This is a genomic window from Stutzerimonas sp. FeSN7, assembly GCF_030263795.1.
GTDB lineage: Bacteria > Pseudomonadota > Gammaproteobacteria > Pseudomonadales > Pseudomonadaceae > Stutzerimonas > Stutzerimonas stutzeri.
On sequence record NZ_JARPMN010000002.1, the window covers coordinates 55,381 to 109,784 of the forward strand.

Annotated in this window: 54 protein-coding genes, 1 other RNA gene and 1 pseudogene (2 of these 56 only partly in view); 37 read left to right on the forward strand and 19 right to left on the reverse strand. The window is 65.7% G+C overall.

What is annotated here, in order from left to right:
• A protein-coding gene (locus P5703_RS23115; protein WP_026006472.1) for a nitrate regulatory protein crosses the window boundary here: on the reverse strand, positions 1 to 547 show its 5' portion. The gene continues 755 nt to the left of window position 1, outside the view; the window shows 547 of its 1,302 coding nt (coding positions 1-547); it begins with the start codon at positions 545 to 547; its stop codon lies off the left edge, out of view.
• 129 nt (positions 548 to 676) lie between these two features.
• Between P5703_RS23115 and hisB the strand changes: the two genes are divergently transcribed.
• The 7 genes from hisB to P5703_RS23150 all read left to right on the forward strand — a co-directional run bounded on the left by hisB (position 677) and on the right by P5703_RS23150 (position 5,620).
• A complete protein-coding gene (gene hisB / locus P5703_RS23120) occupies positions 677 to 1,270 on the forward strand; it encodes an imidazoleglycerol-phosphate dehydratase HisB (protein ID WP_013984428.1) in 594 nt (197 codons plus the stop codon).
• Positions 1,270 to 1,908, forward strand: coding sequence for an imidazole glycerol phosphate synthase subunit HisH (gene hisH, locus P5703_RS23125; protein ID WP_049339379.1), 639 nt, complete (start codon positions 1,270 to 1,272; stop codon positions 1,906 to 1,908). Before hisB ends, hisH begins: the two co-directional genes overlap by 1 nt.
• Entirely contained in the window at positions 1,909 to 2,169 is a 261-nt protein-coding gene (locus tag P5703_RS23130; protein WP_003303327.1) for a DUF2164 domain-containing protein, read from the forward strand.
• Between the two features lie 36 nt (positions 2,170 to 2,205).
• Entirely contained in the window at positions 2,206 to 2,949 is a 744-nt protein-coding gene (hisA, locus tag P5703_RS23135) for a 1-(5-phosphoribosyl)-5-[(5-phosphoribosylamino)methylideneamino]imidazole-4-carboxamide isomerase (RefSeq protein ID WP_045157896.1), read from the forward strand.
• Positions 2,950 to 3,045: 96 nt separating this feature from the next.
• A complete protein-coding gene (gene hisF / locus P5703_RS23140; protein WP_011915090.1) occupies positions 3,046 to 3,816 on the forward strand; it encodes an imidazole glycerol phosphate synthase subunit HisF in 771 nt (256 codons plus the stop codon).
• An 80-nt stretch (positions 3,817 to 3,896) separates the two neighbouring features.
• Positions 3,897 to 4,643: a substrate-binding periplasmic protein gene (locus P5703_RS23145; RefSeq protein ID WP_017244170.1), complete on the forward strand. Its 747-nt coding sequence runs from the start codon at positions 3,897 to 3,899 to the stop codon at positions 4,641 to 4,643.
• 230 nt (positions 4,644 to 4,873) lie between these two features.
• Positions 4,874 to 5,620, forward strand: a complete 747-nt coding sequence (locus P5703_RS23150) for a substrate-binding periplasmic protein (protein WP_084903773.1) — start codon at positions 4,874 to 4,876, stop codon at positions 5,618 to 5,620.
• A 3-nt stretch (positions 5,621 to 5,623) separates the two neighbouring features.
• Here the strand turns inward: P5703_RS23150 and P5703_RS23155 are convergent, their stop codons facing one another.
• The 4 genes from P5703_RS23155 to gpmI form a co-directional block, all read right to left on the reverse strand.
• Positions 5,624 to 6,421: a divergent polysaccharide deacetylase family protein gene (locus tag P5703_RS23155; protein ID WP_285590448.1), complete on the reverse strand. Its 798-nt coding sequence runs from the start codon at positions 6,419 to 6,421 to the stop codon at positions 5,624 to 5,626.
• A complete protein-coding gene (locus P5703_RS23160; RefSeq protein WP_011915085.1) occupies positions 6,418 to 7,740 on the reverse strand; it encodes a S41 family peptidase in 1,323 nt (440 codons plus the stop codon). The genes P5703_RS23155 and P5703_RS23160 overlap by 4 nt, the downstream gene beginning before the upstream one ends.
• 71 nt (positions 7,741 to 7,811) lie before the next feature.
• Positions 7,812 to 9,074: a murein hydrolase activator EnvC family protein gene (locus P5703_RS23165; protein WP_013984423.1), complete on the reverse strand. Its 1,263-nt coding sequence runs from the start codon at positions 9,072 to 9,074 to the stop codon at positions 7,812 to 7,814.
• Positions 9,075 to 9,190: 116 nt separating this feature from the next.
• Entirely contained in the window at positions 9,191 to 10,738 is a 1,548-nt protein-coding gene (gpmI, locus tag P5703_RS23170) for a 2,3-bisphosphoglycerate-independent phosphoglycerate mutase (RefSeq protein WP_017244167.1), read from the reverse strand.
• Positions 10,739 to 10,878: 140 nt separating this feature from the next.
• Here gpmI and P5703_RS23175 point away from each other — a divergent pair, with 140 nt between their 5' ends.
• From P5703_RS23175 to secB, 3 genes are all read left to right on the forward strand, one after another.
• Positions 10,879 to 11,292: a rhodanese-like domain-containing protein gene (locus P5703_RS23175; protein WP_011915082.1), complete on the forward strand. Its 414-nt coding sequence runs from the start codon at positions 10,879 to 10,881 to the stop codon at positions 11,290 to 11,292.
• A 2-nt stretch (positions 11,293 to 11,294) separates the two neighbouring features.
• Complete coding sequence (gene grxC, locus P5703_RS23180; protein ID WP_045632414.1) at positions 11,295 to 11,549, forward strand: glutaredoxin 3; 255 nt, start codon at positions 11,295 to 11,297, stop codon at positions 11,547 to 11,549.
• Between the two features lie 64 nt (positions 11,550 to 11,613).
• Complete coding sequence (secB, locus tag P5703_RS23185) at positions 11,614 to 12,108, forward strand: protein-export chaperone SecB (protein WP_011915080.1); 495 nt, start codon at positions 11,614 to 11,616, stop codon at positions 12,106 to 12,108.
• 57 nt (positions 12,109 to 12,165) lie between these two features.
• Here secB and P5703_RS23190 read toward each other — a convergent pair whose 3' ends face one another.
• Positions 12,166 to 13,146: an NADPH:quinone oxidoreductase family protein gene (locus P5703_RS23190; protein WP_045632413.1), complete on the reverse strand. Its 981-nt coding sequence runs from the start codon at positions 13,144 to 13,146 to the stop codon at positions 12,166 to 12,168.
• Between the two features lie 230 nt (positions 13,147 to 13,376).
• On the opposite strand from P5703_RS23190, the gene P5703_RS23195 reads away from it, so the two are divergent.
• On the forward strand, positions 13,377 to 13,763 hold the full coding sequence (locus P5703_RS23195; RefSeq protein WP_014598073.1) for a flagellar basal body-associated protein FliL: 387 nt from the start codon (positions 13,377 to 13,379) through the stop codon (positions 13,761 to 13,763).
• A 1-nt stretch (position 13,764) separates the two neighbouring features.
• On the opposite strand, the gene P5703_RS23200 is transcribed toward P5703_RS23195, so the two are convergent.
• On the reverse strand, positions 13,765 to 14,214 hold the full coding sequence (locus tag P5703_RS23200; protein WP_014598072.1) for an EVE domain-containing protein: 450 nt from the start codon (positions 14,212 to 14,214) through the stop codon (positions 13,765 to 13,767).
• A gap of 197 nt (positions 14,215 to 14,411) precedes the next feature.
• On the opposite strand from P5703_RS23200, the gene P5703_RS23205 reads away from it, so the two are divergent.
• On the forward strand, positions 14,412 to 14,564 hold the full coding sequence (locus P5703_RS23205) for a hypothetical protein (RefSeq protein ID WP_011915077.1): 153 nt from the start codon (positions 14,412 to 14,414) through the stop codon (positions 14,562 to 14,564).
• 25 nt (positions 14,565 to 14,589) lie between these two features.
• Here P5703_RS23205 and P5703_RS23210 read toward each other — a convergent pair whose 3' ends face one another.
• The 4 genes from P5703_RS23210 to P5703_RS23225 all read right to left on the reverse strand — a co-directional run bounded on the left by P5703_RS23210 (position 14,590) and on the right by P5703_RS23225 (position 16,039).
• Positions 14,590 to 15,195, reverse strand: coding sequence for a 5-formyltetrahydrofolate cyclo-ligase (locus P5703_RS23210; RefSeq protein ID WP_011915076.1), 606 nt, complete (start codon positions 15,193 to 15,195; stop codon positions 14,590 to 14,592).
• A 6-nt stretch (positions 15,196 to 15,201) separates the two neighbouring features.
• A non-coding RNA gene (ssrS, locus tag P5703_RS23215) (6S RNA) lies at positions 15,202 to 15,380 on the reverse strand.
• A gap of 138 nt (positions 15,381 to 15,518) precedes the next feature.
• A complete protein-coding gene (locus P5703_RS23220; protein ID WP_013984417.1) occupies positions 15,519 to 15,833 on the reverse strand; it encodes a cell division protein ZapA in 315 nt (104 codons plus the stop codon).
• A complete protein-coding gene (locus P5703_RS23225; RefSeq protein ID WP_049325514.1) occupies positions 15,830 to 16,039 on the reverse strand; it encodes a TIGR02449 family protein in 210 nt (69 codons plus the stop codon). Before P5703_RS23225 ends, P5703_RS23220 begins: the two co-directional genes overlap by 4 nt.
• 130 nt (positions 16,040 to 16,169) lie before the next feature.
• Between P5703_RS23225 and P5703_RS23230 the strand changes: the two genes are divergently transcribed.
• From P5703_RS23230 to gcvP, 10 genes are all read left to right on the forward strand, one after another.
• A complete protein-coding gene (locus tag P5703_RS23230; protein WP_017244161.1) occupies positions 16,170 to 16,724 on the forward strand; it encodes a YecA/YgfB family protein in 555 nt (184 codons plus the stop codon).
• 16 nt (positions 16,725 to 16,740) lie between these two features.
• A complete protein-coding gene (gene pepP, locus P5703_RS23235) occupies positions 16,741 to 18,075 on the forward strand; it encodes a Xaa-Pro aminopeptidase (protein ID WP_013984415.1) in 1,335 nt (444 codons plus the stop codon).
• Positions 18,075 to 19,253, forward strand: coding sequence for a 2-octaprenyl-6-methoxyphenyl hydroxylase (gene ubiH / locus P5703_RS23240; protein ID WP_125882362.1), 1,179 nt, complete (start codon positions 18,075 to 18,077; stop codon positions 19,251 to 19,253). Before pepP ends, ubiH begins: the two co-directional genes overlap by 1 nt.
• 25 nt (positions 19,254 to 19,278) lie before the next feature.
• Positions 19,279 to 19,767 (forward strand): DUF4442 domain-containing protein, encoded by a 489-nt coding sequence (locus tag P5703_RS23245; RefSeq protein ID WP_017244159.1) that lies wholly within the window; start codon positions 19,279 to 19,281, stop codon positions 19,765 to 19,767.
• The gene (locus tag P5703_RS23250; protein ID WP_285590459.1) at positions 19,767 to 20,987 is read left to right on the forward strand and encodes a 2-octaprenyl-3-methyl-6-methoxy-1,4-benzoquinol hydroxylase; all 1,221 of its coding nucleotides are present in this window, start codon (positions 19,767 to 19,769) and stop codon (positions 20,985 to 20,987) included. Before P5703_RS23245 ends, P5703_RS23250 begins: the two co-directional genes overlap by 1 nt.
• 110 nt (positions 20,988 to 21,097) lie before the next feature.
• The gene (locus P5703_RS23255) at positions 21,098 to 22,099 is read left to right on the forward strand and encodes an extracellular solute-binding protein (RefSeq protein ID WP_011915069.1); all 1,002 of its coding nucleotides are present in this window, start codon (positions 21,098 to 21,100) and stop codon (positions 22,097 to 22,099) included.
• A 115-nt stretch (positions 22,100 to 22,214) separates the two neighbouring features.
• Complete coding sequence (locus tag P5703_RS23260) at positions 22,215 to 23,831, forward strand: ABC transporter permease (protein WP_011915068.1); 1,617 nt, start codon at positions 22,215 to 22,217, stop codon at positions 23,829 to 23,831.
• A 211-nt stretch (positions 23,832 to 24,042) separates the two neighbouring features.
• The gene (gene gcvT / locus P5703_RS23265; protein WP_017244155.1) at positions 24,043 to 25,125 is read left to right on the forward strand and encodes a glycine cleavage system aminomethyltransferase GcvT; all 1,083 of its coding nucleotides are present in this window, start codon (positions 24,043 to 24,045) and stop codon (positions 25,123 to 25,125) included.
• Between the two features lie 52 nt (positions 25,126 to 25,177).
• Entirely contained in the window at positions 25,178 to 25,567 is a 390-nt protein-coding gene (gcvH, locus tag P5703_RS23270) for a glycine cleavage system protein GcvH (RefSeq protein ID WP_013984409.1), read from the forward strand.
• 59 nt (positions 25,568 to 25,626) lie between these two features.
• Positions 25,627 to 28,503, forward strand: a complete 2,877-nt coding sequence (gene gcvP / locus P5703_RS23275; protein ID WP_020305592.1) for an aminomethyl-transferring glycine dehydrogenase — start codon at positions 25,627 to 25,629, stop codon at positions 28,501 to 28,503.
• A 196-nt stretch (positions 28,504 to 28,699) separates the two neighbouring features.
• Here gcvP and yihA read toward each other — a convergent pair whose 3' ends face one another.
• Entirely contained in the window at positions 28,700 to 29,350 is a 651-nt protein-coding gene (gene yihA / locus P5703_RS23280; RefSeq protein ID WP_014598062.1) for a ribosome biogenesis GTP-binding protein YihA/YsxC, read from the reverse strand.
• Positions 29,351 to 29,618: 268 nt separating this feature from the next.
• Here yihA and P5703_RS23285 point away from each other — a divergent pair, with 268 nt between their 5' ends.
• The 5 genes from P5703_RS23285 (at position 29,619) to P5703_RS23305 (ending at position 34,728) form a co-directional block, all read left to right on the forward strand.
• A complete protein-coding gene (locus tag P5703_RS23285; protein ID WP_017244153.1) occupies positions 29,619 to 30,251 on the forward strand; it encodes a c-type cytochrome in 633 nt (210 codons plus the stop codon).
• Between the two features lie 183 nt (positions 30,252 to 30,434).
• A complete protein-coding gene (locus tag P5703_RS23290) occupies positions 30,435 to 31,064 on the forward strand; it encodes a thiol:disulfide interchange protein DsbA/DsbL (RefSeq protein ID WP_011915062.1) in 630 nt (209 codons plus the stop codon).
• A 6-nt stretch (positions 31,065 to 31,070) separates the two neighbouring features.
• Positions 31,071 to 31,940: an endonuclease/exonuclease/phosphatase family protein gene (locus tag P5703_RS23295; protein ID WP_011915061.1), complete on the forward strand. Its 870-nt coding sequence runs from the start codon at positions 31,071 to 31,073 to the stop codon at positions 31,938 to 31,940.
• The gene (locus P5703_RS23300; RefSeq protein ID WP_285590466.1) at positions 31,937 to 33,808 is read left to right on the forward strand and encodes a GGDEF domain-containing protein; all 1,872 of its coding nucleotides are present in this window, start codon (positions 31,937 to 31,939) and stop codon (positions 33,806 to 33,808) included. The genes P5703_RS23295 and P5703_RS23300 overlap by 4 nt, the downstream gene beginning before the upstream one ends.
• Before the next feature lie 131 nt (positions 33,809 to 33,939).
• Positions 33,940 to 34,728 carry an N-acetylmuramoyl-L-alanine amidase gene (locus tag P5703_RS23305; protein WP_011915059.1) on the forward strand — a complete coding sequence of 263 codons (789 nt, stop codon included), beginning with the start codon at positions 33,940 to 33,942 and terminating at the stop codon, positions 34,726 to 34,728.
• Between the two features lie 2 nt (positions 34,729 to 34,730).
• Here P5703_RS23305 and P5703_RS23310 read toward each other — a convergent pair whose 3' ends face one another.
• From P5703_RS23310 to algB, 3 genes are read right to left on the reverse strand one after another with little or no spacing between them, the layout of a single operon-like run.
• Entirely contained in the window at positions 34,731 to 35,135 is a 405-nt protein-coding gene (locus tag P5703_RS23310) for a DUF1330 domain-containing protein (protein WP_014598060.1), read from the reverse strand.
• Between the two features lie 24 nt (positions 35,136 to 35,159).
• On the reverse strand, positions 35,160 to 36,947 hold the full coding sequence (locus P5703_RS23315) for a KinB sensor domain-containing domain (RefSeq protein WP_017244149.1): 1,788 nt from the start codon (positions 36,945 to 36,947) through the stop codon (positions 35,160 to 35,162).
• On the reverse strand, positions 36,944 to 38,290 hold the full coding sequence (gene algB / locus P5703_RS23320) for a sigma-54-dependent response regulator transcription factor AlgB (protein WP_014598058.1): 1,347 nt from the start codon (positions 38,288 to 38,290) through the stop codon (positions 36,944 to 36,946). The genes P5703_RS23315 and algB overlap by 4 nt, the downstream gene beginning before the upstream one ends.
• Positions 38,291 to 38,594: 304 nt before the next feature.
• On the opposite strand from algB, the gene P5703_RS23325 reads away from it, so the two are divergent.
• The 4 genes from P5703_RS23325 (at position 38,595) to P5703_RS23340 (ending at position 41,349) form a co-directional block, all read left to right on the forward strand.
• Positions 38,595 to 39,026, forward strand: a complete 432-nt coding sequence (locus tag P5703_RS23325; RefSeq protein ID WP_014598057.1) for a PA2169 family four-helix-bundle protein — start codon at positions 38,595 to 38,597, stop codon at positions 39,024 to 39,026.
• Between the two features lie 179 nt (positions 39,027 to 39,205).
• Positions 39,206 to 39,442 carry a hypothetical protein gene (locus P5703_RS23330; RefSeq protein ID WP_014598056.1) on the forward strand — a complete coding sequence of 79 codons (237 nt, stop codon included), beginning with the start codon at positions 39,206 to 39,208 and terminating at the stop codon, positions 39,440 to 39,442.
• Positions 39,443 to 39,553: 111 nt separating this feature from the next.
• Positions 39,554 to 39,724: a DUF1328 domain-containing protein gene (locus P5703_RS23335; protein WP_003282841.1), complete on the forward strand. Its 171-nt coding sequence runs from the start codon at positions 39,554 to 39,556 to the stop codon at positions 39,722 to 39,724.
• 395 nt (positions 39,725 to 40,119) lie between these two features.
• A complete protein-coding gene (locus tag P5703_RS23340; RefSeq protein WP_013984399.1) occupies positions 40,120 to 41,349 on the forward strand; it encodes a spore maturation protein in 1,230 nt (409 codons plus the stop codon).
• Positions 41,350 to 41,445: 96 nt separating this feature from the next.
• Here P5703_RS23340 and P5703_RS23345 read toward each other — a convergent pair whose 3' ends face one another.
• Entirely contained in the window at positions 41,446 to 43,998 is a 2,553-nt protein-coding gene (locus P5703_RS23345; protein WP_061372843.1) for a TRAP transporter permease, read from the reverse strand.
• 117 nt (positions 43,999 to 44,115) lie between these two features.
• On the reverse strand, positions 44,116 to 45,081 hold the full coding sequence (locus P5703_RS23350) for a TAXI family TRAP transporter solute-binding subunit (RefSeq protein WP_011915051.1): 966 nt from the start codon (positions 45,079 to 45,081) through the stop codon (positions 44,116 to 44,118).
• A 604-nt stretch (positions 45,082 to 45,685) separates the two neighbouring features.
• Between P5703_RS23350 and P5703_RS23355 the strand changes: the two genes are divergently transcribed.
• The 4 genes and pseudogenes from P5703_RS23355 (at position 45,686) to P5703_RS23370 (ending at position 50,718) form a co-directional block, all read left to right on the forward strand.
• The gene (locus P5703_RS23355) at positions 45,686 to 47,272 is read left to right on the forward strand and encodes a methyl-accepting chemotaxis protein (RefSeq protein ID WP_285590470.1); all 1,587 of its coding nucleotides are present in this window, start codon (positions 45,686 to 45,688) and stop codon (positions 47,270 to 47,272) included.
• 294 nt (positions 47,273 to 47,566) lie between these two features.
• Positions 47,567 to 47,731 (forward strand): hypothetical protein, encoded by a 165-nt coding sequence (locus tag P5703_RS23360; protein ID WP_013984394.1) that lies wholly within the window; start codon positions 47,567 to 47,569, stop codon positions 47,729 to 47,731.
• A 151-nt stretch (positions 47,732 to 47,882) separates the two neighbouring features.
• A pseudogene (locus tag P5703_RS23365) lies at positions 47,883 to 48,638 on the forward strand (PAS domain-containing protein); the annotation flags it as partial.
• Positions 48,639 to 48,792: 154 nt separating this feature from the next.
• Complete coding sequence (locus P5703_RS23370; protein WP_285590472.1) at positions 48,793 to 50,718, forward strand: sensor domain-containing diguanylate cyclase; 1,926 nt, start codon at positions 48,793 to 48,795, stop codon at positions 50,716 to 50,718.
• On the opposite strand, the gene tctE is transcribed toward P5703_RS23370, so the two are convergent.
• The gene (gene tctE, locus P5703_RS23375) at positions 50,699 to 52,099 is read right to left on the reverse strand and encodes a two-component system sensor histidine kinase TctE (RefSeq protein ID WP_285590475.1); all 1,401 of its coding nucleotides are present in this window, start codon (positions 52,097 to 52,099) and stop codon (positions 50,699 to 50,701) included. The two genes, P5703_RS23370 and tctE, sit on opposite strands and share 20 nt — an antisense overlap.
• Positions 52,092 to 52,763: a two-component system response regulator TctD gene (tctD, locus tag P5703_RS23380; RefSeq protein WP_111481834.1), complete on the reverse strand. Its 672-nt coding sequence runs from the start codon at positions 52,761 to 52,763 to the stop codon at positions 52,092 to 52,094. Before tctD ends, tctE begins: the two co-directional genes overlap by 8 nt.
• A gap of 171 nt (positions 52,764 to 52,934) precedes the next feature.
• Here tctD and P5703_RS23385 point away from each other — a divergent pair, with 171 nt between their 5' ends.
• Together P5703_RS23385 and P5703_RS23390 are read left to right on the forward strand one after the other, a co-directional pair.
• The gene (locus tag P5703_RS23385) at positions 52,935 to 54,197 is read left to right on the forward strand and encodes an OprD family porin (protein WP_111481835.1); all 1,263 of its coding nucleotides are present in this window, start codon (positions 52,935 to 52,937) and stop codon (positions 54,195 to 54,197) included.
• Positions 54,198 to 54,224: 27 nt separating this feature from the next.
• Positions 54,225 to 54,404, forward strand: partial view of a tripartite tricarboxylate transporter substrate binding protein gene (locus P5703_RS23390; protein ID WP_111481836.1) — the start only. Its footprint extends 795 nt past the window's final position; the window shows 180 of its 975 coding nt (coding positions 1-180); the start codon lies at positions 54,225 to 54,227; its stop codon lies off the right edge, out of view.

Sequence of the window (54,404 nt, forward strand, 5' to 3'; positions counted from 1 at the left end):
CCCCCAGGGCGCGCTCCTGGCCGGCCAGCTCCTTGCCCTGCATGAAGTTGAACAGTGCCACCAGGCAGCGCGTGATGTGCGGATCGGAAGCGGTGTCGGCGGCTTCGAAGACGACGGCCAGCAGCCCGCCGATCAGGCGTACCAGCGTCGCCGTGGCGTCCTGCATGCTGATGGCGTGCTCGCGGATGCGTCGGCGCAGCGCCGGCAGCTCGTCCAGGCTGTGCAGGGCATAGGCGATGCGGGTGAACAGCCGGGTCTTGTCCGCCGCGCTGACCGCCTCCAGGTCGATGCGGTCCAGATCCTGGCGCACCGCACGCTCCAGCGCCTCGGCCTCCAGGCTCAGCGCATCTAGCTGCTGGCGCTGGTGAGCGGCATTGCCGCCGAGGTAGATGTTCGAATAGCCGCGTTCCTTCTGCAGCGCGTGAACCAGCTGGCTGATGCGCGTGACCAGCTCGCAGGTGCGGGTCAGATCCTCCAGGCCGAGCAGTTCGCTGCGCCGGGAGGCGAGCATGAAGCGCAGGGTCGCAGGCATTTTCCGTCCGTGCATGGGCGGCACCTCGGCGGTTGGACGACCAGCTTCCTGCAAGATGCAGTCCAGCCGCCCGGCGCATATCCGCGCCCGGGCGTTTGCCCCTATAATGAGCCCCTTTTCGCCCCACGATCAGCGGAGCTGTTGATGTCCGAACGTACGGCTTGCGTAGAGCGCAACACCCTGGAAACCCAGGTCAAGGTCACCATCAATCTCGATGGCACCGGCAAGGCGCGCTTCGCCATCGGTGTGCCTTTCCTCGAGCACATGCTCGACCAGATCGCCCGTCACGGGTTGATCGACCTGGATATCGAATGCAACGGCGACCTGCACATCGACGACCACCACACCGTCGAGGATGTCGGCATCACCCTCGGCCAGGCCTTCGCCAAGGCCATCGGCGACAAGAAAGGCATGACCCGCTACGGGCACGCCTACGTGCCGCTGGACGAGGCGCTGTCGCGCGTGGTGATCGACTTCTCCGGGCGTCCCGGGCTGACCATGCACGTGCCTTACACCCGTGCGGTGGTCGGAAAGTTCGACGTCGACCTGTTCCAGGAATTCTTCCAGGGCTTCGTCAACCACGCCCTGGTGACCCTGCACATCGACAACCTGCGCGGAACCAACACCCACCACCAGATCGAGACGGTGTTCAAGGCCTTCGGCCGCGCGCTGCGCATGGCCATCGAGCTCGATCCGCGCATGGCCGGGCAGATGCCGTCGACCAAGGGGTGCCTGTAATGCAGACCGTTGCCGTCATCGACTACGGCATGGGCAACCTGCATTCGGTGGCCAAGGCGCTGGAGCACGTCGGCGCTGGCCGCGTGCTGATCACCAGCGATGCGCAGGTCATCCGTGAAGCCGACCGCGTGGTGTTTCCCGGCGTCGGCGCGATTCGCGACTGCATGGCCGAGATTCGCCGGCTGGGCTTCGACGAACTGGTCCGCGAAGTCAGCCAGGACCGCCCGTTTCTCGGTATCTGCGTCGGTATGCAGGCCCTCATGGAGCGCAGCGAGGAGAACGACGGCGTCGACTGCATCGGCCTGTTTCCCGGCCAGGTGCGCTTCTTCGGCAAGGACCTGGTTGAGGACGGCGAGCACCTGAAGGTGCCGCACATGGGCTGGAACGAGGTCAAGCAGGTGGTGGATCACCCGCTCTGGCACGCGATCCCGGACAATGGCCGCTTCTACTTCGTGCACAGCTATTACATCGAGGCCGGCAACCCGCGCCAGGTGGTCGGCCGCGGCCACTACGGCAAGGACTTCGCCGCCGCGCTGGCAGAAGGCTCGCGCTTTGCCGTGCAGTTCCACCCGGAAAAGAGCCATACCCACGGCCTGCAGCTGCTGCAGAACTTCGCCGCCTGGGATGGCCGCTGGTAAATGAGCCGGGCCAAGCTCAAGCCGCCGGTCCTGACGCTGGATGCCGCTCAGGAGCAGGCGGCGCAACAGGTCATCAAGCGCTTTCTGCAAGAGCGGTTCGAACTCGAGCTGGGCTCGTTCGAGGCGCAGGAAGTGCTCGATCTGTTCGCCCGGGAAATCGCGCCGCTGTATTACAACAAGGCGATCTTCGACGTGCAGAGCCACCTGAAGGAGCGGTTCGAGAGCATCGAAAGCGACTTGTGGGCACTCGAGAAGAGCTGACCCTTAACCGACACTTGATTTGAACAGGTTCAAGCCATGCTGATTATCCCCGCTATCGATCTCAAGGACGGCGCCTGCGTACGTCTGCGCCAGGGCCTGATGGACGACGCCACGGTGTTCTCCGATGACCCGGTGGCCATGGCTGCCAAGTGGGTCCAGGCCGGCTGCCGTCGCCTGCATCTGGTCGACCTCAACGGGGCCTTCGAAGGCCAGCCGGTCAACGGCGAAGTGGTCACCGCCATTGCCAAGCGTTACCCGGACCTGCCGATCCAGATCGGCGGCGGCATCCGTACCCTGGAAACCATCGAGCACTACGTGCGCGCCGGTGTCAGCTACGTGATCATCGGCACCAAGGCGGTGAAAGAGCCGCAGTTCGTTACCGAGGCCTGCCGCGCCTTCCCGGGCAAGGTGATCGTCGGTCTGGACGCCAAGGACGGCTTCGTCGCCACCGATGGCTGGGCGGAAGTCTCCAGCGTGCAGGCCGTCGATCTGGCCCGCCGTTTCGAGGCCGATGGCGTCTCGGCGATCGTCTACACCGACATCGCCAAGGACGGCATGATGCAGGGCTGCAATGTCGAGGCCACCGTGGCCCTGGCCAACGCCAGCCGTATCCCGGTGATCGCGTCCGGTGGCATCCACAACATCGGCGACATCCAGAAGCTGCTCGACACCAACACCCCGGGCATCATCGGAGCCATTACCGGCCGCGCCATCTATGAAGGCACGCTGGATGTGGCCGAGGCGCAGGCGCTCTGCGACCTCAAGCTGAAAGACGAGTAAGCCGTAAGGCGGACCACGCTCCGCGTGCCGCCATGCATTCGGTGACCCGGCGGATAGCGCCATGCGGCCCTGTCCGCCCTACGAGAGAGATCGACCATGGCCCTGGCCAAACGCATCATTCCCTGCCTCGACGTGGACAACGGCCGCGTGGTCAAGGGCGTCCAGTTCGAGAACATCCGCGACGCCGGTGACCCGGTGGAGATCGCCCGGCGCTACGACGAGCAGGGCGCCGACGAGATCACCTTCCTCGACATCACCGCCAGCGTCGACAACCGCGATACCACGCTGCATACCGTCGAGCGCATGGCCAGCCAGGTGTTCATCCCGCTGACCGTGGGTGGGGGCGTGAGGACCGTGCAGGACATCCGCAACCTGCTCAATGCGGGAGCCGACAAGGTCTCGATCAACACCGCCGCGGTGTTCAACCCGGACTTCGTCGGCGAGGCCGCGGACCGTTTTGGCTCGCAGTGCATCGTGGTCGCCATCGACGCCAAGAAGGTCTCTGCGCCAGGCGAGCCGGGCCGCTGGGAAATCTTCACCCACGGCGGCCGCAAGCCCACCGGGCTGGACGCGGTTGAATGGGCGAAGAAGATGGAAGCCCTCGGCGCCGGCGAGATCCTGCTCACCAGCATGGACCAGGACGGTGTGAAGAGCGGCTACGACCTGGGCGTCACCCGCGCCATCAGCGAAGCGTTGTGCATCCCTGTGATTGCGTCGGGGGGCGTGGGCAACCTGCAGCACCTGGCCGATGGCATCCTCGAGGGCAAGGCCGACGCGGTACTGGCGGCCAGCATCTTTCACTTCGGCGAGTACACGGTGCCGGAGGCCAAGGCCTACCTGGCCGCTCGCGGCATCGTGATGCGTTGATCGCGGCGCGCCGCCGACACGGCTGACGCGCTACAAGGACACGCCCGCTGCTGTTGCGGGCGAGCAATCAGGAGATTCTCATGCTCAAGACCATCGCTTCCATTGCCAGTGCGTTGCTGTTCGGCGCCTCGCTGGCTCATGCCCAGGCCCCGGCGAAGATCGACCTGCTGACGGAGAACTTTCCGCCCTACAACATGGCGGCCGACGGCAAGAACTTCGCCCGCGATGAAAACATCAGCGGTATCGCGGTGGACATCGTGCGCGAGATGTTCAAGCGCGCCGGGGTCGATTACACGCTGACACTGCGTTTCCCCTGGGAGCGCATCTACGGCATGGCGCTGGAGCAGGCCAATTACGGGGTGTTCGTCACCGCGCGGCTGCCCGAGCGTGAAGAGCTGTTCAAGTGGGTCGGCCCCATCGGCCCGGACGACTGGGTGCTGCTGGCCCGTGGCGACAGTCCGATCAACCTGACCAGCCTGGACCAGGCCCGCCAGTACACGGTCGGCGCCTACAAGGGTGACGCCATCGCCGAGCACCTGGAGGGCCAGGGTCTGCAGCCGGTGCTCGCCCTGCGTGATCAGGAGAACGTGAAAAAGCTGCTCGACGGCAAGATCGACCTCTGGGCCACGGGCGACCCGGCCGGCCGCTACCTGGCTCGACAGGAAGGCGTGACCGGGCTCAAGCGCGTGCTGCGCTTCGACAGCGCCGAACTCTACCTGGCGCTGAACAAGCAGGTGGCCGACGAGACAGTGCAGAAGCTGCAGCAGGCACTGGACCAGATGCGCCGCGAAGGCGTGATCGACGAGATCAACGCGCGCTATCTCTGAGTTGCTTCCTCTCGCCTGACGCGTTTGCCGCGTCAGGCTGGTGATGGCGGCGCGCCAGCAGGGTGCGCCGCACACGCCTCTCGCGCCGTTCTGGCGCACCCATCGTGTCCTTGTCAGCCACCGCCCGAGTACCGCGGCGGTGCTGCTGCGCTGGTTCGCATCTTGCTTTCGACCGCTTCGGCCATGATCCGCGGAGGGGCGGATCGGGAATCAGAACCAGGGAGCGAGCCATGCTTAAACGAATCCTAGCCGCCATCGTGCTGCTGCTCTGCAGTCATGCCCATGCCGAGCTGCCCGACGACTATCGCGTCGTGCTGCTGACCGAGAACTTTCCACCTTTCAACATGGCCGAGGACAACAAGAACTACGCGGCCGATGCAAAGATCCATGGCATCAACGCCGACATCGTTCGCGAGATGTTCCGCCGGGCGAACATCCGCTACGAGCTCAGCCTGCGCTTTCCCTGGGATCGCATCTACAAGCAGGTGCTCGAACAGCCCGATCAGGGGCTGTTTTCCACCACCTTCACTGCCGAGCGCGAGCCGCAGTTCAAGTGGGTCGGGCCCCTGGCGAGCATCAGCTGGGTGCTGCTGGCGCCAGCGGACAGCTCTCTGCAGCTGACCGGGTTGGAACAGGCACGCAGCCTGCGCATCGGTGCATACAAGAACGACGCGGTGAGCCAGCATCTGGAGCGTCTGGGGCTGGCGCCGATCAATTCGCTGCGCGATCAGGAGAACATCGGCAAGCTGCTCAAGGGCCAGATCGATGTCTGGGCCACTGCCGATCCGGTCGGCCCCTATCTGGCCAAGCAGGAAGGTGTGACCGGGCTGAAGCCGGTGCTGCGTTTCAATGAGGCGCGATTGTTTCTTGCGCTCAATCGGGCGACGCCGGACGAGGTGGTCGAGCGCTTGCAGCGGGCGCTCGAGGCGATGCGTGCCGATGGCACTGTGGACGGCATGCTTCGTCGCTACCTCTGATTTTCAGCGGTAGATACCGCCGTGACCGTGGGCGGCCATGGCGCGGTTGCCGCGCGTGGCGATCATCTGGCCAACGTCCACCCACTCGATGCCCTGCGCAGGCAGGCGCGGCAGTTCCCGCTCCAGGAGCGCCAGCGTGCTCTCGTGGGGGTGGCCGATGATCACCACCGAACCCTGCTTGCGCGCGAGCGCGATCGCGGCCTGGAACCGCTCGGCCACCGCAGCGGGGGATGGATCGTCATCGAGAAAGATATCCCGCGACAGGCTCGCCAGCGCGGTGCGCTGCGCGCTGGCAGCGGCCACGGTGCGAGGGCTGGTGCGGCTGTCGAGGAAGAACAGATGACGACGCTGCAGCTCGCCCATCAACCAGGTCATGGCTTGCGGCTGCTCGGTCATGGCGCTGCCCATGTGATTATTCAGCCCGCGCACGTGGGGCACGGCGGCCAGCGCAGCGTCAAGGCGGCGTGCCAGCTCGTCGTGGGGCAGTTGCGGATGCCAGGCGAAGCGGCCACCGGCGGGCGCCATCGGCATGTGCAGCATTACCGTCTTGCCGGCGCGATGGGCCTGTTCGGCCAATTCCGCGGCGTGGCGCGTATCGGGCAGGATGGCCAATGCGACCGGCCCGGGCAGTTGCAGCACGCGGCGGTCGCGTGCGGGGTTCTGGCCGAGGTCGTCGATGATCAGGGTCAGACTGGGCCGCGCGGCGACGCGCCGGTCTGCATCGGCTTCGTCTGCAAAGCCTGGCTGCCCGGCCAGCGCCAGGAGCAGCGCCAGGCCGGCCGTCCAGCGCGGCATGCTCATTGGCCGCGGGTGAGGTTCAATCCCTTGAGCAGGTTCAGCGCCTGACCGAGCTGGTAGTCATCGTCCTGCGGCCGATCCGAGTCGCTGGCGATCTGCGTGCTGGTTGGCCGATCCGGGCCGCCGTTGCCATTGCCCAGATGCCCGGCCAGATCCGCTTCGCGGAAGCCTTCGGCAGCCTGTTCGCGGGTCAGCTTGGCACGTTCGACGACGATATCCGGCTCGATGCCCTGGGCCTGGATCGAGCGGCCCTTGGGCGTGTAGTAGAGCGCGGTGGTGAGCTTGAGCGCGCGATCGTTGTTCAGCGGCAGCACGGTCTGCACCGAGCCCTTGCCGAAGCTGTCGGTGCCCATGACCACCGCCCGCTTGTGATCCTGCAGGGCGCCGGCCACGATCTCCGAGGCCGAGGCGCTACCGCCATTGATCAGCACGACCAGCGGCACCCCTTCGCTGGCATCGGCCGTATCGGCGTTGAAGCGCAGCTCGGAATTGGCGATGCGGCCCTTGGTGTAGACGATCAGGCCCTTGGTGAGGAAGTGATCGGAAATCTCCACCGCGGCCTGCAGCACGCCGCCGGGGTTGTTGCGCAGGTCCAGCACCAGGCCGTTGAGCTTCTTGCCGCCATTGTCCTTCTTCAGCTTGGCCAGCGCCTTGCCGACCTCCTCGCCGGAGTTGACCTGGAACTGGGTGACACGCAGGTACCCGTAACCGGGCTCCAGCAGCTGGCTCTTGACGCTGCGCACCTTGATCACCGCACGGGTCAGCTTGACGTCGAACGGCTGGCCGCCTTCGCGTACCAGCGTCAGGCTGATGGTGCTGCCGGGTTTGCCGCGCATCTTGGCGATGGCGTCCATCATCGACAGACCCTTGGTCGGCTGCCCGTCGATCTTGACGATCAGGTCGCCGGCTTCGATGCCGGCCTTGGATGCCGGCGTATCGTCGATCGGCGACACCACCTTGATGAAGCCGTCCTCCATGCCGACCTCGATGCCCAGCCCCCCGAATTCGCCGCTGGTGCTTTCCTGCAGCTCGGCAAAGGCTTCTGGCTCGAGATAGGCCGAGTGCGGATCGAGGTTGCTGAGCATGCCCTTGATGGCGTTTTCCAGCAGGGTCTTGTCATCCACCGGCTCGACATAGGCCGCCTTGATGCGGTCCAGGACCTCGGCGAAGGTGCGCAGCTCGTCCAGCGGCAGCGGTGCCTTGGAACTTGGTACTGCAGCCGCTTCCGCCGGAGGCTGCTGGGCCCAGGCACCGCCTTGCATGCCTAGCAGGATGGCCAGGGCGAGCGTGGAAGGGCGGGCGAAACGGCGCAGGTGCAACATGTCGAACTCCAGTAATGAGAGGGCACGCCAGGTGGACCGGGTGGCTCGGCGGGGCCGGATGCCGCCATCGGTCAGCCTTGCGCGCGGCACCATTGGGCAGGGTCGCTGGGGCGACCGTGCTGACGAATGGCGAAATACAGTGCGGCGGTTTCCTGGCCGCCGCTGGTGCCTACCGTGGCAATCGGGTCGCCGGCCTTGACGATGTCGCCGGCGTCCCGCAGCAGGCTCTGGTTGTGTCCGTAAAGGCTCAGGTAACCGTTGCCGTGATCGAGGATCACCAGCAGGCCGGCACCGCGCAACCAGTCGGCGAACACCACCCGGCCGCCATGCACGGCACGGACCTGGGTGCCGGCATTGGCGCCGATCAGTACGCCGTCCCACTTGGTTCGAGCATCGCCGCCGCGTGGAGTGCCGTAGCGGGCGACGAGACGTCCGTCCACCGGCCAGGGCAGTTTACCTTTGGCCTGGGCGAACGGCCCGCCAAAGCTGCCACCGGCGCTGGATACCAGCGGGCCACTCGGCGCGGAGCTGCCGCTGGGCCTGGCTTGTTGTTGCTGCTGCTGACGCTGGCGTTCGGCAAGCAGTTCGCGCTGACGAGCCTCCTCGGCCTCGCGTGCCTGACGGGCCAGCGTCTCTTCGATGGTCTTGAGCACCCGCTCGAACTGCGCCTGTTCCTGGCGGCGAGCCTGCAGCCGCTGCTCTCGGCTGGACAGGTCGCTGTTCAGCTTGGCCAGTGCCTGCTGGCGCTCCTTGCGCACTTCGGCCAGCTGATCGCGGCGCTCCAGCAGGCCGTCCTTCTTCTCGGCGAGCAGGTTCTGCTGCGCTTCGATGTCGGCCTCGACGTTGGCCAGCTGGCGCAGTGTCTCGTTGAAGCTGTCGAGCTGCTCGAGGCGGGCCTTGTTGAGATAGTCGTAATAGGTGAGGGTGCGACTGAATTTTTCCGGGTTCTGCTGATTGAGCAGCAGCTTGAGGTATTCCTGGCGACCGTTCTGATAGGCGGCGCGGGCCTGCAGGCCGATCAGGCGCTGCTGTTCCAGGCGAGCACCTTCGAGGGTGGTCTTCTCCTCGTTCAGGCGCTCCAGCTCGGCCTCGCTGCGGTCGATTTCCTGCTGCAGGGTGTCGACCTGCTTTTCCAGCTGGCCCATCTCGCTTTCGGTGGTCTGCAGCTGTTTCTGGACGCCGGATTTCTCCTGCTCGATCTGCTTGAGCAGCTTCTGCAGTTCGGCGATGTCCTGGCGGGCGGCTTCGATCTGCTGGCGCGCGGCGGCGCGCTCGTCCGCCACGGCCGGGCCGAGCAGGCAGAGAAAGGCGAGAGCGAGGAATGTACGAGGCATGGAGGGCTGTCAACCGAGGGTTATGACCGGCGTAGTATGCCTAAAAAGCGGGCGGGAAGCTTGAGACCCGTCGCGGGAAGCGAAGGCGTGCGCCCCCGGCTTCCCGCCGGCACCCGTCAGTTGAGTTCGACGATGGAGCGGCCGGTCATCTCCTGCGGAACCGGCATGCCCAGCAGGGTCAGCATGGTCGGCGCGACGTCGGCCAGTACGCCGCCTTCGCGGATCGAGACGTTGCGCTTGCCGATATAGATGAAGGGCACCGGCTCGCAGGTATGCGCGGTGTGCGCCTGCCCGGTCATGGCGTCTTCCATCTGCTCGACGTTGCCGTGGTCGGCGGTCAGCAGGGCTTCGCCGCCGACCTTGTCCAGCGCCTCGACGATGCGACCGACGCAGCTGTCCAGGCACTCCACCGCCTTGACCGCCGCTTCGAACACGCCGGTATGGCCGACCATGTCGCCGTTGGCGTAGTTGACGACGATGACGTCGTAGCGCTGGTTCTCGATGGCCTCGACGATGCGGTCGGTGACCTCCGGCGCGCTCATTTCCGGCTTGAGGTCATAGGTGGCAACCTGCGGCGAAGGAATCAGGATGCGCTCCTCGCCGGGGAAGGGTTCCTCGCGGCCGCCGGAGAAGAAGAAGGTGACGTGGGCGTACTTCTCGGTTTCGGCGATGCGCAGCTGGGTCTTGCCGTTGTTGGCCAGATACTCGCCGAGCACGTTGGTCAGCGCTTCCGGGGCGAAGGCGGCGGGCGCGGGAATGCTCGCGGCGTACTGGGTGAGCATGACGAACTCGGCCAGTTGCGGCACTCGGGCACGCTCGAATTCCTTGAAACCGGGTTCGACAAAGCAGCGGGTCAGCTCGCGGGCGCGGTCGGCGCGGAAGTTCATGAACACCACGGCGTCACCGTCTTCGACACGTACCGGCTCGCCGATGCCGGTGGCCTTGACGAACTCGTCGCTCTCGCCGCGCTCGTACGCGGCGATCAGGCCGTCCACCGCGTAGTCGGAGCGGTACTCGGCCTTGCCGTCGACGATCAGCTCGTAGGCCTGCTGCACGCGGTCCCAGCGGTTGTCGCGGTCCATGGCGAAGTAGCGGCCGATCAGGCTGGCGATACGGCCCTTGCCCAGGCGGGTGAAGGTGGCCTGGAGCAGTTCGATGGAGCTTTGCGCGCTCTTCGGCGGGGTGTCGCGGCCGTCGAGGAAGGCGTGCAGGTAGATCTTCTCGGCGCCGCGCTGGGCCGCCAGCTCGGCCATGGCGACCAGATGATCCTGGTGGCTGTGCACGCCACCGTCGGAAAGCAGGCCGAGGATGTGCACCGCCTTGCCGGCACCTACGGCCTTGTCGACCGCAGCGCAGATGGTCGGGTTGGCGAAGAATTCGCCGTCGCGGATCGCCTTGGTCACCCGGGTGAAGTCCTGATACACCACGCGCCCGGCACCCAGGTTCATGTGGCCGACCTCGGAGTTGCCCATCTGCCCGTCCGGCAGACCGACATCCATGCCGCTGCCGGAGATCAGTCCGTGTGGCTGAGTCGCCAGCAGACGATCGTAGACCGGCTTGCGCGCGGCATAGATGGCATTGAAATCCGGGCTGTCGCTGTGCCCGAAGCCATCGAGAATGATCAGTACCAGAGGTTTGGGCGCGGCGGTAGGGGCGACGGGCATGCTTTCGGGCTCCTTGCACGGGGGCGGAAAAGGGCGGCCAGTCTACTGGCTGGCCGTGGCGAGGTCACGAATCATCAGGGTTCAGCCACTCGGAGGGGCTGTGTATACTGGCCCGCATTTTATCGTCCGGGTACCCGTTGATGCTCGCTAACCTGATTGAATTTGTCTCTAACCACTATGTACTCAGCAGCCTGTTCGTGGCGCTGTTGATCCTTCTGTTCATCACCGAGACACGCAAGGGTGGCAAGAGCCTGAGCAATCGCGAACTGACGGCACTGGTCAACAGTGGCGAGGGCGTGGTGTTGGACGTGCGCGCCAAGAAGGAGTTCGACGCCGGCCATATCGTCGATGCATTGAACATTCCCTACGAGAAACTGGTCAGCCGCACAGGCGAGCTGGAAAAGCACAAGGCCAAGACCATCATCGTGGTCGACGCCATGGGGCAGCACGCCGGAACGGCCTGCCGTGAGCTGCAGAAGGCAGGCTTCACCGCCGCCAAGTTGTCGGGAGGGATTTCCAGCTGGCGCGGCGACAATCTGCCAGTGGTCAAGTAATCATGCCCAACATCGTCATCTATACCACCGCCTGGTGCCCGTTCTGCATCCGCGCCAAGGCGCTGCTCGATCGCAAGGGTGTCGCCTACGAGGAAATTCCCGTGGATGGCAACCCGACCCTGCGCGCCGAGATGGCCAGCAAGGCCGGACGCACCTCGGTGCCGCAGATATGGATCGGCGACAAGCACGTCGGCGGCTGCGATGAGCTGCACGCTCTGGAGCGCGCCGGACGCCTCGACCCGTTGCTGCAGGCCTGAGGCCGGCACCGCGGGTCCGCGAACAATTCAAACGACACGCACAACTGGATAGAAGGTTGCAGAAATGACCGAACAAGCTAACAACGGCGGCGCAGCGTCGCAGAACGAACAGGGCGCGCAGTTCTCCCTGCAGCGCATCTACGTCCGCGACCTGTCCTTCGAAGCGCCGAAGAGCCCGGAAATTTTCCGTCAGGAATGGAATCCGAGTGTCGCGCTGGACCTGAACACCAAGCAGAAGCAGTTGGAAAGCGACTTCTACGAAGTGGTGCTGACCCTCTCGGTCACCGTCAAGACCGGTGAGGAAGTGGCCTTCATCGCCGAGGTGCAGCAGGCCGGCATTTTCCTGATCAAGGGCCTGGAAGCTGCTGCGATGAGCCACACGCTTGGTGCGTTCTGCCCGAACATCCTCTTCCCTTATGCCCGCGAAGCGCTGGACAGCCTGGTGACCCGCGGCTCCTTCCCGGCGCTGATGCTGGCTCCGGTGAACTTCGATGCGCTGTACGCCCAGGAAATGGCGCGCATGCAGAGCGCCGGCGAGGCACCCGCCACCGCCCATTGATCCGATCGGATCGTGCAGGAAGCGTCTGACGCTTCCTGCAGTCCCCTAGGTGCGTTCTTAGCGCACCTGCACCACCAGCTTGCCCACAGCCTTGCGCTGACCCAGCGTGGCAATGGCCTGGCCGGCTTCCTCCAGCGTGAAGCGTTGCGACACCAGCGGCTTGAGCTTGCCTTCGGCGTGCCAGGCGAACAGCTGGCGGAAATTCGCAGCGTTGTCCTGCGGCTGGCGTTGGGCGAAGGCGCCCCAGAACACGCCGATCAGTGCCGCACCCTTGAGCAGCGGCAGGTTGGCCGGTAGTGCCGGGATATCGCCGCCGGCGGCAAAGCCGACCACCAGCATGCGACCGTTCCAGGCGATGCTGCGGAAGGCCTCCTCGAACAGCTTGCCGCCCACCGGGTCGTAGATCACATCCACGCCCTGGCCGCCGGTAAGTTCCTTCAGGCGCTCCTTCAGGCTCACTTCGCTGTAGTTGATCAGCTCGTCGGCGCCGGCATTCTTCGCCACCTCCAGCTTCTCGGCGCTGGAGGCCGCGGCAATCACCCGGGCGCCCATGGCCTTGCCGATCTCCACAGTAGCCAGGCCGACACCACCGGAGGCGCCCAGTACCAGCAGGGTTTCACCGGGCTGCAGGTTGGCGCGCTGCTTGAGCGCGTGCATCGAGGTGCCGTAGGTCATGCTGAAGGCGGCGGCGGTGGTGAAGTCCATGCTCGGCGGAATCGGCAGCGCGTTGCTGCCGGCCACCGCCACCTGCTCGGCGAAGCTGCCCCAGCCGGTCAGCGCCATGACCCGGTCGCCCACCTTCAGGTGACTGACCTTTTCGCCGACCGCAGCGACCACTCCGGCCGCCTCGCCGCCGGGCGAAAACGGAAACGGCGGCTTGAACTGGTATTTGCCCTCGATCATCAACGTGTCCGGGAAATTGACCCCGGCAGCATGCACGTCGAGCAGGATCTCGCTCGGTTTGATCTGAGGGGAGGGGGCATCTTCGACAACCAGGCTTTCGGGCGGGCCGAAGCTTTTGCACAGGACGGCTTTCATCGCTTTTCCTTGTTCGACTGGTCGGACGCTTGCCGCCCGACATGGGATGGCTCGACTGCTCAGGGCTTTCAGTCTAGGAGCGCTGCGTGGCGAGGCAATCAGCATCGTTCGCTGTAATGGCGGCGTATAAGTGGCAGGCGGTAGTGCAACGGCTTGGGCGTTGTGCTGTGACTGGTTATGCTGGCAGGGTTTCCTCTCTGGAGCCGCAGCGCGTGAGATACCTACTTTCGATGTTTTTCTGCCTGGCAGTTGCCGGAGCCGTTCAAGCCAATGAGTCGGCCGATGAGTCCGCTGCTCCACAGACCCTCTATTACGCGCTGACGCCGGCGATGGTAGGCAACTATGCCTCCGGCGAGCGACTCAAGTACTTCAAGGCCGACGTGGCGCTGCGTATTTCCAGCAAGGAGGTGGAGGATCGGGTCAAGCACCACGAGCCGCTGATCCGCCATCAGCTGGTGATGCTGTTCTCCGAGCAGACCGACGAGACGCTGGGCAGTGTCGAGGCCAAGGAGCTCTTGCGTCAGGAGGCATTGAAACAGGTGCGCGAAGTGCTCGAGCAGGAAGAGGGCAAGCCTCTGGTCGACGATCTGCTGTTCAACAACCTGATCATCCAGTAGCTCAGCGCATCGCCAGGATCGCTTGCCACTCGGTGTCGCTTACCGGCATGACCGATAGGCGGCTGCCTTTTTTCACCAGTGCCAGTTCCCGCAGCGCCGGGTTAGCTTTGAGCCGAGCCAGCGCGAGGGGAGCCGAGAAGGCTTCGACAAACTCGACGTCCACGGCACTCCAGGGGTTGGCTTCGCTGCTGGCCTTGCCATCGTGATAGGGGCTTTCGGGGTCCAGGGCGGTAGGGTCGGGGTAGGCGCTGCGGATGACCCGGCCGACTCCGGCGATGCCCGGCTCGGCGCAGCTGGAGTGATAGAAGAAGAAATGATCCCCCTCCTGCATCTGGCGCAGGAAGTTACGCGCCTGATAGTTGCGTACGCCATCCCAGCGTCCGTGGCCCAGTTTTTTCAGGTCCTGGATGGAAAATTCATCGGGTTCGGACTTCATTAACCAGTAAGGCATGAACCTTGCTCTCCGTTCGTTCGGTTCGATCAGACCATGATGGCAAAATCTCCGACAATCGGCTGCAATACGGATTTGCGCAGTGCCGAGGCTTCACGGAAAATGCCGCGGCTGTAAGGTGGCCTATCGAGTCCTAGAACGATAAATCACATCGACTCGACGCAAGCATTTCGCCTGGTAGGGGGAGGCGAACACACATGAAACGCAAGCCCGATATTCTCTGGATTCTGGTCTTCATCTTCGGCCTGGGCGTAGTCACCACCGGCTATACGCAGAGCCTGTGGGAGCGCAACGACGGCGCCGCGGGCATGGCCCCGGTGATCCAGGTGCAGCAGACCCAGCAACGCTGACCGAGCGCCGCATGGACGCGGCGTTTCAGCGCTCGACGTACCAGCCCCGGTCCGTCACCGTACCCAGCAGGGGTACATCCCAGCTCTCCAGCGGCAGTCGATCGACTCGCTGGCATTCATGGGCCAGGCCCAGAAGCGTCGGTTTGTGACTTTTTTTGCGCCTGGCGCGGTACGCGAGGCTGCGATCATAGAACCCGCCGCCCATGCCCAGCCGCCCGCCATTCCCATCGAAACCCACCAATGGCATCAACAGCAGGTCCAGCGCCCAGACGCGACGCTGTCGAGCGGTTCGAATCACGGGTTCGAAGATGCCGAAGCGGTTGCGCCGCAGCCGCTCGCCGGGCTCGATGCGCTGGAACACCATGCGCGTGCGCGGCCATGGGTTGAGTACCGGCAGATAGGTCGCCTTGCCCCGGCGTTGCGCGGCGCGCAGCAGCAGGCGTGGATCGATCTCGCCGTCGTTGGGCAGATACAGGGCGATATGCCGGGCGCGACGAAAGAGCGGGTGATGGCTGAGTTGCCGGTAGAGGCGGCGGGCGGCGTGGCGTTGCTGGGCGGGAGAGAGTTGGCGCCGGGTCTGGCGCAGCTTGCGACGCAGCGCCGGGCGCGAGAGGCCTTCGGCTACGATCATCGGAAGTGGCTCCCCAGCATGCCGCTGCCAGCGTAGGCCCTTGAACCCGAGAGTTCAAGGTGGCGACTACAGAGTACCTTAAGGCTTTCCGTCAGGCGGACATGCACACCGGCACCACGTGTAGCCTCCATGGTGTTGCTTATCGGGAGAGGGTCATCGCCGACTGGCGAACATGCCAGGGAGTTGGCCGCAGTATACCTCAACAATCCGGCCTCTGGTCCCGGTTCATCGGGAACCCTGGCGCCGGGCCGGCGACAGGCGGAACGAGCATCGCGCGAGCCTTGCCACTGCACAGGGCGCCACTCGGTCAGCAACACCGCCAATCAGTTGCCGGATGGGTTGGGGTCGGTGGCCAGGGCGCTGTCCACGCGCTCCAGCAGCATGCGTACGTGCTCGCGTGCGCTGCTGGCCTCAGCATCCAGGCGGTCGTGCTTGTGCAGCAGCTCATGGGTAATGTTCAGCGCGGCCATGACGGCCACGCGATCGGCGCCGATGACTTTGCCGCTGCTGCGGATCTCGCGCATCTTGCGATCCAGGTAGCGGGCCGCGCCTTCCAGGTTGCTGCGTTCTTCCGGCGGACAGGCAATGCAGTATTCCTTGTCCATGATGTGCACGGTAACGGTGTTCGGCTGGGTCATGAGTCCTGCTCCAGGGCTTTCAGGCGCGAAATCATTGATTCGACCTTCATCCGGGCCATTTCGTTCTTTTCGATCAGATGAGCGCGCTCTTCGCGCCAGGCCCGCTCGTTGGCCAGCAGCAGGTGGTTCTGCGCCTTGAGTTGTTCGATGCGCTGAATCAGCTGCTCCAGCTTGGCGGTCAGCGCTTTCAGATCGGCGTCTTCCATGGGATTCCTGTTGGGGGCTCGGCTGAAGACGGAGGCGATGCCCGGGGGCTTCGATGGTCTTGCCGCGGCCGCCGGTGCTAGGATACGAAGCCTTCATTCTAGTCATTGCGCCACCGTGCGCCTAGCCGCCATGTCCATTCAGAACTCCCCTTATGCTGCTTTCGCCACGCTTCTGGCAGGCAGTCCACAAAGCGTATCGCCGGCCGAGCTGCACGGCCTGTTGCTCGGGCGCAGTTGCGCCGGTGCCGGTTTCGACGTCGAGCCCTGGTTGCTCGATGCCTCTGACCTGCTCGGCGAAGCGCCGCAGGACAACGTGCGTCAGGCGCTTATCGGCCTGCAGGAAATGGTCAAGGGCGAGCTCGCCGGTGACGACATCGCCATCGTGTTGCTGCTGCCCAGCGACGATGCGCCACTGGCCGAACGCGCCGTGGCCCTCGGTCAGTGGTGCCAGGGCTTCCTCGCCGGCTTCGGCCTGACCGCCGGTGACCGTGCGCTGAGCAGCGAAGCCATGGAAGTGCTGCAGGATCTCTCGGCCATCGCGCAGATCCAGGACTCGCTGGAAGAGTCCGAGGACGGCGAGACCGACTATATGGAAGTGATGGAATATCTGCGCGTAGCGCCGCTGCTGCTGTTCACCGAATGCGCCAAGCCGCTGCCCGCTGCCGCGAAACCTTCCCTGCATTGAGGACACCGTTGCGCCCATGACTCGCATCCCCAGATCGGAATACGCCCGTCGACGCAAGGCGCTGATGGAGCAGATGGAACCCAACAGCATCGCCATCCTGCCGGCGGCGCCGATGTACATCCGCAACCGCGATGTCGAGCATGTCTACCGCCAGGACAGCGACTTCCAGTACCTCTCCGGCTTCCCCGAGCCGGAAGCGGTGATCGCCCTGATTCCGGGCCGCGAGCATGGCGAGTACGTGCTGTTCTGCCGCGAGCGCGATCCCGAGCGCGAGCTCTGGGACGGCCTGCGTGCCGGGCAGGACGGTGCCATCGCTGAATACGGTGCCGACGATGCCTTTCCCATCGGCGATATCGACGACATCCTGCCCGGCCTGATCGAGGGCCGCGATCGGGTCTACTACGCCATCGGCACCAACGAAGCCTTCGATCACCGGCTGATGGAGTGGATCAAGACCATCCGCGCCAAGGCGCGCCAGGGTGCGCAGCCGCCCAGCGAGTTCGTCGCCCTCGATCACTTGCTGCACGACATGCGTCTGTACAAGTCGAGCAGCGAGGTGAAAGTGATGAAGCACGCCGCGGAGATTTCCGCCCGTGCGCACATCCGGGCCATGCAGGCCAGCCGCGCCGGCCTGTTCGAGTACCACCTGGAAGCCGAACTGGACTACGAGTTCCGCAAGGGTGGCGCGAAGATGCCGGCCTACGGCAGCATCGTCGCCGCCGGCAGGAACGCCTGCATCCTGCATTACCGGGAGAACGATGCGCCGCTCAAGGATGGCGATCTGGTGCTGATCGACGCCGGTTGCGAGATCGACTGCTACGCCAGCGATATCACCCGCACCTTCCCGGTCAGCGGCAGGTTCTCGCCCGAGCAGAAGGCCATCTACGAGCTGGTGCTCAAGGCCAACGAAGAAGCCTTCAAGCACATCGCACCCGGCAAGCACTGGAACGAGGCGCACGAGGCCACGGTGCGGGTGATCACCGCCGGCCTGGTGGAGCTGGGTCTGCTGCAGGGTGAGGTCGACCAGCTGATCGCCAGCGAGGCCTACAAACCTTTCTATATGCATCGCGCCGGCCACTGGCTGGGCATGGACGTGCACGACGTCGGCGATTACAAGATCGGTGGCGAGTGGCGCGTGCTCGAGCCGGGCATGGCGATGACCGTGGAGCCTGGCATCTATATCGCCGCGGACAACCAGAACGTCGCCAAGAAATGGCGCGGCATCGGCGTACGCATCGAGGATGACGTGGTGGTGACCAAGAACGGCTGCGAGATCCTCACCGGTGGCGTGCCGAAGAGCGTGGCCGAGATCGAGGCACTGATGGCCGCCGCACGAGAACAGGCCGCCTGATGCAGAGCCTGGCGATCATCGGGGGCGGGCTGGTCGGCGCGAGCCTCGCGCTGGCCTTGCAGGAGGGCGCCCGTGAGCGTGGCTGGCGTATCCACCTGATCGAGCCGTTCGAGCCGGGGCACGAGTACCAGCCGAGCTACGATGCGCGCTCCACGGCGCTGTCCTACGGCACCCGGCTGATCTATCAGCGTCTGGGCCTGTGGGACCGGATCGCCGAGCGTGCCGAGCCGATTCTGCGCATCCACGTTTCCGAACGCGGCCGCTTCGGTGCCGCCCGGCTGGATGCGCGGAACGAGGCGGTCGAGGCGCTGGGCTATGTGGTAGAGAACGCCTGGATCGGACATTGCCTGTGGCAGGCGCTGGATGACGAGGTGGTGGTGCGCCATTGCCCGGCCGAAGTCGAGCGGCTTGAGCCCGGCACCGCCGGTTATCGCCTGAGCTTCACCGATGGCCAGCGGCTGGAGTGCGCGCTGACGGTGCTGGCCGACGGCGGCCGCTCCAGCCTGCGCGAGCAACTCGGCATCCAGGTTGCGCGCAGGCCCTACGGACAGACCGCGCTGATCGCCAACATCACCCCGGGCAAGCCCCATGGCGGGCTGGCTTTCGAGCGCTTCACCGAAGACGGCCCGATGGCGCTGCTGCCGCTGCAGGACCATCGCTGCGCCCTGGTATGGACCCGCTCGCCGGCCGATGCCACGCGCCTGGCCCAGGCCCACGAATCGGTGTTTCTAGCCGAACTGCAGGACGCCTTCGGCTATCGGCTGGGCGCGCTGCAGCAGGTCGGCGCCCGTCATCTGTACCCGCTGACGCTGATCGAGGCCGAGGAGCAGGTACGCTCGGGGCTGGTGGTGCTGGGCAATGCCGCCCACAGCCTGCATCCGATCGCCGGGCAGGGTTACAACCTCTCGCTACGGGACGTGGATGCGCTGAGTGCCGCGTTGCTGCGCAGCGAAGCGCCGCTGGGCGATCTGGCGCTGCTGCAGGAATACGTCCGCCGGCAACGTTTCGATCAGCGCCTGACCGTGGGTTTCTCCGACCAGGTTACCCGCCTGTTCGGCGATTCCGGACGGCTGGTCGCCACCGGACGTAACCTCGGCTTGCTCGGCCTGGACCTGGCTCCCGTGGCCAAACGCTGGTTCGCGCGCCAGGCCATGGGCCTCGGCACACGTGCCGGCTGACCGCGCCGTACCCGCGGGCTTCCGCATGGATGGGTCCAGGCTGGCGCGCAAGGCGCGATTTCTGCGCTGGGCCTTGAACTTCTACCCGCCGTACCTCGGCGCCGGGGTGCGGGTGCGACATATCAGCGCCGACCTGCGCCTGGTCCGGGTCAAGATGGTGCTGCGCTGGTACAACCGCAACTACGTGGGCACGCAGTTCGGCGGATCGCTGTATTCCATGGTCGATCCGTTCTTCGTGCTGATGCTCATGGAGAACCTCGGGCCGGACTACATCGTCTGGGACAAGGCGGCCAACATCGAATTCGTCAGCCCTGGGCGGGGCGCGGTCTACGCCGATTTCAGCATCAGCCAGCAACTGCTCGACGAGATTCGCATGCGCACCGCCGATGGCAGCAAGTACCTGCCGCGGATGCACGTCGAAGTGCGTGATGGCGACGGTACGCTGGTGGCGCGGGTGCAGAAGACCCTCTACATAAGACTCAAGCCGCGCGCGCGGCAGGCAGGAGACAACTGATGCAAGCCGATCTGATCATCGTCGGTGCCGGAATGGTCGGCAGTACGCTGGCCCTGGCACTCGAAGGCAGCGGGCTGGACATCCTGGTGCTCGATGCGAGCCCGCTGGAGGCCGCCGATTTCGACCCGCAAGGCGGCTTCGAGCCACGAGTCAGCGCCCTGTCGGCAGCCAGCCAGCGCATCTTCGAGCGCCTCGGCGCCTGGCCGGGGATGTCGGCGCGGCGCGTCAGCCCGTACACCGACATGCATGTCTGGGATGGCTCGGGTACCGGACAGATCCATTTTTCCGCCGAGACCGTGCATGCCGAGGTGCTCGGCCATATCGTCGAGAACCGGGTGGTGCAGGACGCGCTGCTGGAGACGATGCAGCGCCGTGGCGGCCAGCGGTTGCTCGGCGCCGCCCGGCTCGAGCGGCTGAAACGTACGCCGCAGGGCTGGCAACTGACGCTGGACGACGGTCGTCAGCTGAACGCGCCCTTGCTGGTCGCCGCCGATGGCGCCAACTCCGCGGTGCGCCGGCTGGCTGGCTGCGAAACGCGCGAATGGGACTATCTGCATCAGGCCATCGTCGCCAGTGTGCGCTGCAGCGAGCCGCATCAGCGGACTGCCTGGCAACGCTTCACCGACGACGGCCCGCTGGCGTTTCTGCCGCTGGAGCGTGATCGCGACCAGCACTGGTGCTCCATCGTCTGGTCGGTTACCGAGCTAGAAGCCAGGCGCCTGATGGCGCTGGAAGACGCGGCGTTCCGCGCGGCGCTGGGCCGTGCCTTCGAGCGGCGTCTGGGCGAGGTAGAGGAGGTCGATCCGCGGCTGTGCATTCCATTGCGCCAGCGTCATGCCAAGCGCTACGTGCAGCCTGGGCTGGCGCTGATCGGCGATGCCGCGCACACCATCCATCCACTGGCAGGGCAGGGGGTCAACCTCGGGCTTCTGGACGCAGCGGTTCTGGCGGAGGTCATCGAGGCGGCCATGGCGCGTGGTGAGCGGCCCGAAGATATTCGGGTGCTGAGTCGCTTCGAACGCCGCCGCATGCCGCACAACCTGGCGATGATGGCGGCGATGGAGGGCTTCGAGCGACTGTTCCAGGCCGATCCATTGCCGCTGCGCTGGTTGCGTAACACCGGCCTCAAGGCTGTACAGGCACTGCCGGAGGCGAAAGCGCTGTTCGTCCGCCAGGCGCTGGGCTTGAGCGGCGACCTGCCTGCGCTGGCGCGGCCCTGATAGCAGACTGATATTTACAAAAGGTTACCGGCACGATTTGTCGCATTGAGAAGGTAAATAACATTCACTACTATTCAGGCCTCTGTTCCATCTCACCAAGAGGCTGTTCCATGCAGGCTAGCAAAGGTTTTCTCGCCGCCCTGGCGCTGACGGCGCTATCGGGCGCTGTCCAGGCTGCCGATGAAGTAGTGGTTTACTCCTCGCGCATCGATGAGCTGATCAAACCGGTATTCGACGCCTACACCAAGAAGACCGGTGTAGCGATCAAGTTCATCACCGACAAGGAAGCTCCGCTGATGGCCCGCATCAAGGCCGAAGGCGCGAACACTCCTGCGGACCTGCTGCTGACCGTCGATGGCGGCAACCTCTGGCAAGCCGAAGAAATGGGCATCCTGCAGCCGCTGAACTCCCAGGTGGTGAAGGACAACATCCCCGCGCAGTACCGCTCCTCCAGCGATGCCTGGACCGGCCTGTCGCTGCGCGCACGGACCATCGTCTACTCGCCGGAGCGGGTCAAGGACGGTGAGCTGACCACCTACGAAGCGCTGGCCGACAAGAACTGGGAAGGCCGCCTGTGCCTGCGCACCAGCAAGAAGGTCTACAACCAGTCGCTGACCGCCACCATGATCGAAACCCATGGCGCCGAGAAGACCGAGCAGATCCTCAAGGGCTGGGTGAACAACCTCGCCACCGACGTATTCGCCGACGACAACGCCGTGGTCATGGCGGTCGACGCCGGCCAGTGCGACGTCGGCATCGTCAACACCTACTATTTCGGTCGTCTGCATGCGCAGAACCCACAGCTCAAGGCCAAGCTGTTCTGGCCGAACCAGCAGGACCGTGGCGTGCACGTCAACCTGTCGGGCATCGGTCTGACCAAGCACGCGCCGAATCCGGATGCTGCGCGCAAGCTGGTGGAGTGGATGACCAGCGCCGAGGCTCAGAGCATTTTCGCGGACATCAATATGGAATACCCGGCCAACCCGGACGTGAAACCGTCCGCCGAAGTTGCGGCATGGGGCGAGTTCAAGGCCGACACCATTCCGGTTGAAGTCGCCGGCAAGCGCCAGGCCGAGGCGATCAAGATGATGGACCGCGCCGGCTGGAACTGATCCGCCTGCCGCCATCGCTGCGGTGACCGCGGCTCAGCCGCCAGGTCTGCCGCTGCGGTTATACTTCGCGCCCCGGCTTGTCCGGGGCGTCGTTTTTCCTGCTGTCGAGGCTTGAGTGTCCCATCCCGTCGAGCGCCGCTGGTATCCCATCTCATTCGCCGTCGCGGCGCTGGTGTTGCTGCCGCTGAGCATTCTGCTGTTCAGCTGGGGCAGCATCGATGGCGAGATCTGGGCGCACCTGTGGGACACGCAGATGCCGCGTTTGCTGGGCAACACGCTGACACTGGTGCTCGGCGTGGGCATCGGCGTGGTGGTGCTCGGGGTCAGCCTCGCCTGGCTGACGGCGTTGTGCGAGTTTCCCGGTCGACGCTGGCTCGACTGGGCGCTGATGTTGCCGTTCGCGATACCCGCCTACGTGCTGGCGTTCGTCTTCATCGGCCTGCTGGATTTCTCCGGGCCGGTGCAGAGCCTGGCCCGCGAGTGGTTCGGCAGCGGTATCCGCTTTCCGCGGGTGCGTTCCACCGGGGGCGTCATCGCGGTGCTGGTGCTGGTGTTCTACCCCTACGTCTATCTGCTGGCTCGCTCGGCCTTTCTGGCTCAGGGCAAGGGGCTGATGGAGGCGGCGCGGGTACTCGGCCAGACGCCCTGGCAGGCCTTCTGGCGCGTGGCGCTGCCGATGGCACGGCCGGCCATCGGTGCCGGGCTGGCGCTGGCGATGATGGAAACGCTGGCCGATTTCGGTGCCGTGGCGGTATTCAACTTCGACACCTTTACCACCGCCATCTACAAGACCTGGTACGGCTTCTTCAGTCTGACCAGCGCCACGCAGCTGGCCAGTCTGCTGCTGCTGGCGGTGATGCTGGTGCTCTACGGCGAGCGCCGGGCGCGCGGCGCGGCGCGGCCGGCCAACGAGCGCGCGCGCTCGGCTGCACTTTATCGGCTGACCGGCGTGAAGGCCTTGGCCGCCAGCGCCTGGTGCGGCCTGGTGTTTCTCTGTGCCTTCGTCATTCCGGTGCTGCAACTGCTGGCCTGGCTCTGGCAGCGCGGGCGCTTCGACCTCGACGAGCGCTACGCCGGGCTGATCCTGCACACGCTCTACCTCGGCGGCATGGCTGCGCTGATCACCGTCAGCGTGGCGCTGCTGCTGGCGTTCGCCCGGCGTCAGGCGCCGGTGCGCTCGATCCGCAGCGCGGTCAGCCTGGCCAACCTGGGTTATGCGCTGCCCGGCTCGGTGCTGGCAGTGTCGATCATGCTGGCGTTCAGTTACCTGGACCGGCACATGGTGATACCGCTGTCGAGCTGGTTGGGCGGGGCCGGCAAGCCGATCCTGCTCGGCAGCCTCGGTGCCTTGCTGCTGGCCTATCTGATCCGCTTCATGGCGGTCGCCTTCGGCCCGCTGGAAAACGCCCTGGCGCGAATTCGTCCATCGCTGCCGCAGGCGTCGCGCAGTCTCGGTGTCGGCGGGCCGGCCCTGTTCTTGCGCGTCTATCTGCCGCTTTTGCTGCCGGGCACGCTGAGTGCGGCGCTGCTGGTGTTCGTCGACGTGCTCAAGGAAATGCCGGCGACTCTGCTGATGCGTCCGTTCGGCTGGGACACTCTGGCGGTGCGCATTTTCGAGATGACCAGCGAAGGCGAATGGGCGCGCGCCTCGCTGCCGGCGCTGACGCTGGTGCTGGTCGGCCTGCTGCCGGTGATCCTGCTGATTCGTCGCTCGGCCAGGCGCGTCGGCTAGCCTGCCGAGGCTTTCCGGTGGCGCTGCACGCGGTCCGGTAGCGCCCGTGTAAGGCCGTTCGACCTCCAGTCTCCTGCCGCCTGATGCGCCGTGACCTCCTGCCACCTTGGGGCTACAATGCGCGCCATTCGAAAGTCGCCGCTCCCCGCAAGGGCCGGCTTTACTGACTTTTCCAACGCCGATTCGGCGACCTGCCCGGAAGGAGAAACCCATGGGTCAGCGTACTCCCCTCTACGATCAGCACCTTGCGCTCGGCGCCAAGATGGTCGACTTCGGTGGCTGGGACATGCCACTGCACTACGGCTCCCAGGTCGAAGAACATCATCAGGTGCGACGTGATTGCGGAGTGTTCGACGTCTCGCACATGACCGTGGTCGATGTGGCCGGCGACCAGGCCAGCGCTTATCTGCAACACCTGCTGGCCAACGACGTGGCACGCCTGAAGAGCCCCGGCCGCGCTCTTTACTCGGCCATGCTCAATGAGCGCGGCGGGGTGATCGATGACCTGATCGTCTACCTCACCGACTGGGGCTACCGCCTGGTGGTCAATGCCAGTACCCGCGACAAGGACCTGGCGTGGATGCAGGCCCAGGCGGCGGATTTCGCCGTCGAGATCAACGAGCGTCCGCAGCTGGCCATGCTGGCCATCCAGGGGCCGCATGCCCGTGCGCGCACCGCCGAGCTGGTCAGCCAGGCCCGCGCCACGCTGATCCAGGAACTCAAGCCATTCCAGGGCCTGGCCGAAGGCGACTGGTTCATCGGTCGTACCGGCTACACCGGCGAAGATGGTCTGGAGATCATCTTGCCGGCCGAGCAGGCGCCGGATTTTCTCAGCGAGCTGGTTGGTGCCGGCATCCCGCCCATCGGCCTTGGCGCTCGTGACACCCTGCGTCTGGAAGCCGGACTGAACCTGTACGGCCAGGACATGACCGAGGAGGTCTCGCCGCTGGCCGCCAACATGGGCTGGACCGTGGCCTGGGAGCCCGCCGAGCGCGATTTCGTCGGCCGTGCCGCGCTGGAGCAGCAGCGCGCCGAAGGCGATCTGCCCAAGCTGGTCGGCCTGGTGCTGGAAGAGCGCGGCGTGCTGCGAGCCCATCAGGTGGTGCGGGTCAACGGTGTCGGTGACGGCGAGATCACCAGTGGCAGTTTTTCTCCTACGCTTGGCAAATCCATCGCCCTGGCGCGCGTGCCGGCTGGCACCGCCGAGCGCGCGGAAGTGGAGATTCGTGGCAAGTGGTATCCGGTGCGGGTCGTGCAGCCGACATTCGTGCGGCACGGCAAGGTACTGGTGTAAATTCGACCGACTGTTTTGCGCGACTGCTGTCAACAGCCTTGAGGATCCAACAATGAGCAATATCCCCAGCGATCTGCGTTACGCCGCCAGCCACGAGTGGGCCCGTCTCGAAGCGGACGGCAGCGTCACCGTCGGCATCTCCGATCACGCCCAGGAGGCGCTGGGGGATGTGGTCTACGTCGAGCTGCCCGAGGTCGGGCGCCAGCTCAATGCCGGTCAGGAAGCCGGCGTGGTCGAGTCGGTAAAGGCCGCCTCCGACATCTATGCCCCCGTTTCCGGTGAGGTGATCGCCATTAACGAGGCGCTGGCCGATTCACCCGAGCAGGTCAACAGCGACCCCTACGGCAGCTGGTTCTTCCGCCTGCAGCCGAGCGACAAGGCGGAGCTGGACAAGCTGCTCGACGCAGCCGGCTACCAGGCCGCCTGCGACGCCGACGCCTAAGCATCATCCGCAAAAGCCCCGCTCTGTCGGGGCTTTTGTTTTTTTCGAGAGTAGCGACCATGCCGTATATGCCGAGCCTTTCCCAACTCCAGCAAACCGATGCCTTTCTGCGCCGTCACCTCGGCCCGGATCAGGGCGAACAGCAGGCCATGCTCGACGCGCTGGGGCTGGCCAGCCGCGAGCAGCTGATCGAGCAGACCGTGCCGCCGGCGATCCGCCTGCAGGGCGAGCTGAATCTGCCGCCCGCGCTGGATGAACAGGCGGCGCTGGCCAAGCTCAAGGGCTATGCCGAGCAGAACCAGCTCTGGACCAGCCTGATCGGCATGGGCTACCACGGCACCATCACCCCGCCGGTGATCCTGCGCAACGTGCTGGAGAATCCGGGCTGGTACACCGCCTACACGCCCTATCAGCCGGAGATCGCCCAGGGTCGGCTGGAAGCGCTGCTGAACTATCAGCAGATGATCATCGACCTCACCGGTCTCGATCTGGCCAACGCCTCGCTGCTCGATGAGGCGACCGCAGCAGCCGAGGCCATGACCCTGGCCCGGCGCATGGCCAAGAGCAAGAGCAACCGCTTCTTCGTCGACGAGAACTGCCATCCGCAGACGCTTTCGGTGGTGCAGACCCGCGCCGAAGCGTTCGGCTTCGAACTGCTGGTCGGCACGCTGGACGAGCTGGCCGGGCAGGAGGTGTTCGGCGCGCTGCTGCAGTACCCGGATACCCACGGCGAGATTCGCGACCTGCGTCCGGCCATCGAGCAGCTGCACGCCCAGCAGGCGCTGGCCTGCGTGGCGGCCGACCTGCTCAGCCTGCTGTTGCTGACCCCGCCGGGCGAACTGGGCGCCGACGTGGTGCTCGGCTCGACCCAGCGCTTCGGTGTGCCGATGGGCTACGGCGGCCCGCACGCGGCCTATTTCGCCAGCCGCGACGAGTTCAAGCGCGGCATGCCGGGACGCATCATCGGCGTGTCCAAGGACGCCCGCGGCAACACCGCGCTGCGCATGGCGCTGCAGACCCGCGAGCAGCACATCCGTCGCGAGAAAGCCAATTCCAACATCTGCACCGCGCAGGTGCTGCTGGCCAACATCGCTGGCTTCTATGCCGTCTATCACGGCCCGCAGGGCCTCAAGCGCATCGCCCAGCGCGTCCATCGGCTGACCGCCATTCTCGCTGCGGGTCTGGAGCAGAAGGGCATCGTGCGGCTCAACCGGCATTTCTTCGACACCCTGACGCTTGAGGTCGGAGGTGCGCAGACTGCGATCATCGAAAGTGCCGAGGCGGCGCAGATCAACCTGCGCATCCTCGGCCGCGGCCGGCTGGGCGTGAGCCTCGACGAGACCTGCGACGAGCGCACCGTCGAGCAGCTGCTGGCGATCTTCCTCGGTGCCGATCACGGCCTCGATGTTGCCGCGCTGGATGCCGGTGAGCTGGCCGCGGGCATTCCCGCAGGGCTGCAACGCGAGAGCGGCTACCTGGAGCATCCGGTGTTCAACTCGCACCACAGCGAAACCGAGATGCTGCGCTACCTCAAGCAGCTGGAAAACAAGGATCTGGCGCTGAACCAGGCAATGATCCCGCTCGGCTCCTGCACCATGAAGCTCAACGCCACCAGCGAAATGATCCCGATCACCTGGGCCGAATTCGCCAACCTGCATCCGTTTGTCCCGCGCGGCCAGGCGCAAGGTTACAGGCTGATGATCGAAGAGCTGGAAGCCTGGCTCTGCGCGATCACCGGTTTCGACGCCATCAGCATGCAGCCCAACTCCGGTGCCCAGGGCGAATACGCCGGCCTGGTCGCGATCCGCAAGTATCACGAGAGCCGCGGTGAAGGGCAGCGCGACATCTGCCTGATCCCGTCCTCGGCGCACGGCACCAACCCCGCCTCGGCGCAGATGGTCAGCATGCGTGTGGTCATCGTCGAATGCGACAAGGGCGGCAACGTCGATCTCGAGGACCTCAAGCGCAAGGCCGCCGAGGCCGGCGACCGGCTGTCCTGCCTGATGATCACCTATCCGTCGACCCACGGCGTCTACGAAGAAAACGTGCGCGAGATCTGCGCCGCAATCCACGCCCAGGGCGGCCAGGTGTACATGGACGGCGCCAACCTCAACGCCCAGGTCGGCCTGGCGCGACCGGCGGACATCGGTGCCGACGTCTCGCACATGAACCTGCACAAGACCTTCTGCATCCCCCATGGCGGTGGCGGCCCGGGCATGGGCCCGATCGGCGTCAAGGCGCACCTGGCGCCGTTCGTGGCCAATCACCCTGTGGTCGAGCTGGAAGGTCCCCAACCGGGCAACGGTGCGGTGAGCGCGGCGCCCTGGGGCAGCGCGAGCATCCTGCCGATCAGCTGGATGTACATCGCCATGATGGGCCCGCAGCTGCGTGACGCGACCGAGGTGGCAATCCTCGGTGCCAACTACCTCGCCAACCGTCTCGGCGGCGCGTTCCCGGTGCTCTACAGCGGACGCAACGGCCGTGTCGCCCACGAGTGCATTCTCGATCTGCGCCCGCTCAAGGCCGCCAGCGGCATCAGCGAGGAGGACGTTGCCAAGCGCCTGATGGACTACGGCTTCCATGCGCCGACCATGTCGTTCCCGGTGCCCGGCACGCTGATGATCGAGCCCACCGAGAGCGAGTCGAAGGCGGAGCTGGATCGCTTCGTCGAGGCGATGCTGAGCATCCGCGCGGAGATCGCCAAGGTGCAGGACGGCGAATGGCCGGCGGACAACAACCCGCTGGTACGCGCGCCGCATACCCTGGCCGACGTGATCGGCGAGTGGGATCGCCCCTACAGCATCGCCGAGGCGGTGACCCCGAGCGCCCACGCACGTGCGCACAAGTACTGGCCGGCGGTGAACCGGGTGGACAACGTCTACGGCGACCGCAATCTGTTCTGCGCGTGCGTGCCGGTGGACGCCTATCGTGACTGATAGGAGGTGATGGAGAGGGTGGATGTCGTTTTTCGGCATCCGCCCGGTTCGGAGAGGCGGACCGGCGAACGTCGCGCTCGGGCCCTGCAGCCGTTTATTCCCGGCCACGCCGCCAGTGCATCGCGGATAGATGTCGCGTTCGCATCCACCACAGGCGTGCTGGCACGGCGTGGTGGATCAGCGGTGTTGAGCGGTCTTACGCTTCAGGTGCCTGGTCTTGCTCGGAGTCGTCCAGCAAACCGAGCCAGCTGGCCAGTACCAGCTGCGCCTCTTCCACACCCTGCCGCTTGGGAGCGGAGAACAGCTGCACGCTGACATCGGCACCCCAGCCCTTGCGGATATCGCGTTGGATCGCCAGCAGCGCGTTCTTCGCCGCGCCGAAGGCCAGCTTGTCGGATTTGGTCAGCAGGATGTGCAACGGCATGTCACTGGCATTGGCCCAGTCCAGCATCATGCGGTCGAACTCCGTCAGCGGATGGCGGATATCCATCATCAGGAACACCCCGACCAGACTCTCGCGGCTGCCCAGGTAGGCTTCCAGATGGCGCTGCCAATGCTGCTTGAGCGGGATCGGCACCTTGGCGTAACCATAACCGGGCAGGTCGACCAGGCGGCGCTCGTCATCGAGGCGGAAGAAATTGAGTAACTGGGTGCGTCCCGGTGTCTTCGAGGTGCGCGCCAGGTTGGCGTGGGTGAGGGTGTTCAGCGCACTGGACTTGCCCGCATTGGATCGACCGGCGAAGGCCACTTCCAGACCCTCGTCGGCCGGGCACTGATCGACCTTGGCGGCGCTGATCATGAAGGAGGCCTGTTGGCAAAGGCCGAGAATCGGGTTTTTCGGTAGCATGGTCGTTCCGGTGAGTGCACGCGGGTGCGGCAATGGTTCGTTTCCGTTTCAGAAACGGAAGTATATAATGCCGCAGTTTTTATGTGCGCTTTGGCCTGATATCGGGCCGTGCGTGGTGTCCAGCCTGTTGCGGGCGCCTGTGCGGCGGTGTCGCCGCCCCGCTGCGGATGCCCTGCGTGCCACTTATAACGAGCGTTACCCCGGTTCGATGGCCGTGCGTGACCCGATGAATTCCCTTTCAAACCCTTAGCCGTAGTTGGATTAGCTGATGAACAAAATACTCGTGAGTCTGCTGTTGACCCTTGGCATCACCGGTATGGCCCACGCGGCTGGAGACGCCGAAGCTGGTCAGGGCAAAGTTGCAGTGTGTGGCGCCTGCCACGGTGCGGACGGCAACAGCCCGGCGCCGAACTTCCCGAAACTCGCCGGCCAGGGCGAGCGTTATCTGCTCAAGCAGCTCCAGGACATCAAGGCCGGCAGCACGCCGGGCGCCCCGGAAGGTGTGGGCCGCAAGGTGCTGGAAATGACCGGCATGCTCGATCCGCTGAGCGATCAGGACCTGCAGGACATCGCCGCCTACTTCTCCAGCCAGAAGGGCAGCGTTGGCTATGCCGATCCGGCTCTGGCCAAGCAGGGCGAGAAACTGTTCCGCGGTGGCAAGCTGGATCAGGGCATGCCGGCCTGTACCGGTTGCCACGCGCCGAACGGCGTCGGTAACGAGCTGGCCGGTTTCCCCAAACTGGGTGGCCAGCACGCCGCGTACACAGCCAAGCAGCTGACCGACTTCCGCGAAGGCAACCGCACCAACGACGGTGACAGCATGATCATGCGTGGCGTTGCCTCCAAGCTGAGCAACAAGGACATCGAAGCGCTGTCCAGCTACATCCAGGGTCTGCACTGATCGCATCCGCGGGCTGACCGAGAAGGGCGTCCGGGCCGAAAGCCCGGGCGCCCTTCTGCGTTTAGGGGCTGGCTACACTACCTTCGTCACGGCTTGGCACGGGGCAGATGAAAAACGCTGGCGAGTCCCGGCGTTTTGCTGCAGCCTGTTGCGCCATCGGTTCGTCGTAAACAGGAGTATTTCATGCGTAACTTCCTACTCACTGCCGTCCTTGCTACCGCCAGCCTGTTCGGCGGGGTGACCCAGGCAGCAGAGTTCCAGGCCGGCAAGGAATATGTCGAGCTGAGCAGTCCGGTGCCCGTTGCCGACCCGAGCAAGATCGAGGTGGTCGAGCTGTTCTGGTACGGCTGCCCGCATTGCTACCAGTTCGAACCGGTGATCAAGCCCTGGGCCGAGAAGCTGCCGGAAGATGTGCAGTTCAAGCGCATCCCCGCCATGTTCGGCGGCATCTGGAACGCGCACGGCCAGCTGTTCGTCACGCTGGAGTCCATGGGCGTGGAGCCGAAGGTGCATGACGCGGTATTTGCCGCCTATCACCAGGAGCGCAAGAAGCTCGCCACGCCGGAGGAGATGGCCGATTTCCTCGAAGGGCATGGCGTGGACAAGCAGGCCTTCCTCAAGGCCTACAACTCCTTTGGCGTGCGTGGCCGCGTCGAGCAGGCGAAGAAGCTTGGCATGGCCTACCAGATCACCGGCGTACCGGTGATGATCGTCAATGGCAAGTACCGCTTTGACCTCGGCTCGTCCGGCGGTCCGGAGCGCACGCTGCAGGTGGCGGATTTCCTCATCGAAAAAGAACGCGCAGCGCGGTAACCCGGCATGCTGCGCCGTTGGAGTGCCCCACGCCTTGCCGGCCCCGGCAAGGCACGGGTCAATCCGCACTGCCTGGCCAGCACCGGCCTGCCGGCCGATGGCCGGCTGCGCCTGCTCAGCTTCAACATCCAGGTTGGCATCAGCACCGAGCGCTACCACCATTACCTGACGCGCAGCTGGCAGCATCTGCTGCCCCATCCGGGTCGGGCCGGCAACCTGCAGCGCATCGGCGAGGTGCTCGGCAACTATGACCTGGTGGCGCTGCAGGAGGCCGACGGCGGCAGCCTGCGGTCCGGCTATGTCAATCAGGTCGAGCATCTGGCCCACCTGGGTGCGTTTCCCTACTGGTATCAGCAGCTCAATCGCAACCTCGGACGCTTCGCCCAGCACAGCAACGGGGTGCTTAGCCGCCTGGAGCCCCAGGGCCTGGAGGACCACCCGCTACCTGGGCCGTCGGGACGCGGCGCGATCCTGCTGCGTTTTGGCGAGGGCGCGGACGCGCTGGTGGTGGTGATGATGCACCTGGCACTCGGCGGCGGCGCCCGGGCCCGGCAGCTGGCCTACATTCGCGACCTGATCGGCGACTATCGGCATCAGGTACTGATGGGCGACATGAACACCCACGCCAACGACCTGCTGGAGAACTCGCCGTTGCGCGATCTCGGCCTGTTGGCGCCGCAGGTCGAAGCGACCTTCCCCAGCTGGCGGCCGCAGCGCTGCCTGGACCATATTCTGCTCAGCCCGAGCCTTACGCTTGAACGTGTGGACGTGCTGGCTCTGCCGATTTCCGACCATTTGCCGGTGGCGGTGGAAATTCGGCTGCCCGATTCCCTGCGGGCGGACTCCCTGCCGGTACAGGTGCCTGAACGTAAATGAGCGAAGAAGCCGAACGCTGGAAGGAAAAGTATCTTCAGCTGGCCGAGCGCCAGGAGCAGCTGGACGCCCGCTGGGAGCAGCGCGTCGATCTGTTGCGACGCAGCCTGGTGCGCAGCAGCCTGGCGGTGGAGGGCGCCGACCCCGCCGTCGAGCGCTGCCTGCAGCAGATGCGCGAGGTCCTGCGTGACGGGGATCTGGACGATGGGCTGGGTCAGCTGGTTCCACGCCTGGAAAAGGCGGTGCTGGACTCCGAACGCCACCGCCAGGAGCGTGCCGTTCAGTTGACCGAGGCGCTGCATCGGCTGGTGTCCCAATTGCTGGGGATGTCGGTGCCCGCCGAGCTGCGCAAGCCGCTCAAACGCTTCGCCAAGGATCTGGACCAGCGTGCAGCCAGATTGCGCGAGCTGCCGCTACTGCTCGGCGAGCTGAGTGTACTGCAGGGTCAGGTTCTCAACCTGCAGGGCTTGTCCGCGCCGCAGCAGAGCGGCTTTCTGAAGCGCCTGTTCGGGGGACGGGACAGCCAATCGGCGGCCCCGCTCGAGACGGCGATTCCAGCGGCGGCGTCGGCCCCAGCGGTCGCGGTCGCGGTCGAGGCAGAGGCGGTCGTCGTCGGCGAGACGGCCGTCGCCTCCACCGTGACCGAGCCGTCCGTGGTGACAACCTTGCCGGAGCCGGCGAACGAAGAGCAGCAGGCCGTCGAGCCTGTCGTCTCGGCAGTTGAGCCCGAAGCGGACGAGCCGGTGGCGGACGCCGAGCTGCCGCCAGCGGCCGAGCCGCTGCCGCAGGAGGCCGCCTATGCGCTGCCGGATTCGCCGGAGCCCGCTTTCAGCGTTGTCGCCGAACGTGTGGAGGCGACGCTCAGCAGTCTGCTCGACAGCCTGCATCTGTCCGAGCAGCATCAACCGCAACTGCAGACGTTGCGCGCGCGAATCCAGCAGGGCCTGAACTGGTACGAGCTGGTGCCGGTGCTGGACGATCTGGCGATGCTGATGATCGCCTTCAGCGATCAGGGTCAGCGCGATTTCGAGAACTACCTGCAGACCCTCAACGAGCGTCTGACTGCGATGCAGGAGAACCTGCTCGCCGCCCACCAGGGCCATGTGGAAGGCCGCGATGCGGCGCAGGCGCTGGACGCCGAGCTGCGCGAACAAGTCGGCGGGCTGCAGCACAGCATGCGTGAAGCCACCGATCTGAACAGCCTCAAGCGGGTGGTGGAGGCGCGTCTGGATGGCCTGCTGGACACCGTGGACAACTACCGTCGCCAGCGCAGCGAGCAGGAGCAGAAACTGGGCGAGCGCCTGCAGCAGCTGGTCAGCCGTGTCGGCAGCCTGGAACAGGCGGCACGGGGGCTGCGCGGCCATCTGGAAGAGCAGCGGCAGAAGGCCCTGCAGGACCCGCTGACCGGACTGCCCAACCGGGCGGCATGGAATGAACGGCTGGATCTCGAATTCGCCCGCTGGCAACGCTACGGTGGCGATCTGCTGCTGGCCGTGCTGGATGTCGATCACTTCAAGCGGGTCAACGACGGCTACGGCCATCTGGCCGGCGATCGGGTGCTGAAGATCATCGGCACGGAGCTGCAGAAGCGGTTGCGCAAGACCGACTTCATCGCCCGTTTCGGTGGTGAGGAGTTCGTCGTGCTGTTGCCCAACACGCCTTACGAGGCGGGGCGGCAGCTGATGGAAACGCTGCGCGAGTCCATCGGCAGTTGCCCGTTCCACTTCAAGGGCGAGCGGGTTGCCATCACCCTGTCCGCCGGTTTGACGGCATTCGTTATTGGCGACACCGCCGAGCGTGCCTTCGAGCGTGCCGACCGGGCGCTCTACCGCGCCAAGGATTCGGGACGCAATCGTGTCGAGCCAGCCTGACCGGCTGGCCTGGCCTGTATCCGGGCGCCCGGTATAATCACGACCCTCGCCGCTCCGGCATCGAATCGCCACCGCATGCCGGGCTCCTGCCCATCTGCGTCATTTGCGCCGTCGACACAGAGGTCGTCCCGATGAAATTGCTCTCCGCTACCCTCTTGCTTCTGCTGCTGGCCGGCTGTGCCAGCGGCCCACGCATCGACACCAGCCACAGCTCGATCGGCCACGACAGCCGCGTCCAGTTCATCGTGCTGCATTACACCTCTACCGACCTGCCGCGCTCGCTGGAGCTGCTCAGCGGGCGCGATGTGAGCAGCCACTACCTGATCGGTGAGTCGCCGGCGACCATCTACCGCCTGGTGGACGAGGATCGCCGCGCCTGGCATGCCGGGGAGAGCGAATGGAACGGGCGTACCTGGCTGAACGCCACCTCGATCGGCATCGAGCTGGTCAATCAGGGCTACGAGCAGAGCGCGGACGGACGGCGGCTCTGGTATCCCTACTCGCAGGCACAGATCGATGCGCTGGTGGTACTGCTCAAGGACATCATGGCGCGTCATGGCCTGAAACCGGGCGCCATCATCGGCCACAGCGACATCGCGCCGCAGCGCAAGGTCGATCCGGGGCCGCTGTTTCCCTGGAAGCGCCTGGCCGAGGAGGGCCTGGTGCCCTGGCCGGATGCCGGCGCGGTGGCGGCGGCGCAGGCGCACTACGCCGCGGCGGGGCTGCCGGCGATCGGCTGGTTCCAGGAGGCACTGGCGGCGCAGGGTTATCGGGTACCCCGCCACGGCCATCTGGATGACGAGACGCGCAATGTGATCGCCGCGTTCCAGATGAAGTACCGCCCGACCCGCTTCGATGGAGAGCCGGACGCGGAAACCGCGGCGATGCTGCAGGTGCTGGTCGCCCAGGCGAGCCGCTGACCTCAGTAGCGGGTGGTGCCGATCAGTCTCGAGTCGGCCAGGGCCGCGCTGCGGTGCTCGGCCGCGGCCTGGTATTCGCGGTCGCTGAGCATGGCCAGGAAGGCTTCCTTGGACGGGTAGCTGACCAGCAGCAGGTCATCCCATTCTTCCTCCGGCGGCGCGATCAGCGTCGCATGGGCCTTGGCGCGCAGCTCCACCGCGCCGCCTCCGGCCTGCACCTTGGTCAGCGCCACGCGGCTGTAGCGGGCATAGGCCTCGCGGCCGCTGCAGGGGCTGTGCGGGCTGCCCGGCGGGTAGGTGGCCTGGGCGTTGTAGCGCAACAGATTGAGCATCAGGATCGGCACGCCCGAGGGCATCGCCGCCACATGGTCGGCGAGCTGCTCGGGGCTGGGGTTCAGACTCGGCATGGCAGGTTCCTCGATGGGGCGCCGTCAGATCGGCAGCGCCACGTAGAAGATAGTGCCGTGGCCGATCCGCGAGTGCACGCCAATGCGGCCACCATGCAGCTGGGCAATTTCCTTGCATAAGGCAAGCCCCAGTCCGGCCCCGCCGCGACGGCGGCCGATCTGCACGAAGGGTTCGAAGATGCGTGCCTGCTGGCTGTAGGGAATGCCTTCGCCGTTGTCCTCGACGCTGAGGATCAGCCGCTCGCCATGATGCCGCGCCAGCAGGCGCACCTCGCCGCCCCTGGGCGTGTGGCGCAGGGCGTTGCTCAGCAGGTTGTCCAGCACCCGCTCGATCTGCTGGCGGTCGAGCATCAGCGTTGGCAGCGGCTGCTGCAGCTCCAGCTTGAGCTGCACGTCCTGCTCGGCGGCGTTGACCTCGAAGCGCTGGCGCGCGGCTTCGAGCAGCTCCGGCACGTCGCACTGCTCCAGCTCCAGTTTCTGCTGGCCGCTCTGGTAGCGGGAGAAATTGAGCAGGTCGTTGATCAGCCTGACCAGGCGCTGCATTTCCTCGTGCACCGTATCGAACAGGTCGGATTCGCGACTGTCGGCGGGGTAGCGCAGGCGCTCGCGCAACAGGCTGAAGGCCATCTGCATGCCGGTGACCGGGGTGCGCAGTTCGTGGGAGGCGCGCAGCACGAATTCGTTGCGCACGCGTTCGAAGGTGCGCTGGTCGGTGACGTCGTGCAGCACCATCACCGCGCCACTGATGCTGCCGTCGTGGTGGCTCACCGGGCTGATGCGCCAGGCCAGCAGGCGCCGTTCGCCGTCGGCCTCGATGACCAGATCCTCTGGCGGGTCGGACAGCGGCTTGTCGTCCAGTACCTGCCGCGCGGCGTTGTCCAGTTGCGGATAGCCCAGCGCTTCGCCAAGGGTGGAGCCCAGGTGCTCGTTCTCCCAGGCCAGCTGCCGCTGCGCCACCGGGTTGGCGTGCTCCAGGCGACCGTCGCGGTCGACGATCAGCAGGCCGTCGTCGATGCTGTCGAGCAGCGCCTGCAGGCGCTGCTGACCGTTTACCAGGGCCTCCACGTTGGTCTGCTTGAACTCGTGCAGAGCCTGCGCCATGAGACCGAAGCGCCGGCTCAGGGACGACAGCTCGGCGATCGGCGGGGTCGGCAGGGCGATGTTGAAATCCCCGCGGCCGATCTGGTCGGCAGCGGCGGACAGCCGCTCGATCGGCTCGCCGAAACGTCGCGCGAAGCTGTGCGCGGTAATGAAGCCGATCAGCAGCACGGCTATTGCGGTGAGTCCCAGCAGGCCCGCCAGCAACGAGGCGCGATCACGGCTGCGCAGCTCGGTGTCGCGGATCTTGTCGTAGGCCGCGCCCTGCATGTCGGTCATCAGGCCGCGGACCTTGTTGAAGGACTGGCTCAGCGGGTTGTCTTCCAGCAGGGTCAGGTTCTGATGGCGGCTGGCTTCGATCTGCTGCAGGAAGGCGGCATAGGCGCTGGCGACTGCACGGAAGGCCTGACGGTCGACATCGTCATTGGCCTCGGCGATGCCGCGCTCCAGGGTCTGCTGGAAGCTCTGGCGCAGCGGGGCGAGCGCCTCGCTGCGGTTGTCGTCGGTAAGCATCACGATCAGATGATTGCCCAGCGTCTGACGCAACTGCTGGTTGATCTCGATGATGCTGAAGTTGTCGCGGATCAGCTGCTCCTGGCTCTTGGCCATCTGCATCACGCTGACCAGCGCCAGCAGCAGGCCCAGCAGGGCCACCGTCATCAGTGCCGAGAACCCGAGGAAGAGTCGGGTTCGCAGCTTCATCTGCAGTTTCATAGGCCGTACTGCTTGCGCTTTCTGTACAGGGTCGAGGCGTCGATGCCGAGGATGCGTGCGGCCTGCTCCAGGGTGTCACTGGTGCTCAGCACGCCGGCGATGTGCGCCTTCTCCAGTGCCTCCAGGCTCAGCGGCTCGCCGATGCGCGGCGCGTTGCTACCTGCCTGTTCGCCGAGCCCGAGGTGGTTGACCTCGATCATCTGCTGCGGGCAGATGATGCTTGCCCGCTCCACCACGTTGCGCAGTTCGCGCACGTTGCCGGGCCAGCGATAGGCCTTGAGCGCCACCACCGCAGCATCGCTGAAGCCGCGCGCCGGGCGCCCGTAGTTCTTGACGAAGGCGGCGAGGAAGCGCTCGGCCAGGGCCAGTACGTCTTCCGGGCGCTCGCGCATCGGTGGCAGATTGAGGGTGATGACGTTGAGGCGGTAGAGCAGGTCCTCGCGGAACTTGCCCTCGCGGACCATCTCCTCGAGATTGAGGTTGGTCGCCGCCAGGATGCGCACATCGGCGCGGCGGGTGACCGGGTCGCCGACGCGTTCGTATTCCTTGTCCTGAATGAAGCGCAGCAGCTTGGGTTGCAGCGCCAGCGGGAAGTCGCCGATCTCGTCGAGGAACAGCGTGCCGCCGTCGGCCTGGTTGACCCGACCGAGCGTGCTTTCGGTGGCTCCGGTGAAGGCACCGCGGTTGTGCCCGAACAGCTCGCTTTCCATCAGGTCGGCCGACAGTGACGGGCAGTTGATGGTGACGAAGGCCTTCTTCGAGCGCCGGCTCCAGGTGTGGATGGCACGCGCCAGCTCGCCCTTGCCGGTGCCGGATTCGCCGAGGATGAGGATGTTGGCATCGGTGTCGGCGACCTGCCGGGCGGTCTCCAGCACGGCCATCATCGCCGGGCTGTGCGAGCCAAGCGCATCGCTGCGCTGCTTCATCTCGCCTTCCAGTGCTTCCAGGCGCGCTGCCATCTGCCGGACTTCCAGCTGCTTGGCGGCCGACAGACGCAGCTGTTCGGGGCTGCAGGGCTTGAGCAGGTAATCCGCGGCGCCGGCCTGCATGGCATCGACCGCTGTGTCCACCGCCGAGTGGGCGGTGACGATCACCACGCGCATCCAGGGCGCCAACGTGCGCATCTGCTGTAGCACGTCCAGACCGTTGTCTTCGCCCAGGCGCAGGTCGAGGAAGCACAGATCGAACACCTGGCGTTGCAGGATCGCTTCGGCCTGTGCGGCGCTGGCTGCCGTCATCACCGTATAGCCACGGTCTTCCAGGCAGTAACGAAAGGTACGCAGGATCGCCGCTTCGTCATCCACCAGGAGGATGCGTCCGCCGTTGTCCGTCGTTTGGTCCATGGATGCTCCCATCAAAAGGCGAGTTCGGTCGCTATAGAGATTCGATTATGGCGTGTCGAGCGCCGTCGCGGCGCCGTTGCGTTGCTGGCGAGTGCTTTAGTCTATGAAAAGTCTTGCAAGTTGCACGGTGCTGGCAAGGCTTTCCTGCATGCTGCATTCCCCTGTGCAGAGGGGTGCGTCCAAGTGCCTGATTTGTCGGGGGCGCCAATGGCCGCGCGGGTGGCATGGCGCTTGCGACCCTCTGGAGACGGGCGCCGACCCATTCACGGGCGGCCACATCTGTCGCAACCACGCAGGAGGTGTCATGAACAAGTCCATGAACCAGCTCAACGAGCTCATCGAGATCACCCGCGACGGGCAGCGTTTCTACCAGCATGCTGCCGAGGAAGTAAAGGACGTCGAGCTGCAGCACCTGTTCCGCGATCTGGCCCAGGCCAAGACGCAGATCATCCAGGCCCTGAGCGTCAAGGTCGCCGCCAGCCATGAACAGCCTTCGCAAGGCGGCACGCTGACCGGGCGCATGCGCGAGCTGTACGCCGACACCCGTTCGCGCATCGGCGATCACGACACGCCCTATGTCGATCAGCTCGAGCAGACCGAAGCACACATCCTGGAGGCTTTCGAAGACGCCGTGCAGGACGCCGAGCCGGATGTACGGGCTTTGTTGGCTATTGAGCTGCCCAAGCTGCGTACCTGCCACGAGCGCATGCGCCAGCTCAAACAGGCCCGACACTGATTCGTGCAAAACGCCCGGCTGGCTAGGGGCTGCCTTGCAAATTGAGTTGAATGCAGCGATTTGCCATAAGGCCAAGCCATTGATTTTAAAGGATTTTTATATATTCGGAAGGCTGGCACGACGCCTGCAATAACAGGGTTATCGAAACGAAGTTCGCCACGCTTAGAAGGAGTTGAGGAATGAATCGCCAAGCCCGCTTATCGCTAGCCAGCAAGGGTTTCCTCTCTGCTGCGGTTGTCATGCTGATCATGGGTGCCGAGCGCCCGCTGTCGCAACCGCTCAGCCAGGCGCAACAGAATTCCGCGGAACGAATCGGTATGTACGACGCTCAACCTATTGAGCTCATGCGAACCGGACAAGAACCGCAAACCATCGATTATCGCCAGGCGCCTGCCGAGCAGCGCTGGGTGTTCTGAGCAACGAAGGGGACGTGCGAGCGAACCAGCAGGGATGCGTAACAACAATCGATGCCGATCGGACTGATCTGATCCGCTGAGAACCGTTCCTGAACCAAGAGGAGTCACACCATGCTGAGTTGGGCCATTACCTTCCTGATCATTGCCATCATCGCTGCAGTTCTGGGCTTCGGTGGTATCGCAGGCACTGCTACAGGTATTGCGAAGATCCTGTTCGTGGTCTTCCTGGTGCTGTTTGTGGCATCGCTGATCTTCGGCCGCGGCCGCGGACCGCGTGTCTGATGCGTCGATAGCCGCCCGCAAGGGCGGCTGCATTCAGGAGTACCAGCGGCATAGGAAGCCAAATTCGCCGGGTCATGTTCGGCCAACGAAGGTGATCCACAAAGCGCGCAGGGTGTAACGGCCACGCGCGCTCAACCCCTGCAACGGGGTGAACCATGGGGTCGGGTTGTTCTGCCTGGCGGAACGACCTAGGGGTACAGGGAGTACCTCCATTTACTGGACCGGGTTCTGCAAGCTGCGGCCGGTGGTGGCGTGATCGCCACCCCGGCATGCGGCGACAACCATCCGCTTTTCTCCCGCATATTCCCTCTCTTTCTCGTCTTGCTGCCGATCTGCGGATGACCCCCGCGCGCCCGCACCGCTATCATCGCGGCCAGCTTTGACGGGAGAACGATATGCTCAATGGCCTCTGGCTGGGCTTTTTTCTGGTCGCCGCGCTGGCTGCCCTGGGGCGCTGGCTGATCGGTGGCGATCCCGCGGTGTTCGCCGCGCTGGTGGAGAGCCTGTTCGCCATGGCCAAGCTGGCCGTGGAAGTGATGATCGTGCTGTTCGGCACCCTGACGCTCTGGCTGGGTTTCCTGCGCATCGCCGAAAAGGCCGGGCTGATCGAGCTGCTGGCGCGGCTGCTCGGGCCGCTGTTCCGCCGGCTGATGCCAGAAGTGCCGGCCGGGCACCCGGCGCTGGGGCTGATCACGCTCAATTTCGCCGCCAACGGGCTTGGTCTGGACAACGCCGCGACGCCTATCGGCCTCAAGGCGATGCGCGCACTGCAGGAGCTGAACCCGCTGCCCAGCGTGGCCAGCAATGCGCAGATCCTCTTCCTGGTGCTCAACACCTCTTCGCTCACGCTGCTGCCGGTGTCCATTTTCATGTACCGCGTGCAGCAGGGCGCGGATGACCCGACTCTGGTGTTCCTGCCGATTCTGCTGGCGACCAGTGCCTCGTCCCTGGCGGGCCTGCTTGCAGTGGCGCTGGTGCAGCGCCTGCGCCTGTGGGACCCGGTGGTGCTGGCCTATTTCATTCCCGGTGCGCTGCTGCTCGGCGGTTTCATGGCCCTGCTGGCAGGGCTGTCGGCCACCGCGCTGGCGTCGCTGTCCTCGTTGCTGGGCAACCTGACCCTGTTCGGCCTGATCATCGCCTTCCTCGTCGTCGGCGCGCTGCGCAAGGTGCCGGTGTACGAGGCGTTCGTCGAGGGCGCGAAGGAAGGCTTCGACGTCGCCAAGAGCCTGTTGCCGTATCTGATCGCCATGCTCTGCGCCATTGGCGCCCTGCGCGCATCCGGTGCGCTGGATTTCGGGCTGGAAGGCATTCGCTGGCTGGTCGAAGCGCTGGGCTGGGACACCCGCTTCGTCGACGCCCTGCCTACCGCGCTGGTCAAGCCGTTCTCCGGCAGCGCGGCGCGGGCGATGCTGATCGAGACCATGCAGAGTCAGGGCGTGGACAGCTTCCCTGCGCTGGTCGCGGCGACGGTGCAGGGCAGTACCGAGACCACCTTCTACGTGCTGGCGGTGTACTTCGGTGCGGTCGGCATCCAGCGCGCGCGGCATGCGGTGGGCTGTGCCTTGGTCGCGGATCTGGCCGGCATCATCGCTGCCATCGCGGTGTGCTACTGGTTCTTCGGTTGATCGTGGTGCCCTGGCGCGGGCACGCCGGTGGGAGCACTAAATGAAAAACCCCGGCACGCTCGCACGTGACCGGGGTTTCAGACGCTTCCGGGTCGATCAGGTCTGACGGCGGCGGCGCTGCATCCAGACGATCAGGCCGAACAGCAGGAAGCCCGGAATCCACATGAATTCCTTCGGCCAGCGGTCGGTCGGCGCGCGTACCGAGAGAATCTGCTGGTCGAACTCCAGCCCCGCCTCGGCAGCCGGGCTGCCGAAGGTGACGCTGTCCACCAGCAGCTTGCCGTCCTGCTCGTAGGTCATCAGGCCGATCTTCTCCAGCTTCTCCTCGCCCGAGGCGCCGTCCGGGATCGCCAGCAGCAGCACGAACTCACGGGCATCGCCCACTGCGTCCTCGCCGAGCACGCGCAGGCGCAGCTGGCTGTCTTCCTCGACGTTGCCCAGTGCCTCCACCAGCTGCGCCGGCGGAATCTCCTGATACGGGTCATGGATGAGATCCATCCAGAAGCCGGGGCGGAACAGGGTGAAGGCCACCAGCAGCAACAGCAGGCTCTCGTACCAGCGGCTGCGCACCAGGAAATAGCCCTGGGTGCCGGCGGCGAAGATCAGCATGGCGATGGTGGCGACGATGAAGATCAGCACGCCGTGCCAGAAGTCCACGCCGATCAGCAGCAGGTCGGTGTTGAAGATGAACAGGAACGGCAGCGCCGCGGTGCGCAGGCTGTAATAGAACGCGGTCACCCCGGTGCGGATCGGGTCGCCCTTGGACACCGCCGCCGCGGCGAACGAGGCCAGGCCCACCGGCGGCGTCACGTCGGCCATGATGCCGAAGTAGAAGACGAACAGATGCACCGCAATCAGCGGCACGATCAGCCCGTTCTGCTGGCCCAGGGCGACGATCACCGGCGCCAGCAGGCTGGACACCACGATGTAGTTGGCGGTGGTGGGCAGGCCCATGCCGAGGATCAGGCTGAGGAAGGCGGTGAGCAACAGCATCAGCAGCAGATTGCCCATCGACAGCAGTTCCACCAGATCCGCCAGCACCAGGCCCACGCCGGTCTGCGACACCGCGCCGACGATGATGCCCGCCGCCGCGGTGGCGATGCCGATGCCGATCATGTTGCGCGCACCGGCGATCAGGCCCTCGCGCAGGTCGATCACGCCGTCCATGAAGGTGCCGTCCACGTGGCTGCGGTCATGGCGCATCCATGACAGCAGCGGGCGCTGGGTGAGCAGGATGATCACCAGCATCACCGAACCCCAGAAGGCCGAGAGGCCGGGTGACAGCCGCTCGATCATCAGGCACCAGACCAGCACCACTACCGGCAGCAGGAAGTGCAGGCCGGAGAGCAGCACCGGACGGGTTTCCGGCAGCTTCTCCAGCGGCATGTTGGGATCTTCGTGGGGCAGCGGCGGGTTGCTCGCGGCGATCTTCAGCAGACCGAGGTAGACCAGCGCCAGCAGCCCGGCGATGACCCACAGCGCGGCATCGCCGAGGGCCGGCTTGAGCCAGCCGAGGCCGTAGTAGACGCCCAGCGAAAGGCCGGAGATCAGCGCGGCGCCGAAGGCGAAGCCGATCAGCCGCTGCATCCAGGGTTTGGCCACGTTGGCCCGCGGCAGCGCCTGCAGACCGAGCTTGAGCGATTCCAGGTGGACGATGTAGATCAGCGCGATATAGGAGATCAGCGCCGGGAGAAAGGCATGCTTGATCACTTCCACATAGGGAATGCCGACGTACTCGACCATCAGGAAGGCCGCGGCACCCATCACCGGCGGCATGATCTGGCCATTGACCGAGGAGGCCACTTCCACCGCGCCGGCCTTCTCCGCCGAGAAGCCGGTGCGTTTCATCATCGGGATGGTGAAGGTGCCGGTGGTCACCACGTTGGCGATGGACGAGCCGGAGATCAGGCCGGTCATGCCGGAGGCCACCACGGCCGCCTTGGCCGGACCACCGCGAAAATGGCCGAGCATGCTGAAGGCCAGCTGAATGAAGTAGTGCCCGGCGCCGGCCCGCTCGAGCAGGGCACCGAACAGCACGAAGAGGAAGACGAAGCTGGTGGAGACGCCGAGGGCGATGCCGAACACGCCTTCGGTGGTGATCCACTGGTGGTTGGCCAGTGCGGTAAAGCTCACCCCGCGGTGGGCCAGCAGGCCGGGCATCCAGGGGCCGGCGACGCTGTAGACGAGGAACACCAGGGCGATGATCGCCAGCGGCGGGCCGAGGGCGCGGCGGGTGGCTTCCAGCAGCAGCGGTATGCCGATGCAGGCCGTGACCAGGTCCAGGGTGGTCAGGTTGCCGGGGCGCTGTGCCAGTTGCGAATAGGCGAGAAACAGATAGGCGGCGCAGGCGGCGGCCACCAGCCCGAGGGCGATGTCCATTAGCGGCACGCGGTCACGCGGCGAGCGCTTGAAGGCCGGGTAGGCGAGAAAAGCCAGCAGCAGGGCGAAGGCCAGGTGAATCGAGCGGGTTTCGGTGTCGTTCAGCACGCCGAAGCCGAGGATGAACGGCAGCGGCGAGGCGATCCACAGCTGGAACAGCGACCAGAGCAGTGCGAGCCCGGCGATGACCGCGGCCATCGGCCCGGCGGGCGAACGTGCACCGACGTCCTGGGCGATCAGTTCCTCGGTGGACAGTTGTTTGTCTTGCATGAAATGAGGCCTGTTTTTTTCAGGTAACGGAACCGCGAAAACCCGTGGCCATACGGCGCACGGGTTCTCAGCTGAGGCATGGCAATCAGGCCGGCGGACGACGCGGCCTGTCCAACCTTACAGCCAGCCGCGTTCCTTGTAGTAACGCTCGGCGCCTTCATGCAGCGGAGCGCTCAGGCCGACTTCGATCATCTCTTCCGGCTTCAGGTCCTTGAAGGCCGGATGCAGGCGCTGGAAGCGCTCGATGTTCTCGAACACCGACTTGACCAGCTGGTAGACCACTTCGGCATCGACCTTGGAGGTAGTGGACAGCACGGCCTTGCCACCGATGGACTGGGTCGCCTGGTCGTTGCCCTTGTACAGGCCGCCGGGAATCTCGGCCTTGGTGTAGTAGCTGCGCTCTTCGAGCAGCTTGTCGATCTCCGGGCCGGTGATCGGCACCAGCACCGCGTCGGTGGTGGTGGTGGCTTCCTGGATCGCGCCGTTGGGGTGACCGACGAAGTAGGTCATGGCATCGATGTTGTTGTCGCCCAGTGCGCTGGCCTGCTCAGCCGGCTTCAGCTCGGCGGCCAGGGAGAACACCGACTTGTCCCAGCCCTTGACCTTCATGATCTCTTCGAGGGTGTCGCGCTGACCGGAACCGGGGTTGCCGATGTTGACGCGCTTGCCCTTGAGGTCATCGAGCCCCTTGATGTTGGCGCTGCGACGGGCCAGTACGGTGAAGACTTCGCTCTGCAGGGAGAACACCGCGCGGATGTCGTCCATCTTCCCTTCTTTCTCGAAGGGTGCGACGCCTTCCATTGCCTTGTACTGGTGGTCGGACTGCATGATGCCGAAGTTGAATTCGCCACTGCGCAGACCGTTGACGTTGGCCACGCCGCCGCCGCTGGCCGGGGCGTTGCACTTGATGTTTTCCGCATTGCGGTTGACGAAGCGGCAGATCGATTGCCCGGCTACGTAGTAAACGCCGGTCTGCCCGCCCGTGCCGATGGTGACGAACTTCTCTTGCGCCTGTGCCACTGTGCTCAGGCCGGTTCCCGCCAGAGCAGCGGTAAAGATCCATGCCAAGGATTTGCCTTTCATGGATGCACTCCTTTTTGGTTGTTTTCGGAATCCCGGGCATCCCTTGTGAGTCTGCGCGGAACTTGAGTCTAGCAGGCGGCTGCGCCTGGAACAGCCCACGGACCCCCCATGCCGATCCGCTAATCCGCGCACCCTTTGCTACGACCGACTTGCCGACCAAGGGTTGCGGAGGGGCGCGCGAAATTTCTTGCTATAAAGATGTACAGATAAGATATATTTGTACAAAATTGATATCACTTTGGCATGTTCGGAATAAAAGCCGACCAGCGGAGTGGACTTCAGTCGCATTGCACGCGCAAAGCAGGTGCCATCATTATGGCATCAGTCTCCAGGCGAGGAGACATGCTGACCGGACAGGACCGACGGGCCTGTCGACTGAAGCGCCATCAAGGATCACCCGCAGGGACGGTTCGATGCTGGCGCTTTTTTCATGCCCGTTTTCCGCGCGACAAAAACGATACAAACGACCCGTTGGGCCGTCCGAGGCAGGGACCATCACCGCAGGGTGAGCGATTGGCAGGAGCGCCCGATGCACCCGAGGTGCGTCGACACGAGACGTGCATGGCGGAACAGAACGACAACTGCCTTGCTCACGAAAGCCACCATGCGCATGAATCTGCCGGTCATCGGCCGCGATGTTTCCATCAGCGATACCGCCAATATCCTTTCCACCACGGATCTCAACGGTGACATCACCTATGTGAATCCGGATTTCATCAAGATCAGCGGCTTCGACGAGGACGAGCTGCTCGGCCAGCACCACAACATCGTGCGCCATCCGGACATGCCCCGCGAGGCGTTCGCCGACCTCTGGTCCAGCGTGCGCGGCGGCAATTCTTGGATGGGCATGGTCAAGAACCGCTGCAAGAACGGCGATCACTACTGGGTCAGCGCGTTCGTCACCCCGATCAGCCGCAATGGCCGGGTGGTCGAGTACCAGTCGGTGCGCACCAAGCCGCAGCCGGCGCAGATCGCCGCCGCCGAAGGGTTGTACGCCCAGCTGCGTGACCAGCGGCCGCCGGCGGCGCTGCGGCGCGCGCCGCTCAGCGCGCGCAGTCGCGTGGCGCTGTGCGCCGCGTTGGGTGCGGCCCCGTGCGTGATCGGCGGAGCCCTGCTCGGTGGTGTTGGCCTGGGTGTGGCGCTGCTTACCGCGACGGTGGCGGCCGCGGCGGCCAGCGCTCTGACCTACCTGGCGCTGGCGCCCCTGCAGCGACTCGCCGAACAGGCGCGCCGGGTCGGCGACAATCCGGTGGGGCAGCTGATCTACGCCGGCCGGCGTGACGAGTACGGCCAGATCGCCTTCGCCATGAAGATGCTGGAAACCGAAGCCGGCGCCATGGTCGGCCGCATCGGCGACGCCTCGCGCCAGCTCAGCCAGCACGCCCAGGAACTGCTCGGCGCGATGGACAGCAGCACCGAGAGCGCGGCGCGCCAGCAGAGCGAAACCGATCAGGTCGCCACCGCGATCAACCAGATGGCGGTCAGTGTGCAGGACGTGGCGAACAACGCCCAGCGCACCGCGGAAGCGGCCAGCCGCGCCGACAACGAGGCGGCCACCGGCACCGAGGTGGTCAATCGCACCGGCGTCGCCATCGGCCAGCTGGCGCAGGACATCCAGCATGCCGGCGACGTGATCCACCAGCTGGAAGCGCACAGCAACGACATCACCAAGGTGCTCGATGTCATCCGCGGCATCGCCGAGCAGACCAATCTGCTGGCGCTCAACGCAGCCATCGAGGCGGCGCGTGCCGGCGAGCAGGGCCGGGGCTTCGCCGTGGTCGCCGACGAGGTGCGCAGCCTGGCCTCGCGCACTCAGCAGTCGACCCGGGAGATCAACGACATGATCGGCGCGCTGCAGGGCGGTGCGCGTCAGGCGGTGGAAGTCATGCAGCGCAGCCGCGAGCAGGCCATGCAGAGCGTCGAACAGGCCGAACAGGCGGCGCGCTCGCTGCAGGGCATCAACAGCCGGGTCAACGAGATCAGTGCGATGAGCATGCAGATCGCCGCGGCGGTGGAGCAGCAGAGCGCGGTCAGCGAGAACATCAACCAGAACATCGTCAGCATTCGCGGCGGTTCCGATCGTCACGTGGAGAGCGGTCTGCGCAGTCGGCAAAGCGCCTCGGGCGTCGCCGAGCTGGCCGGCAGCATGGAGATGCTGGTGCAGCAATTCTGGACACGACGACGCGGCTGACGTACAGCCAGTGACCCAGCTTGGTGCAGGCCGCAGACGCCGAACGCCGCCGCCTGCACCGGCATCGATGGGCTTGTTACGGCGCATGCGTGCAGGCAGAATGCCACTAGTTTCGCATGCTGCGAAAGCTGCTTTACCGCTCAGGACAATCGGACCTGATAGCTAAGGCGCCAGCCGTGACATCCCTCCGGGATGAACCTCGACTGGCGCCTTTTTTATTGCTCTGAAACCAGCCGGCCGACCACCGGGGCCAAGCCGGCACCCAATCTGCATGTGGCACACGAAGACGAACCGATGCTGACCGAAGAAGCCCTGCGTACCGCGCTGGAAGACACCATCCAGGTGCTCGAACGCACCCGCCGCTCGTTCAAGTCCCGCGAGCTCGGCCAGTTGCGCCGGCGCCTGATCGATCTGCTCGAACAACTGGAAACCGATACCGGCGAGAAAGAGGAGGGCTGACTGCACAGTCGTCACGACAGCAAGGTAAACAGCAACGCAGCAAGCAGCATGTAAACAAGAAGGTGCTTCGCACCGATCCGAGCGCCGCCACCAGAAGCGGCGCCGAACCTGCCTCGCGTACTCAGACCATTTTTCCAGGGAAGATCTGTTTATGCGCCTCAACCTGCCCGTCAGCGGCCGTGAAGTCATGGTCGGTGAAACGGCGAACATCCTGTCCACCACCGATCTCAAAGGCACCATCACCTACGCCAACCCGGACTTCGTCGCGATTTCCGGCTTTGACGAAGCCGAACTGCTCGGCGCGCCGCATAACCTGGTCCGTCACCCGGACATGCCGGTCGAAGCCTTCGCCGATCTCTGGCAGACGCTGCAGACGAGCCGCTCGTGGATGGGCATCGTCAAGAATCGCTGCAAGAACGGCGACCACTACTGGGTCAGCGCCTTCGCTACACCGGTCAGCCGCGACGGCAAGGTGGTGGAATACCAGTCTGTGCGAACCCGCGCCCAACCCGAGCAGATCCGTGCTGCCGAGGCGCTGTATGCCGCGCTGCGCGATGGCCGTGGCGCGCGGGCACTGCGTTGCACCATGGGCCTGCGCGAGCGAGTGGCGCTGCTGGCTGCCGGTGCCGGTGCGCTCGGTGTGGCCCTCGGTAGCCTGTTGGGTTCTGCTCCTGTCATTGCCACAGTGGCCGGGCTGGCGACGGGTGCGGCCGCCGCCGCGCTTGCGGCATTCACCCTGGCGCCGCTGTCGCGCCTGGCCCGGCAGGCGCGGCGAGTGGGGCACAACCCGGTCAGTCAGCTGATCTACACCGGGCGCAAGGATGAAATCGGCGAGATCGCCTTCGCCATGAAGATGCTGGAAACCGGCGTGGCGCAGCTGGCCGACGGCATGCTCGAACTGGTGCAGCAGTTCTGGGCGCGACGACGGGCCTGACGGCAGCCTGTCGGCCGGAGCGGGACAACGTGCCATCACAGTGGCGTCATGGCGACGAGCGCGTCGTTGGATAAATGGCGCCGGTTAGCTGGCAGTACGCCAGCCCGTTGCACCCCGAGGCAATCCCATGACACGTCTGCTCCTGCTGCTGTTGGCCTGCCTGCTGCTGTCGCCTACGGTGGCCGCCACCGCGGCCGGCTCGGCGGCGGTCCAGACACGCGGCGCCTCGACCCTGCAGCTCGGCGCCCTGGAGTACGTGCTCGGCATGCCCGCGGCGGACTTCGACGCAGCGGCCAGCGACGCCTGGCCATGGCAACCGCTGGCGCGTCCGACGCTGGGCAAGCAGCCCGACGGTGCCTGGCTGCGCATGTCCTTGCGCAACGGCGGGACGGATGCGCGGCTCTGGTACCTGTTGCTGAAGTGGCCGGTGCTCGACCGGGTCGCGGTGCGCCTGCACTACCCGGACAGCGGGCGCTGGGGTGCCCCGATGCTGGCCGGCGACGCCCTGGCGCTGAGCGCTCGACCGCTGGCCGACCATCATTTTGTCTACCCACTCGAGCTGCCGCCGGGCGAGCGAGCGGTGGTCCATCTGCAGGTGCAGGCCCGCGAAACCCTGGCGTTGCCGCTGGAGCTGATCGACGAGAAGCAGTTCGTCGAGGGCCGCCTGCGGGACGTCACCCTGGTCAGCCTGTTCTTCGGCGGCATCCTGGTGATCGTGCTGTACAACCTGAGCCTGCTGGTCTTCACCCGTGACGGCAGCTACTTCTTCTACGTGCTCTATCTGCTCAGTGCGGTGTTCTACGTGTTGAGCATCACCGGCTTCGGCCAGCTCTATCTCTGGCCGGAAATACCCGAGTTGTCGGCGCGCTTCTACGGACTGTCCGCCGCGCTGTGCTTCTTCACACCGATGCTGTTCGCCCTGCGCTTTCTCAGCGTGCGCCGCTACGGCGGCTGGGTGTGGTGGGTGTCCATCACGCTGACGCTGTACTGGGGCGCGGCGGTGCTGGTTCTGCTGCTGGTGCCGACGTTGGGGCGCTACCTGTTCATGGAAAGCGTCGCGCTGCTGCATTGCGGGCTGACCATGGCGGTAACGCTCAACCTCTGGGCGCGTGGCAATCCGTCGGCGCGGCTGTTCAGCATCGCCTGGAGCGCGCTGCTGATCTTCACCGTGGTCAACCTGCTGGCGCTCAATGGCGTGCTGCCGCTCAACGCCTGGACCTTGAACGGCCAGCTGATCGGCATGTTCACCGAGTTCGTGCTGCTCTCCATGGCGCTGGCCGAGCGCATCAACATCGAGCGCAACCGGCGTATCGCGGCGCAACAGCTGGCCCTGGAGACCTCCGAGTCGCTCGCCGCCGAGCGCGCCCTGCACCTGCAGGCCAAGCAGGAGGCGCTGGACCTGCAGCTGCAGGCCAACGAGGTGCTGGAGGCGCGGGTCTACGAGCGCACCCGCGCGCTGGAAGAAGCCAGGCAGGGACTGGAGACCGCCAATGCCGAACTGCTGCGCCTGAGCGCCACCGACGCGCTGACCCAGCTGGCCAACCGCCGGCGCTTCGACAGCGTGCTGGACGAGGAGATTCGCCGCGCCCGCCGCAGCGGCAGCCCGCTGGCAGTGCTGCTGGCCGACATCGATCACTTCAAGCGCATCAACGATAGCTATGGCCATCCGTTCGGTGACGAGTGCCTGCGCCAGGTGGCGGCGGTGCTCATGGCGCATTGCCAGCGTGCCGGCGACCTGGCGGCACGCTATGGCGGCGAGGAGTTCGTCGTGCTGCTGCCGGCATCCGATCAGCGCCAGGCGGTTGTGCTGGCGGAGCGGATCCGCCAGGACATCGAGCGCCTGCAGCTGCGCCACGGCGACCTGCCGGTGGCGTTGACCATCAGCCTTGGCGTCGCCACGCTGGGGTCGACCTGTGCCTCGGCAGAGGCGCTGCTGGCCGCTGCGGATGCGGCGCTGTATGCCGCCAAGCACGCCGGTCGCAACCGGGTGGTCTGTGCGCCCGAGGCGGCGATCGGCGAAACCGGCCCCGGCGTCAGCCCTCAGCCGGTATGAAGCGCACCCGCACCAGCAGCCCGCCCAGCGCACCCTGATCGAGGCTGATCTCGGCGCGGTGGGCGCGGACGATCTCGCCGACGATGGCCAGACCCAGGCCGGCGCCATGGCCGCTGGTGTCGCGGCGATAGAAGCGGGCAAAGACGCGATCGCGCTCGGCGACCGGAATGCCAGGGCCGTCGTCCTCCACCTCCAGCACGGCGCCGTCGAGCACCCGCAGCACCACGTTGCCGCCACCGAGGGTATGCGCCAGGGCGTTGTCCAGCAGGTTGCTCAGCAGTTCGCTGATCAGCGTCGGCTCGCCGTCGATCCATACCGGCGCCTCGGCTTCCAGGGCCAGGGCGACGCCGCGCTTGTGCGCCAGTGCCGCCATCGCCAGGCCCAGCTCGCGGGCCAGCTGCGAGAGGTCCAGGCGCTGCGCGCCGCCCTCGGCGATGGACTGTGCGCCGCTTTCGATGCGCGCCAGGGAAAGCAGCTGATTGGCCAGGTGGATGACCTTGTCGGTGCTCTGCCCGGCTTCCTCCAGCGTGTTGCGCCAGACCTCGGGCTGCGGCTCGCGCAGGCCCAGTTCGATGCGCGCCTTGAGCGCCGCCAGTGGCGTGCGCAGCTCGTGGGAGGCATCGGCGATGAAGCGCGCCTGGCGCTCGAGCTGCCCGCGCAGGCGCTCGGTGAAGCCGTTGAGCGCGCGCACCAGCGGCTTCAGCTCGCGCTGCACATCGACCAACGGCAGCGGCCTGAGGTCGTCCGGGGCGCGTTCCTGCACGGCCTCGCTGAGCCGGGCCAACGGGCGCAACGCCGCGCTGACGGCCAGCCAGACCAGCATCAGCGCGGCGAGCGCCAGCAAGCCCAGGCGCCACAGCGTGTCGCTCAACAGGCTGCGCGCCATGCGCTCGCGTGCGCCGAGCGTCTCGGCCACGCGAATCTCGGCGATGCCGTTGAGCTCGGGTTCGCTGACCGGCTGCAGCAAGCTCACCAGGCGCACGCCCTGGCCCTGGAACTCGCCGTCGTAGAAGCGCGCCAGCGCCGGGTAGTCGTCGGTGCGACGGACCTCGGCACCCGGCGCGGGCAACTGTTCGTAGCCGCTGACCAGGCGCCCCTCGGTGTCCAGTACCTGGTAATAGATGCGTCCGGCACTGTCGTAGGCGAAGGTGTCCAGCGCCACGTAGGGCACGTTGGCGCGCAGCCTGCCGTCGCTGGTCACCAGCCCCTCGGCGATCGCCCGGGCCGAGGCCAGCAGGGTCCGGTCGTAGGCGGTATCGGCGGCGGCGCGGCCGTTCCAGTAGGCACTCCAGGCCCCGTACAGCAGCAGCGGCGTGAGCAGGATCGCCAGCCGCAGCAGCAGCCGCGCACGCAGACTGCCGGCCGCCCCGCGCTCAGCCATCGAGCGCCTCGAGCATATAGCCCAGCCCGCGGAAGGTGACGATGCGCACCGGCTGGCCCTCGAGCTTCTTGCGCAGGCGGTGGATGTAGATCTCGATGGCGTCGGCGCTGGCCTCCTCGTCAAGGCCGAATACCTGGGCGGCCAGCTGATCCTTGCTCATCACCCGACCGGGGCGGGCGATCAGCGCTTCCAGCACGCCCTGTTCGCGTGAGGTCAACGCCAGTAGCTCGCCGGCCAGGCTGAAGCGCCGCGCATCCAGGTCGTAGACCAGCGCGCCGCAGCGCTGCTGGCGTTCGCCGCCGCCGACACTGCGGCGCAGCAGCGCCTTGACCCGCGCTTCCAGCTCGGACAGTTCGAACGGCTTGGCCAGGTAATCGTCGGCACCGAGGTTGAGCCCGTGCACGCGGTCACTGACCTCGCCGCGCGCGGTGAGCATCAGTACCGGCAGCGTCTTGCCGCGCTCGCGCAGGCGCGCCAGCACCTGAAAGCCATCCAGCCGTGGCAGGCCGACGTCGAGAATCGCCAGCGCATAGTCCTCGCTGGCCAGCGCCAGGTCGGCGGCAACGCCGTCGTGCAGCAGGTCCACGGTCCAGCCGGCGGCGCGCAGGGCCTGGGCCACGCTTTCGGCCAGCGGCGGGTGGTCCTCGACCAAGAGAATGCGCATCTGCCTGCCCTCTGCGATTGCCAACGGAGCGCCAGTGTAGCGGCAGAAATCACCCGACGGCGCGCTGAAAGGCTGGCGAAAGCTTGGCCGCCTAGGATCGCTCGCAGGTGGCTCGACCCACCCCGCGCGGCGCCTGCGCCGCTACAACAAAAACAACAGTGGAGAAAACCGATGCTGACAGCCGTCAGACGTTCCCCCGTCCCTGCCCGCCTCGCCCTTGCCGTGGCCGCCGCCTCGCTGGCGCCTCTTGCCCAGGCCGCATTCATCGAAGACAGCAGCGCGACCCTGCAGACCCACAACATCTACCTGAACCGCGATTTCCGCGAAGGCAGCGGCCAGTCCAAGCGCGAGGAGTGGACCCAGGGTTTCATCCTCGACGTTCAGTCGGGCTTCACCGAAGGCACCGTCGGCGTCGGCCTCGATGCCCTGGGCATGCTCGGCGTCAAGCTGGATTCCGGTGGCGGTCGCGCCGGCACCGACCTCTTGCCGGTACAGGACGACGGCGGCACGCCGGACGAGTTCAGCCGCCTGGGCCTGACCGCCAAGGCCAGGATCGGCGAGACCGAGCTGCGCTACGGCTCGCACATTCCCGAGCTGCCGGTGGTCAAGGCCAGCGACAGCCGCACCCTGCCGCAGGTGTTCGAAGGCGCGACCGTCACCTCTACCGACATCGACGGCCTGATCCTGACCGGCGGCCGCCTGGACAAGGTGATCGACCGCTCCTCGACCAATTCCCAGGACCTGCAGCTGAACAACAAGAACAGCCGCTTCGCCAGCGCCGCCGAGGCCGATCACCTGAGCTACGCCGGCGCCGAGTACGCCTTCAACAAGAACCTCACCGGGCGCTACTACTATGGCGAGCTGGATGACATCTATCGCCAGCACTTCTTCGGCCTGCTGGCAGTGAAGCCGCTGGGTGAGAATTCGGCGTTGAGCGCAGACCTGCGCGTCATGCTCAGCGATGACAGCGGCGCGGCGAATGCCGGCAAGATCGATAACCAGGCCTGGAACGGCATGCTCGGCTACAGCCTCGGCGGGCACAAGTTCAGCCTCGGCTACCAGCAGATGCGCGGCGACACCGGCTACGCCTACATCGATGGCGGCGACCCCTTCCTGGTCAACTTCGTGCAGATCAACGACTTCGCCAACGCCGACGAGCGCTCCTGGCAGGCCCGTTACGACTACAACTTCGCCGCCATGGGCATCCCCGGGCTGACCTTTCTGACCCGCTACATCTCCGGCGACAACGCCGAGTACAGCGGCGGCAACAATGGCAGCGAGTGGGAACGCGACATCGAGCTGAAGTACGTGGTGCAGAGCGGCCCGCTGAAGAACGTCGCGCTGCGCTGGCGCAACGCGATGTTCCGCTCCGACTTCGCCCGTGACGCCGATGAGAACCGTCTGATCGTCAGCTACAGCCTGCCGATCTGGTAAACAAAACAAGAACGCGAGGAATACCCGATGAAAACCAGACTCAGCCGTATCGCCCTGCTGTCGTCCTGCCTGCTGCTCTCCAGCCAGCTGCTGGCCGAACCCAAGCGCCCCGAGTGCATCGCCCCGGCCAAGCCCGGCGGCGGTTTCGACCTGACCTGCAAACTGGCCCAGAGCGGCCTGAAGGACAGTGGTCTGCTCGAAGCACCG

What these genes read in the sequence shown, in the direction of transcription:
- hisB (WP_013984428.1), top strand. Translation starts at nt 677, where the DNA reads ATGTCCGAACGTACGGCTTGCGTAGAGCGCAACACCCTGGAAACCCAG.
- hisH (WP_049339379.1), top strand. Translation starts at nt 1,270, where the DNA reads ATGCAGACCGTTGCCGTCATCGACTACGGCATGGGCAACCTGCATTCG.
- P5703_RS23130 (WP_003303327.1), top strand. Translation starts at nt 1,909, where the DNA reads ATGAGCCGGGCCAAGCTCAAGCCGCCGGTCCTGACGCTGGATGCCGCT.
- hisA (WP_045157896.1), top strand. Translation starts at nt 2,206, where the DNA reads ATGCTGATTATCCCCGCTATCGATCTCAAGGACGGCGCCTGCGTACGT.
- hisF (WP_011915090.1), top strand. Translation starts at nt 3,046, where the DNA reads ATGGCCCTGGCCAAACGCATCATTCCCTGCCTCGACGTGGACAACGGC.
- P5703_RS23145 (WP_017244170.1), top strand. Translation starts at nt 3,897, where the DNA reads ATGCTCAAGACCATCGCTTCCATTGCCAGTGCGTTGCTGTTCGGCGCC.
- P5703_RS23150 (WP_084903773.1), top strand. Translation starts at nt 4,874, where the DNA reads ATGCTTAAACGAATCCTAGCCGCCATCGTGCTGCTGCTCTGCAGTCAT.
- P5703_RS23155 (WP_285590448.1), bottom strand. Translation starts at nt 6,421, where the DNA reads ATGAGCATGCCGCGCTGGACGGCCGGCCTGGCGCTGCTCCTGGCGCTG.
- P5703_RS23160 (WP_011915085.1), bottom strand. Translation starts at nt 7,740, where the DNA reads ATGTTGCACCTGCGCCGTTTCGCCCGCCCTTCCACGCTCGCCCTGGCC.
- P5703_RS23165 (WP_013984423.1), bottom strand. Translation starts at nt 9,074, where the DNA reads ATGCCTCGTACATTCCTCGCTCTCGCCTTTCTCTGCCTGCTCGGCCCG.
- gpmI (WP_017244167.1), bottom strand. Translation starts at nt 10,738, where the DNA reads ATGCCCGTCGCCCCTACCGCCGCGCCCAAACCTCTGGTACTGATCATT.
- P5703_RS23175 (WP_011915082.1), top strand. Translation starts at nt 10,879, where the DNA reads ATGCTCGCTAACCTGATTGAATTTGTCTCTAACCACTATGTACTCAGC.
- grxC (WP_045632414.1), top strand. Translation starts at nt 11,295, where the DNA reads ATGCCCAACATCGTCATCTATACCACCGCCTGGTGCCCGTTCTGCATC.
- secB (WP_011915080.1), top strand. Translation starts at nt 11,614, where the DNA reads ATGACCGAACAAGCTAACAACGGCGGCGCAGCGTCGCAGAACGAACAG.
- P5703_RS23190 (WP_045632413.1), bottom strand. Translation starts at nt 13,146, where the DNA reads ATGAAAGCCGTCCTGTGCAAAAGCTTCGGCCCGCCCGAAAGCCTGGTT.
- P5703_RS23195 (WP_014598073.1), top strand. Translation starts at nt 13,377, where the DNA reads ATGTTTTTCTGCCTGGCAGTTGCCGGAGCCGTTCAAGCCAATGAGTCG.
- P5703_RS23200 (WP_014598072.1), bottom strand. Translation starts at nt 14,214, where the DNA reads ATGCCTTACTGGTTAATGAAGTCCGAACCCGATGAATTTTCCATCCAG.
- P5703_RS23205 (WP_011915077.1), top strand. Translation starts at nt 14,412, where the DNA reads ATGAAACGCAAGCCCGATATTCTCTGGATTCTGGTCTTCATCTTCGGC.
- P5703_RS23210 (WP_011915076.1), bottom strand. Translation starts at nt 15,195, where the DNA reads ATGATCGTAGCCGAAGGCCTCTCGCGCCCGGCGCTGCGTCGCAAGCTG.
- P5703_RS23220 (WP_013984417.1), bottom strand. Translation starts at nt 15,833, where the DNA reads ATGACCCAGCCGAACACCGTTACCGTGCACATCATGGACAAGGAATAC.
- P5703_RS23225 (WP_049325514.1), bottom strand. Translation starts at nt 16,039, where the DNA reads ATGGAAGACGCCGATCTGAAAGCGCTGACCGCCAAGCTGGAGCAGCTG.
- P5703_RS23230 (WP_017244161.1), top strand. Translation starts at nt 16,170, where the DNA reads ATGTCCATTCAGAACTCCCCTTATGCTGCTTTCGCCACGCTTCTGGCA.
- pepP (WP_013984415.1), top strand. Translation starts at nt 16,741, where the DNA reads ATGACTCGCATCCCCAGATCGGAATACGCCCGTCGACGCAAGGCGCTG.
- ubiH (WP_125882362.1), top strand. Translation starts at nt 18,075, where the DNA reads ATGCAGAGCCTGGCGATCATCGGGGGCGGGCTGGTCGGCGCGAGCCTC.
- P5703_RS23245 (WP_017244159.1), top strand. Translation starts at nt 19,279, where the DNA reads ATGGATGGGTCCAGGCTGGCGCGCAAGGCGCGATTTCTGCGCTGGGCC.
- P5703_RS23250 (WP_285590459.1), top strand. Translation starts at nt 19,767, where the DNA reads ATGCAAGCCGATCTGATCATCGTCGGTGCCGGAATGGTCGGCAGTACG.
- P5703_RS23255 (WP_011915069.1), top strand. Translation starts at nt 21,098, where the DNA reads ATGCAGGCTAGCAAAGGTTTTCTCGCCGCCCTGGCGCTGACGGCGCTA.
- gcvT (WP_017244155.1), top strand. Translation starts at nt 24,043, where the DNA reads ATGGGTCAGCGTACTCCCCTCTACGATCAGCACCTTGCGCTCGGCGCC.
- gcvH (WP_013984409.1), top strand. Translation starts at nt 25,178, where the DNA reads ATGAGCAATATCCCCAGCGATCTGCGTTACGCCGCCAGCCACGAGTGG.
- gcvP (WP_020305592.1), top strand. Translation starts at nt 25,627, where the DNA reads ATGCCGTATATGCCGAGCCTTTCCCAACTCCAGCAAACCGATGCCTTT.
- yihA (WP_014598062.1), bottom strand. Translation starts at nt 29,350, where the DNA reads ATGCTACCGAAAAACCCGATTCTCGGCCTTTGCCAACAGGCCTCCTTC.
- P5703_RS23285 (WP_017244153.1), top strand. Translation starts at nt 29,619, where the DNA reads ATGAACAAAATACTCGTGAGTCTGCTGTTGACCCTTGGCATCACCGGT.
- P5703_RS23290 (WP_011915062.1), top strand. Translation starts at nt 30,435, where the DNA reads ATGCGTAACTTCCTACTCACTGCCGTCCTTGCTACCGCCAGCCTGTTC.
- P5703_RS23295 (WP_011915061.1), top strand. Translation starts at nt 31,071, where the DNA reads ATGCTGCGCCGTTGGAGTGCCCCACGCCTTGCCGGCCCCGGCAAGGCA.
- P5703_RS23300 (WP_285590466.1), top strand. Translation starts at nt 31,937, where the DNA reads ATGAGCGAAGAAGCCGAACGCTGGAAGGAAAAGTATCTTCAGCTGGCC.
- P5703_RS23305 (WP_011915059.1), top strand. Translation starts at nt 33,940, where the DNA reads ATGAAATTGCTCTCCGCTACCCTCTTGCTTCTGCTGCTGGCCGGCTGT.
- P5703_RS23310 (WP_014598060.1), bottom strand. Translation starts at nt 35,135, where the DNA reads ATGCCGAGTCTGAACCCCAGCCCCGAGCAGCTCGCCGACCATGTGGCG.
- P5703_RS23315 (WP_017244149.1), bottom strand. Translation starts at nt 36,947, where the DNA reads ATGAAACTGCAGATGAAGCTGCGAACCCGACTCTTCCTCGGGTTCTCG.
- algB (WP_014598058.1), bottom strand. Translation starts at nt 38,290, where the DNA reads ATGGACCAAACGACGGACAACGGCGGACGCATCCTCCTGGTGGATGAC.
- P5703_RS23325 (WP_014598057.1), top strand. Translation starts at nt 38,595, where the DNA reads ATGAACAAGTCCATGAACCAGCTCAACGAGCTCATCGAGATCACCCGC.
- P5703_RS23330 (WP_014598056.1), top strand. Translation starts at nt 39,206, where the DNA reads ATGAATCGCCAAGCCCGCTTATCGCTAGCCAGCAAGGGTTTCCTCTCT.
- P5703_RS23335 (WP_003282841.1), top strand. Translation starts at nt 39,554, where the DNA reads ATGCTGAGTTGGGCCATTACCTTCCTGATCATTGCCATCATCGCTGCA.
- P5703_RS23340 (WP_013984399.1), top strand. Translation starts at nt 40,120, where the DNA reads ATGCTCAATGGCCTCTGGCTGGGCTTTTTTCTGGTCGCCGCGCTGGCT.
- P5703_RS23345 (WP_061372843.1), bottom strand. Translation starts at nt 43,998, where the DNA reads ATGCAAGACAAACAACTGTCCACCGAGGAACTGATCGCCCAGGACGTC.
- P5703_RS23350 (WP_011915051.1), bottom strand. Translation starts at nt 45,081, where the DNA reads ATGAAAGGCAAATCCTTGGCATGGATCTTTACCGCTGCTCTGGCGGGA.
- P5703_RS23355 (WP_285590470.1), top strand. Translation starts at nt 45,686, where the DNA reads ATGCGCATGAATCTGCCGGTCATCGGCCGCGATGTTTCCATCAGCGAT.
- P5703_RS23360 (WP_013984394.1), top strand. Translation starts at nt 47,567, where the DNA reads ATGCTGACCGAAGAAGCCCTGCGTACCGCGCTGGAAGACACCATCCAG.
- P5703_RS23370 (WP_285590472.1), top strand. Translation starts at nt 48,793, where the DNA reads ATGACACGTCTGCTCCTGCTGCTGTTGGCCTGCCTGCTGCTGTCGCCT.
- tctE (WP_285590475.1), bottom strand. Translation starts at nt 52,099, where the DNA reads ATGGCTGAGCGCGGGGCGGCCGGCAGTCTGCGTGCGCGGCTGCTGCTG.
- tctD (WP_111481834.1), bottom strand. Translation starts at nt 52,763, where the DNA reads ATGCGCATTCTCTTGGTCGAGGACCACCCGCCGCTGGCCGAAAGCGTG.
- P5703_RS23385 (WP_111481835.1), top strand. Translation starts at nt 52,935, where the DNA reads ATGCTGACAGCCGTCAGACGTTCCCCCGTCCCTGCCCGCCTCGCCCTT.